The 40,447-nt window shown below is 33.7% G+C and carries 33 protein-coding genes and 2 pseudogenes (1 of these 35 only partly in view); 20 read left to right on the forward strand and 15 right to left on the reverse strand.

From position 1 onward, the window contains the following. From DN389_RS20885 to hlyIIR, 3 genes are all read left to right on the forward strand, one after another. Nucleotides 1-738 carry the 3' portion of an N-acetylmuramoyl-L-alanine amidase gene (locus tag DN389_RS20885; RefSeq protein WP_149237542.1) on the forward strand. 501 nt of this gene lie to the left of the window's left edge, so the window shows 738 of its 1,239 coding nt (coding positions 502-1,239); its start codon lies beyond the left edge, outside the window; it ends in the stop codon at nucleotides 736-738. Nucleotides 739-1,040: 302 nt separating this feature from the next. Then, nucleotides 1,041-2,279 (forward strand): hemolysin II HlyII, encoded by a 1,239-nt coding sequence (gene hlyII / locus DN389_RS20890; RefSeq protein WP_149237560.1) that lies wholly within the window; start codon nucleotides 1,041-1,043, stop codon nucleotides 2,277-2,279. Between the two features lie 399 nt (nucleotides 2,280-2,678). Next, a complete protein-coding gene (gene hlyIIR, locus DN389_RS20895; protein WP_098191133.1) occupies nucleotides 2,679-3,284 on the forward strand; it encodes a hemolysin II regulator HlyIIR in 606 nt (201 codons plus the stop codon). A gap of 142 nt (nucleotides 3,285-3,426) precedes the next feature. On the opposite strand, the gene DN389_RS20900 is transcribed toward hlyIIR, so the two are convergent. Continuing rightward, nucleotides 3,427-4,905, reverse strand: a complete 1,479-nt coding sequence (locus DN389_RS20900; protein WP_046954623.1) for an Lsa family ABC-F type ribosomal protection protein — start codon at nucleotides 4,903-4,905, stop codon at nucleotides 3,427-3,429. A 1,003-nt stretch (nucleotides 4,906-5,908) separates the two neighbouring features. Between DN389_RS20900 and DN389_RS20905 the strand changes: the two genes are divergently transcribed. Further along, entirely contained in the window at nucleotides 5,909-8,629 is a 2,721-nt protein-coding gene (locus DN389_RS20905) for a sensor domain-containing protein (protein WP_149237543.1), read from the forward strand. Nucleotides 8,630-9,227: 598 nt separating this feature from the next. On the opposite strand, the gene DN389_RS20910 is transcribed toward DN389_RS20905, so the two are convergent. After that, nucleotides 9,228-9,731, reverse strand: coding sequence for a GNAT family N-acetyltransferase (locus DN389_RS20910; RefSeq protein ID WP_137015324.1), 504 nt, complete (start codon nucleotides 9,729-9,731; stop codon nucleotides 9,228-9,230). A gap of 255 nt (nucleotides 9,732-9,986) precedes the next feature. Between DN389_RS20910 and DN389_RS20915 the strand changes: the two genes are divergently transcribed. The 6 genes from DN389_RS20915 to DN389_RS20940 all read left to right on the forward strand — a co-directional run bounded on the left by DN389_RS20915 (nucleotide 9,987) and on the right by DN389_RS20940 (nucleotide 14,725). Beyond that, nucleotides 9,987-10,385, forward strand: a complete 399-nt coding sequence (locus DN389_RS20915) for a DUF2871 family protein (RefSeq protein ID WP_088122780.1) — start codon at nucleotides 9,987-9,989, stop codon at nucleotides 10,383-10,385. Nucleotides 10,386-10,708: 323 nt separating this feature from the next. Beyond that, nucleotides 10,709-12,100: an FAD-binding oxidoreductase gene (locus DN389_RS20920; RefSeq protein WP_000406962.1), complete on the forward strand. Its 1,392-nt coding sequence runs from the start codon at nucleotides 10,709-10,711 to the stop codon at nucleotides 12,098-12,100. 4 nt (nucleotides 12,101-12,104) lie between these two features. After that, complete coding sequence (locus DN389_RS20925; protein ID WP_149237544.1) at nucleotides 12,105-13,073, forward strand: bile acid:sodium symporter family protein; 969 nt, start codon at nucleotides 12,105-12,107, stop codon at nucleotides 13,071-13,073. A gap of 12 nt (nucleotides 13,074-13,085) precedes the next feature. Next, entirely contained in the window at nucleotides 13,086-13,433 is a 348-nt protein-coding gene (locus DN389_RS20930) for a DUF4260 domain-containing protein (protein WP_149237545.1), read from the forward strand. A 23-nt stretch (nucleotides 13,434-13,456) separates the two neighbouring features. Then, on the forward strand, nucleotides 13,457-13,924 hold the full coding sequence (locus DN389_RS20935; protein WP_149237546.1) for a GrpB family protein: 468 nt from the start codon (nucleotides 13,457-13,459) through the stop codon (nucleotides 13,922-13,924). Between the two features lie 201 nt (nucleotides 13,925-14,125). Continuing rightward, on the forward strand, nucleotides 14,126-14,725 hold the full coding sequence (locus DN389_RS20940; protein ID WP_149237547.1) for an FMN-binding negative transcriptional regulator: 600 nt from the start codon (nucleotides 14,126-14,128) through the stop codon (nucleotides 14,723-14,725). A 73-nt stretch (nucleotides 14,726-14,798) separates the two neighbouring features. Here the strand turns inward: DN389_RS20940 and DN389_RS20945 are convergent, their stop codons facing one another. From DN389_RS20945 to DN389_RS20965, 5 genes and pseudogenes are all read right to left on the reverse strand, one after another. Beyond that, complete coding sequence (locus DN389_RS20945) at nucleotides 14,799-14,987, reverse strand: Phr family secreted Rap phosphatase inhibitor (RefSeq protein ID WP_088081842.1); 189 nt, start codon at nucleotides 14,985-14,987, stop codon at nucleotides 14,799-14,801. After that, complete coding sequence (locus DN389_RS20950; RefSeq protein WP_149237548.1) at nucleotides 14,984-16,078, reverse strand: response regulator aspartate phosphatase; 1,095 nt, start codon at nucleotides 16,076-16,078, stop codon at nucleotides 14,984-14,986. The genes DN389_RS20945 and DN389_RS20950 overlap by 4 nt, the downstream gene beginning before the upstream one ends. 224 nt (nucleotides 16,079-16,302) lie before the next feature. Continuing rightward, a complete protein-coding gene (locus DN389_RS20955; RefSeq protein WP_098191127.1) occupies nucleotides 16,303-17,769 on the reverse strand; it encodes a protein adenylyltransferase SelO in 1,467 nt (488 codons plus the stop codon). 176 nt (nucleotides 17,770-17,945) lie between these two features. After that, the gene (locus tag DN389_RS20960; protein WP_098191126.1) at nucleotides 17,946-18,944 is read right to left on the reverse strand and encodes an NADP-dependent oxidoreductase; all 999 of its coding nucleotides are present in this window, start codon (nucleotides 18,942-18,944) and stop codon (nucleotides 17,946-17,948) included. 173 nt (nucleotides 18,945-19,117) lie between these two features. Further along, nucleotides 19,118-19,459, reverse strand: a pseudogene (locus tag DN389_RS20965) (ArsR/SmtB family transcription factor); the annotation flags it as partial. A 477-nt stretch (nucleotides 19,460-19,936) separates the two neighbouring features. Between DN389_RS20965 and DN389_RS20970 the strand changes: the two are divergent. Both DN389_RS20970 and DN389_RS20975 read left to right on the forward strand, forming a co-directional pair. Then, nucleotides 19,937-21,559 carry an FAD-dependent oxidoreductase gene (locus DN389_RS20970; protein ID WP_149237550.1) on the forward strand — a complete coding sequence of 541 codons (1,623 nt, stop codon included), beginning with the start codon at nucleotides 19,937-19,939 and terminating at the stop codon, nucleotides 21,557-21,559. A 377-nt stretch (nucleotides 21,560-21,936) separates the two neighbouring features. Continuing rightward, nucleotides 21,937-22,881, forward strand: coding sequence for a glycerophosphodiester phosphodiesterase (locus DN389_RS20975; protein WP_149237551.1), 945 nt, complete (start codon nucleotides 21,937-21,939; stop codon nucleotides 22,879-22,881). A 48-nt stretch (nucleotides 22,882-22,929) separates the two neighbouring features. Here DN389_RS20975 and DN389_RS20980 read toward each other — a convergent pair whose 3' ends face one another. The 3 genes from DN389_RS20980 to DN389_RS20990 all read right to left on the reverse strand — a co-directional run bounded on the left by DN389_RS20980 (nucleotide 22,930) and on the right by DN389_RS20990 (nucleotide 25,055). Beyond that, nucleotides 22,930-23,607 carry a YdcF family protein gene (locus DN389_RS20980; RefSeq protein ID WP_149237552.1) on the reverse strand — a complete coding sequence of 226 codons (678 nt, stop codon included), beginning with the start codon at nucleotides 23,605-23,607 and terminating at the stop codon, nucleotides 22,930-22,932. A gap of 93 nt (nucleotides 23,608-23,700) precedes the next feature. Next, nucleotides 23,701-24,210: a DUF3916 domain-containing protein gene (locus DN389_RS20985; protein ID WP_098191122.1), complete on the reverse strand. Its 510-nt coding sequence runs from the start codon at nucleotides 24,208-24,210 to the stop codon at nucleotides 23,701-23,703. 2 nt (nucleotides 24,211-24,212) lie between these two features. Continuing rightward, on the reverse strand, nucleotides 24,213-25,055 hold the full coding sequence (locus tag DN389_RS20990; protein WP_149237553.1) for a LysR family transcriptional regulator: 843 nt from the start codon (nucleotides 25,053-25,055) through the stop codon (nucleotides 24,213-24,215). 85 nt (nucleotides 25,056-25,140) lie between these two features. On the opposite strand from DN389_RS20990, the gene DN389_RS20995 reads away from it, so the two are divergent. Beyond that, the gene (locus DN389_RS20995; protein WP_149237554.1) at nucleotides 25,141-26,373 is read left to right on the forward strand and encodes an MFS transporter; all 1,233 of its coding nucleotides are present in this window, start codon (nucleotides 25,141-25,143) and stop codon (nucleotides 26,371-26,373) included. A gap of 109 nt (nucleotides 26,374-26,482) precedes the next feature. On the opposite strand, the pseudogene DN389_RS28890 reads toward DN389_RS20995, so the two are convergent. After that, nucleotides 26,483-26,718: pseudogene (locus DN389_RS28890) on the reverse strand (hypothetical protein). A gap of 262 nt (nucleotides 26,719-26,980) precedes the next feature. Between DN389_RS28890 and DN389_RS21005 the strand changes: the two are divergent. Next, nucleotides 26,981-28,114 carry a serine hydrolase domain-containing protein gene (locus DN389_RS21005; protein ID WP_098191120.1) on the forward strand — a complete coding sequence of 378 codons (1,134 nt, stop codon included), beginning with the start codon at nucleotides 26,981-26,983 and terminating at the stop codon, nucleotides 28,112-28,114. 35 nt (nucleotides 28,115-28,149) lie between these two features. Here DN389_RS21005 and pepF read toward each other — a convergent pair whose 3' ends face one another. Both pepF and DN389_RS21015 read right to left on the reverse strand, forming a co-directional pair. Next, a complete protein-coding gene (gene pepF, locus DN389_RS21010; RefSeq protein WP_149237555.1) occupies nucleotides 28,150-29,937 on the reverse strand; it encodes an oligoendopeptidase F in 1,788 nt (595 codons plus the stop codon). Nucleotides 29,938-30,054: 117 nt separating this feature from the next. Further along, nucleotides 30,055-30,846 (reverse strand): arylamine N-acetyltransferase family protein, encoded by a 792-nt coding sequence (locus DN389_RS21015; protein ID WP_098191118.1) that lies wholly within the window; start codon nucleotides 30,844-30,846, stop codon nucleotides 30,055-30,057. A 216-nt stretch (nucleotides 30,847-31,062) separates the two neighbouring features. Here DN389_RS21015 and amyS point away from each other — a divergent pair, with 216 nt between their 5' ends. After that, nucleotides 31,063-32,604 (forward strand): alpha-amylase, encoded by a 1,542-nt coding sequence (gene amyS, locus DN389_RS21020; protein WP_098803072.1) that lies wholly within the window; start codon nucleotides 31,063-31,065, stop codon nucleotides 32,602-32,604. 101 nt (nucleotides 32,605-32,705) lie between these two features. Here the strand turns inward: amyS and betA are convergent, their stop codons facing one another. After that, complete coding sequence (gene betA / locus DN389_RS21025) at nucleotides 32,706-33,359, reverse strand: collagen-like exosporium glycoprotein BetA (RefSeq protein WP_149237556.1); 654 nt, start codon at nucleotides 33,357-33,359, stop codon at nucleotides 32,706-32,708. 379 nt (nucleotides 33,360-33,738) lie between these two features. On the opposite strand from betA, the gene DN389_RS21030 reads away from it, so the two are divergent. The 4 genes from DN389_RS21030 to DN389_RS21045 all read left to right on the forward strand — a co-directional run bounded on the left by DN389_RS21030 (nucleotide 33,739) and on the right by DN389_RS21045 (nucleotide 38,216). Continuing rightward, nucleotides 33,739-34,458 (forward strand): hypothetical protein, encoded by a 720-nt coding sequence (locus DN389_RS21030; protein ID WP_060487841.1) that lies wholly within the window; start codon nucleotides 33,739-33,741, stop codon nucleotides 34,456-34,458. A gap of 454 nt (nucleotides 34,459-34,912) precedes the next feature. Beyond that, nucleotides 34,913-36,814: an endonuclease MutS2 gene (locus tag DN389_RS21035; protein ID WP_149237557.1), complete on the forward strand. Its 1,902-nt coding sequence runs from the start codon at nucleotides 34,913-34,915 to the stop codon at nucleotides 36,812-36,814. A gap of 6 nt (nucleotides 36,815-36,820) precedes the next feature. Further along, a complete protein-coding gene (locus tag DN389_RS21040) occupies nucleotides 36,821-37,309 on the forward strand; it encodes a GNAT family N-acetyltransferase (RefSeq protein ID WP_149237558.1) in 489 nt (162 codons plus the stop codon). 196 nt (nucleotides 37,310-37,505) lie between these two features. Next, complete coding sequence (locus tag DN389_RS21045; RefSeq protein ID WP_000797116.1) at nucleotides 37,506-38,216, forward strand: histidine phosphatase family protein; 711 nt, start codon at nucleotides 37,506-37,508, stop codon at nucleotides 38,214-38,216. Between the two features lie 50 nt (nucleotides 38,217-38,266). On the opposite strand, the gene DN389_RS21050 is transcribed toward DN389_RS21045, so the two are convergent. Continuing rightward, on the reverse strand, nucleotides 38,267-39,232 hold the full coding sequence (locus DN389_RS21050; RefSeq protein WP_149237559.1) for a quinone oxidoreductase family protein: 966 nt from the start codon (nucleotides 39,230-39,232) through the stop codon (nucleotides 38,267-38,269). Nucleotides 39,233-39,355: 123 nt separating this feature from the next. Between DN389_RS21050 and DN389_RS21055 the strand changes: the two genes are divergently transcribed. Next, entirely contained in the window at nucleotides 39,356-40,249 is an 894-nt protein-coding gene (locus tag DN389_RS21055; RefSeq protein WP_106102525.1) for a LysR family transcriptional regulator, read from the forward strand. The last annotated feature ends 198 nt before the right edge of the window (nucleotides 40,250-40,447 follow it).

Consider the following 40,447-nt stretch of genomic DNA (forward strand, 5'->3'; position numbering starts at 1 on the left):
GATTTAAAAATTTCAGTTGGTACAGATAATGGTTGGCAACCAAATAGGTTCATAACACGTGCTGAAGCTGCACAACTAACCGCAAAAACAGATATGCTTCAATATAGTCAAAGTAATCCTTTAGAAAATAAGACAATAATTATTGATCCCGGACATGGTGGCGCAGATCCTGGAAAAGACACAAAGGGATTACCTGAAAGTAAGATTGTACTTGACACTTCTTTACGTCTACAACAATTGCTTGAAAAACATACACCATTTACAGTTTTACTAACTCGTGAATCTGATACTAGACCTGGACATGATCAAAAAAGCTCTTTACAGGAACGTGTTAAATTTGCTAAACAAAATCAGGGGGATATCTTTATAAGTGTTCATGCAAATGCTTATAATGGTAATGCAAAAGGGACAGAAACATACTACTATAAATCTTCTAAATCTGAAAAAACAAATCCTCATGTGGAAGAAAGTCGTGTTTTAGCTGAAAAAATTCAAACCCGATTAGTAGACGCTCTTCAAACACGTGATAGAGGCGTTAAACATGGAGATCTTCATGTTATAAGAGAAAATGAAATGCCAGCTGTGTTAACGGAACTTGCTTTTATAGATAATGGTATTGATTACAGTAAGTTATCTACAGAAAACGGAAGGCAGGTTGCAGCAGAAGCCATTTATGAGGGGATTTTAGATTATTATGAATGGAAAGGGAATAATGTATCTGAATATAGGTTGCAATAAGTAAATGAAAATATAGTAATTCTCGAAATAAAGAATTCTATAATTTTTTTGCATTTTTTTAAACAACAATTTTAAATGTTTATTTAAAATTGTTGTTTAAATCGTTATTATGTGTTTTAATAATATTGATAATAGTTATCAGTAAAAAAAGAGATGGAAATTAGAAAAACAAGTGTTGATAGTTATTGTCATAAAGATTAATAAATTTCTACATTGTAAAGTTATGAACCTATCTCTAGTATTGAGAGCTAAAAGTAATATGTTTATACCTTTTAAATGTTTAAGAAGGAGTGGATGTCTGTATGAAAAAAGCAAAAGGAATAGCTAAAAGTATTGCGGTAGCGTCCGTTATTATGTCTGGATCACTTGGTGCACAAGCAACATCTGCATTTGCAGATTCTAAAGGAACTGTAGAAAATCTTCAAAATGGTGGAAAAGTCTATAATAGTTTTAAAACTACTTATGACATGAAGCAGGATATCAAAAATTCAATAAAGGTTTCTTTTATTGAGGATCCTTATGCAGATAAAAAAATCGCAATTGTTACAACAGATGGTAGTAATATAGATGCTAAATATACAATTAATGGCGGATTCTATAACGCAGGTTTAAAATGGCCAGCGGCTTATCATACTGAAGCAGAAATAACAAGTGGTGATAGCGCTCAATTCCATAAAGCTGCCCCAGTTAATACAATGACTTCAGCAAAGGTTACTTCTGAAGTAGGGTATACACTTGGCGGAAGTGTTAAAGTTGGGGTAAATGATAAAGGACCAAATGCTGATGCAAGTATTACAGGTAGCTTTGCTTGGAAAGAAAGTGTATCTTATGATCAAGTAGACTATAAAACGGTATTAGAGACTCACACAGATAAAAAATTAAATTGGAAAGTAGGATTCCAATCATTTAATTACCCGGAGTGGGGAATTTATAATCGTGATTCATTTAATACTTTCTACGGTAATCAACTATTTATGAAATCACGTAGTTATAATGAAGGAACGAATAATTTTGTTTCAAAAGATACAGTACCAGCTTTAACAGGATATGGTTTTTCTCCTAATGTAGTAGCAGTTATTACTGCAGATAAAACAGAATCTACATCTGATTTAAAAATAACAAATCGTAGAATATCAGATCAGTACAATATCGAATGGGTAAGTTCGAAATGGTGGGGAACAAATAATAAAGATACATATAATGAGTTCTTTACAAACAACTATAAGTTAGACTGGAAAAACCATCAAGTTACTCTTGATAACCAAAAAGCCCTTGAAGAACAAATGAGTAGTATCAACAATGTGAATAACCAACTTAAAAAAGGCAAAGGGAAATTATCTTTTTCAATGAATGGAAATCAGCTCAAAGCGACATCTAGCAATGCTGGTTATGGTATTAGTTACGAGGATAAAAATTGGGGTATCTTTGTGAATGGTGAAAAGATCTATACGTTTAATGAAAAAACAACTGTAGGTAATATTTCGAATGACATTAACAAATTAAACATCAAAGGATCTTATATTGAGATTAAACAAATCTAATCAGTAAATGAATTGCAAATGAAAGGGCCAGAGTTTATCTGTAAAGATAGATAAACTCTGGCCCTTATTATTTTTTTCATTCTTATACGCAATTAGAAAAGAACGTGAGGTATTTGAAAGCTATTCATGCCACGCAGGGAGATATTGTTTTAAGTAGGGTGTTTATTTTTATTTCATTTTTAAATGAATTCTTTGTATGATGACATAGGGTAGGCGATGTTCAGGAGATGTTTCTTTTTGAGGAGTATGTTGTGTGGCGAATAGTTTAAAGTAAGCAAGTCTTCATCGGTTGTTAAGTTATTACTTTAAATATATAATTAAACTTCATTAAAAAGATACTCTATTCAAAGTCCTTAGTGGATTTTTGAAGTGAAATATATATTATTTGAGGTGTGTGAAATGGGGAAATCTCGAGAGCAGACGATGGAAAATATTTTGAAGGCTGCTAAGAAAAAATTTGGAGAGCGTGGTTATGAAGGTACAAGCATACAAGAAATTGCAAAAGAAGCGAAAGTGAATGTTGCTATGGCTTCTTACTATTTTAATGGGAAAGAAAACCTATATTATGAGGTGTTTAAGAAATATGGTCTTGCTAATGAGTTACCTAATTTTCTTGAGAAGAATCAATTTAATCCTATTAATGCTCTAAGAGAATATTTAACAGTCTTTATTACACATATAAAAGAAAATCCTGAAATTGGCACATTGGCATATGAGGAGATTATTAAGGAAAGTGCAAGATTAGAAAAGATTAAACCGTATTTTGTAGGTAGTTTTGAACAGTTAAAAGAAATATTGCAGGATGGGGAGAAACAAGGAGTATTTCATTTCTTCTCTATAAATCATACGATACATTGGATCACTTCTATTGTTTTATTTCCAAAGTTTAAAAAGTTCATTGATTCTTTAGGACCAAATGAATCGAATGATACAAATTATGAATGGATGCCAGAAGATTTGGTGAGCAGAATTATTTCTGCTTTAACAGATAAGCCTAATATGTAAATTACTCATTGTTTATGAATCCTAATTTTCCTGTTAAAAAGCCTAATTTCTCAATGGATTGTAGAGAAATTAGGCTTTTTTGGACACTTCATTCAAATACTTTATAGACTAATGGCTTGATTTATTAATGATTCGAGTGGAGTTACATAGATATAGTTTTCGTTGCAACGGTTTGTTGAAATGCCTTATCATGCTCAACAATAATCATTGTGGGATTAAATTGTTGAATCAGCTCTTCAATTTGCATACGTGAATAAATATCTATAAAGTTTAATGGTTCATCCCATATATACATATGGGCTTTTTCACATAAACTTTTAGCGATAAGCAGTTTTTTCTTTTGTCCACCAGAATAATGAAATATATCTTTCTCAAATTGAATTCGGTCAAAATCCATCTTTCGTAGGATGGATTTAAATAATGTCTCATCAATCTTGTGCTCTTCAATAAAATTTGAAAGCGATCCTTTCAAATGAGAAGTATCTTGTTGGACATAGGAGATGGTGAGTCCTGTACCTAAAGTAACTGAACCTGTATGCTGTATCGGATACCCTAGAATTAGTTTTAGGATACTGCTTTTCCCGCTCCCATTTTTGCCATCAAGCACAATTCGGTCACCTTGTTCAACTACGAAGTTAATTGGCTCATTCACGACTTGTTCATCGTACGTAACAGACACGTCAGCCAAAGTAACTAATTCATTTGACTTGAACTTTAATGCTTCTAATTTTAATGACTCAGTTTTCTCCACATTTTTTAGTAATTTTGACTTTTCTTCAATAGCTTTTTGTTGCCTTGATTCTAGGTTTTTTGCCCTTTTCATCATCTTGGCTGCTTTATGTCCTACAAATCCCTTATCCAACTTAGAACCTGAATTCCTTGTTCCATTTTTTGAAGCTTCTACATCATGAGACCAACTTGCTGAACGCTTGGAAGACTGTTTTAATCTTCCTATGTCTTTTTGTAGACGATCATTTGTAGCCTCTTCGTGCTCTTGCTGTCTATCGAAATTTAATTTCCAAGAAGAATAGTTCCCGCTTTGAACTTCAATATTTGCTCTATTTATAGATAAGATATGGTCAACGCATCCATCTAAAAAGACTCTGTCATGTGAAATTAAAATAAACCCTTTTTTCTTCCTTAGATAATCAGAGACTATTTTTCGTGCATCCGTGTCTAGGTGGTTTGTTGGTTCGTCAATTAATAGGAATTGGCCCTCATTTAAAAACAGTGCAGCAAGCAACACCTTTGTTTGTTCTCCATTTGATAAAGTTTTAAACGGTCTGTACATGACCTCGGCATCAACATTTAAATAGGATATTTCACGTAGAAATTCCCAATCTTCTGCTTGGGGACAAATTTCTTCAAGGATTTCATGAGTGAATTTGTTCTTATCTGCAACAGTGTAGGGGAAGTAATTGAATTCTACCGAAGCAAGGATTTTTCCACTATACTCGTAATTTCCTAATAATAAATTAAAGAATGTCGTTTTACCTCGTCCGTTTCTACCGATAAATCCTAGTTTCCAATCCGTATCTATTTGAAAGTTTACATCTTCAAAAATATTATCAAAGCTACCTGGGTATGAAAAAGTTAAGTCTTGAACTTTTATCATTGACATAATAATTCCTCCTTTATATATCGAAACGTTTCATATAAAGTCGGAACATCCATCCATTTTTTAATTTCTCTATATAAGTTTGATGGATATTAACGACTTATATAGAGCATTACATGTGTAACAATAGTATCTGAATTAGCCATTTTTTTCGCTCCTTTATTTGTTAGGTAAATTTAGCGATTAATAAATTTTAACTTACATAAAAGGGAATAAAAAAATCCCCCGATTTTTAATCGGAAGGATTAGTCTGTCGCTTAAGTAAGTACTTATTAATCATTTGAATCATGACAAATAAAGTATGAAATGAATTATAAAAATGGATAGACTAACCCTATATTTTGTAGTTTGAAGTTATAAAATTCAACTTAAAATATAAATTAGTTAATCATTATTCATCCATCATTCCTTTCATCATTCTATTTTTAGAGTAACATTCTTTTTTGGGAGATGCAATATCATCTTCACTTAATGCTAGATCATTTATATTTCTTTGGTTAGGTCGATATAACATTACATCTTTCTTATAAACATCTTATTTTTGTTCAAAATGTCACGTCTTTTGTCCATTAAAAGGGGAGGTATTTGAAATTGACCGAACTCACTGTAACTATAATGGTTACAGTGAGTTCGGTCATTTAATTCGAATTTCTAAATTAATGATAGTATATTACCCTTCTTTCTAAGTGTGACAATAAGCGAATAACTATGTTGCTATGGAAGTTTAGATTCTATCTCATATTCAAAGAACAGCTAAGTTGTATTATTCAAATTTACGATGAGTAAATACCGAAAAATAACATTTTCCATCGTATTCTTTTTGGAATGCTTAGTTAAAAAAGAAGAAATATCTGCAGAAAGTAAATCAGGCTGTGGTATGTAGAAAGAAATCCTATAAAAAGTTCATAATGTGGAATAATAAGTAAGTTCATTTTGATGAATACGAGCAGTGCAGCATCAGGTCATTTTTAATAAAAATCTAGAAAAAATTAAGAAGGTGAGTCCGTTGCGTAAACATTCACATGTGCAATTTTATGTATTGATATTAGCTCTACTAGCTTATTTAAGCTTTTGTTTTATATTTTTATTTGTTTTTCCGAATCATTATTTTGTATCAGATTTTAATATACGACTATCATCCTTAGTTGTTGAAACTACTGTATTTATCTCATTACTTTACTCTATGGTATCAAGAAAAATTAAACTAGGAGTCTTTTGGGTTTGTATTACTATTGCAATAGGGTGTTTCTTGATAGGGAATTTTATATCTGCTTTTCAAGTACTTAATGTAGAATTACCAATAGAAAATTTTAATATCTCTGATGTATTTTTGTTGTTTTTCTTATTCTTCTTTCTCCTTGCGTTCTTTTATAAAATCATTATGGAATGTAACAAGTGGGAAAAAGCGTATTTAATTTGTGATTTATGTATTGTTGTTACTGCTATTTTTACCTTAGAATGGTACCTATTTAATAAACCTTCTGCAAATATCTTATTCTTATCAATTGGAGATGTTTTTCTTTCATTTATTTTCCCAATTATAGATCTATTGCTTCTATTACTAGGAGTTAGCTTTATTTTTCGACCAGCAATTTTTAATGCGAAAAGTAAATTATTTATTTTTATCTTAGTATTAACTGGCTTGTCTATTACGGACTATTTATATTTCTATTTACAAGATGATTTATCACATCGTTCACTTATATTATTAAGGTGTTTGTATAGAGTTTTTCTATTATTTATTGCCATTGCTGCTACTATTCCAAGGAGTACATCTTCTAGAAGAGATTACTTTATTATTAATCCGACATTTGGAAAGAAACTTCTTGTCATATTTCCTTATCTTTCAGTTGCAATTTTAATTGGTTTTACTTTCAAAGAGCAAACTTCTTCCTCTACACTGATTACGGGAAATTGTATTGCCTTTGTATTTGTACTGATTCGTCATACAATTGTACGAATGCAAAACAAAGATTTAACCGAAACATTAAAAGTGTTTAATAATCAATTAGAGCAAAAAGTATCTAAAAGAACAGCAGATTTAATAAAAAAATCTAATGATTTGGTGAAAAATCAAGAGAGGTTTAAGTCTTTATATGAGTACCATCCAGATCCTATATTAACAATTGATTCAAATGGTACCGTATTAAATATAAACCAGTCTGGAAGTATGTTATTAGGAAAAGACAGTGCAGCATTAATAGGAAAAGAGTGCTTTTCTATTTTTTTAGATGAAGATAAACCTGAATTGGAAGCAGCTCTAAAGATGGGGAAACGATGTAGTTCGTCTGCGTTACAGTTACGTGTGAAAAATAATAATGAGAAGGATATACATTTTTGGTACGTTACTATTGTTCCTATCATGATAGAAGGACAAACTTTTGGGAGTTATATAATGGTAAAAGACATAACGAGGATGAAGCAACAACAGGATGAGATAAACTATCTAGCATTTCATGATACAGTGACGGGGATTGGAAATCGAATATTCTTCCAACAAGAATTAGACAGATCTATTGAGCGTGTACAAAAAACACAGGATAAGTTTGGACTTCTGTATATAGATTTAAACCGCTTTAAGACCATTAATGATACACTGGGGCATGCAATTGGTGACAGTGTTTTAAAAGAAGTTGCCAAACGTTTTAGGACATGTCTGTCACCAGCTATTCCTTTAGCAAGAATAGGGGGAGATGAGTTTGCAATCATTGTCCATAACAAAACAGAGCAACAGCTATTAGATTTGTGCGAAATATTATTTCGTATAACTGAAGAACCATTTGTAATAAATCAACACAGCTTTTATTTATCCCTTAGTATAGGAATAGCGTTGTATCCATTTGGAGGAACAAATGCCACAACACTTTTACAACATGCTGATATTGCTATGTATAGTGCAAAGGAAGAAGGTAGCAATGCTGTTTGTATATACGACGAGACATTATCTCTAAAAATAACAAGACGACTACAATTAGAGCAAGATTTACCGAATGCAATTGAAAATAATGAGTTGTTTTTATTGTACCAACCACAAGTTGATAGTAAGGCAGGAAAGGTTATTGGTGCAGAGGCATTAATACGTTGGCAACATCCAGAGCTGGGGCTAATTTCACCTTTTGAGTTTATACCTATCGCGGAAGAAACATCACAGATTATTACAATTGGGAAATGGACGCTACAGCAAGCGTGTTCACAACTGAAAGAATGGCATTCTGCAGGTTATACAAATCTAAAAATGGGGATAAATTTATCAGCTATAGAGTTTGAACAGAAAGATTTTGTTCAAACGATTATATCTACCATAGAAGAAATAAGAGTACCAGCTAATTTGATTGATTTGGAATTAACAGAGCGAATTGCCATGGTAGATGAAAAAGAAACTTTATTGAAGTTAAAAGCATTAAAATCATATGGTGTACATTTATCAATTGATGATTTTGGTACAGGATATTCTTCATTAGCATATCTACCTTTATATCCAATTGATACTTTGAAAATTCCAAGAGAATTTGTGAATAGGATTGGAACTTCGAATGATGGAGATGAAATTATACAAACTATTATTTCGCTAGCTCATACTTTAAATATGAAAGTGATTGCGGAAGGAGTAGAAACGAAGAAACAATTAACAGTGTTACAACAAAATGCATGCTATTTAATTCAAGGCTATTATTACAGTAAACCTGTAAATGAAGATGAGTTTCTCAAGTTTTTAAGCAGGGAATAAGTGAGAACTATGTACTTGTGAAGTAAAGGGAAAAGAAGTTCTACCTATATTAAGTAGAACTTCTTTTTTAGTTAACTAGCAGTTAGGTTTCCAAAATATTTTGCATTAAGATGTATCATTACTCAAGCTGTTATCTTGTTCTTAAGTGATTCCTTTTTCATGACTTGTCTTCTCGTCAAGAAATTTGAAGGGATCGTATTAAAGGTGCAGGTCATACTGTCTAAAGTTATTTTATTATTTATCGTTTATTACATTTGAAATGACTTTTAATGTGTATATAAGCATGTGATAAGTAAATTAAATAAACAAAAGGCCCTGTAAAAAATACAGGGCCGGATACAGGGTTAAGGGAACGCATAGTTTCTTATTAATATATTAGCATAAACTTTTCATGTAGCTACATAAGAGTTTTGACAACTTTAAGAACAAAATAGAGTGTTTGTAAGAATAAATACACTAATTTAAATTAGAATTGTGATTTAAATTAGTGTGGTTATAATGTGAAAAAACAGATGAGTATTTTAATCATAATAACTTTTAGGAATGTATATGTAAGAAATATTTTTTGATTAGATTAAAAGTGAACTCTGACAAGTTATTATATGTTATACCCAAATAACTTTAAGTTTTCTCCAGAGTCTGAAATTATCTCTTCGAACTGAAATCCTACTTTTTCTAAAAGATTTCCTGAATTGATGTTATCAATAGTAGTAATTGCTACAATTCGTTTCAGCGCGAGCTTTTGTACACCGTAGTCGATTACAGCAGAAGCTGATTCAAAGCCATACCCCTTCGAACGGAATTTCTCTAAAAAGGCAAAGCCGATATCAATATCTTCTAATGAATCTCTTTTAATAAGTCCGCACATACCAAGTGGAGTGAAATCTTCTTTTCGTTCAACTAAGTAAAGACCAAATCCCATTTTATTATACATATCAACTGGTCCGTTTAAGATGTATTTTTTTGCATCTTCTAAGTTTTTAATCCTTTTATCACCAATAAACTGAATCCAGGCAGGATCGTTTACTAATTCAAGAATAAATGGAGCGTCTTTTATATGAAACCAGCGAAGAACGAGTCGTTCAGTTTCAAGAACTATCAAGCTATTGCACCACCTTTAACATTTATAATAATTAGTATGGAGTGTGTAATACGAAATCGCAACATATTTTAAAATAGTCCTGCTTGTTCACATAAAGTTCGTTTGTTTTGTATAAAGGGATATCCTATAATTAAAATTGATTGTAAAGAGTGAGATGCTTATACAATGACTCCTAGGTGACTAGGAGTTTTTACTATATAACTATCATTATTACTAAATATGGCACACTACACATTCTACTCAAGGAGGTACATAATGAAGAAATTATATAATGCATCGTTTACGTATTTGATTATCGGTTTATTATCAGGAATTTTCGCCAGGGAGTATGGAAAGTATAAGGGGATTTTAGGTTCTACTTTGTTAAATTTATTGCATACACATACACTTGTACTTGGCTTTTTCTTCTTTTTAATTGCTTTAGGATTAGCAAAAGTATTCGCGTTTCATGAAGCGAAAAGTTTTAATAAGTGGTTTATTTTACATAACATTGCATTAACTTTAATGTTAGGTTCATTAGCAGCGAGAGGGCTTCTTCAGCTAAATGGAGCGGACTTTAAAGGGTTAACTTATATTGTAGGATTTTCCCATTCGTTAATGGCAGTTACTTTAGTTTGGTTCATGTTGTTAATAAAGAAGTCATTTAAAATATAGTTTTATCCCGCATTAACGGGCAGTAAGACCCACACTTCAAAATTCAACGAAAGCAAAGAAGTTAGGTAGGGGATCAACTGCCCGTAAAAGCCCGATTGGTTCAACTAATAATCAGTGGGGGATGGACAAAACCCACACTGATTAAAGTTTCACTTTATAGAAAAGAACTTGCAATAATTATTGCAAGTTCTTTTTGTTTATTCAATAATAGGAAACGAATTTCATATATGTAAAGCTTGAATTATTTAATTTTTCGGATTATTATGTATAAAGCACTTAACATATTTTGTAATTCTAATTTATAGAGAGTAGGAGAGTGTACGATGGAAATAACGGTAGAGCGTTTAGTAAATGAATTAAAGAGTGTACTTCCCGAAGATCGAGTAGTTGTGAATACGACAGTAAGAGAGTTACATAGTAAAGATGAATCTTATCATACTAGTAGTTTACCTGATGTAGTTGTTTTTCCGAAAACGACCGAAGAGGTTAGTAGGATAATGAAAGTAGCGAGTGAGCATGGAAAACCTGTCGTTCCTTTTGGGGTAGGTTCTAGTTTAGAGGGACATGTTATTCCATATGAAAAAGGAATTACAATGGACTTTTCGCTTATGAATAAAATACTCGAAATAAGAGAGAAAGATTTCCTTGTAAGAGTACAGCCAGGAGTGACTCGCTCTCAGCTTAATAAAGAATTGAAAAAGTATGGATTGTTTTTTAGTGTAGACCCAGGTGCAGATGCAACGTTAGGTGGAATGGCTGCCACAAATGCGAGCGGAACGACAGCAGTTAAGTATGGTGTAATGCGTGATCAAGTTCGTGATTTAGAAGTCGTTCTTGCTGATGGGGAAGTAATACATACTGGAAATTTAGCAGCGAAGTCGTCATCAGGTTACCATTTAAATGGTGTTTTCGTAGGATCAGAAGGTACGCTTGGATGCTTTACAGAGTTAACATTAAAAGTATACGGCATACCAGAACATGTTATGGCTGCGAGAGCATCGTTTCCAACTATAAATAATGCAGTAGAAGCTGTTATTAATATACTACAAGCGGGTATTCCAATTGCAAGAATTGAACTTGTAGATGAATTATCTATGAAACAAGTAAATCATTATAATGAAACAAGTTACAGAGAAGAGCCTACACTGTTTTTAGAGTTTCACGGTAATGAAGCTGGACTAAAGCAAGATATAGAATTTACGAAGGAAATTGTTTTTGATCATACATGTAAAGAAGTTGCTTTTGAAACGGAAACTGCGGCGAGAAATAAATTATGGGATGCACGGCATAATCTAGCATACTCTTACGTTCATAGCTATCCTGGCAAAAAGCTTATGAGTACAGACGTATGTGTACCCATTTCAGAATTAGCTGGTGCAATCCAACATGCGAAAGAGACGTTAGATAAAGTAGGTCTTGTCGGTGGTATTCTTGGTCATGTAGGAGACGGAAATTTCCATGTACTCTTAATGGTTGATCCAAACGATAAAGAAGAAGTAGAAAAGGCGGACGAAATAAATGAAAGTATCGTTTTATATGCTCTTAAACGAGGTGGAACGTGTACGGGAGAACATGGCGTTGGAATCGGAAAACGAAAGTATCAAGAAGAAGAACATGGGGCGGCATTACTCGTAATGGAAAAAATAAAGAAAGCTCTTGACCCACAAAACATTTTGAATCCGAATAAAGTTTTTCAGTTAAAGGATAGGGGATGATTGGGTGAAAGTACTAGAAGCGATAAGTAATATAGCTGGAAAGTATTTTGCATTTTGGGTTATTTGTATTGCAGCTATTGCATATTTCATTCCTGGACCATTTCTCGGGTTAACTAGTTACATAACAATTTTACTCGGGGGTGTAATGTTTGGGATGGGATTAACATTAAAGGCTGTTGATTTTAAAATCATTGCTACAAAACCATTGCCAGTTATTATAGGTGTATGTGCTCAGTTTATTATTATGCCACTTGTCGCATACGTACTAGCCTACGTTATGAAGTTACCAGCCGAATTAGCAGCTGGATTAGTGTTGCTCGGTTCAGTACCGGGTGGCACTGCATCAAATGTTATGGTTTATTTAGCAAAAGGGAACTTAGCGTTGTCTATTGCAATGACTTCATTATCAACGTTACTAGCACCAATTGCTACACCTCTTATTTTATTATTACTTGCGGGACAATGGATGCCAGTAAATGCTATGTCTATGTTTCTTTCTATCGTACAAGTCATTATCCTACCTATTATTTTAGGATTAGTAGTGAAGAAGTTTTTCCCTAAAACTGTTACGAAAGGAATGACTGTTATTCCTTTAATATCAGTTGTAGCAATTATTATTATTGTTTCTGCAGTTGTTTCAGCGAATGTAAGTAGCATTACTTCTTCAGGCCTGTTTATCTTTATTGCAGTGATGCTTCATAATGCATTTGGTTTTTTACTCGGATATATAACAGCGTTCGTACTTGGACTAGACGAAGGAACAAGAAGGGCTATTTCAATAGAAGTAGGAATGCAAAATTCAGGCTTAGGTGTTGCGCTGGCAACAGCGCATTTTGGACCAGCAGCTGCACTTCCAAGTGTATTAGCAGCAGTATGGCATAATATTGCAGGGCCGATATTAGCAACCATCTGGTCAAAAAATGCAAAGAATACTTTCAGTGATGAAAATGTATCGGTAAATATAGAAAAATAGGAATGATAAAGAATGCAAAAACGCATTGTACATTTTGAAGGACTTGTTGTTTTCTTAGCTACGATTTATACGTATTCGATATATGAATTTAGTTGGATTATATTTTGGATATTCCTTTTAGCACCGGATTTATCAATGTTAGCGTACGGTATAAATAATCGTGTTGGTGCTAAAATTTATAATATATGTCACACATATATTATATCTATATTAATAGCTATCATAGGTGTCTATTTTAAGATAGATACCGTTATAATGATTGGGTTAATATGGACAGCACATATTGGGATGGATCGAATGTTTGGATATGGATTGAAATATGAGACGGATTTTAAAGATACTCATATTCAAAGGTTATAAATTGTTTTGAAAAGAGGGATACATTGAAACAGAGAATTACTATCGAAGAATATAACATCAAATGGGAAAGTGAATTTAATAAGCTACAATCGCTCGTTAACAATGTAATAAAAGAACTTGCTTTGTCCATTGAGCATGTTGGGAGCACATCTGTTAAAGGACTTGCATCGAAGCCAATATTAGATATTGATATAGTAATAGAAGAGTACGAAATTTTTCCTGAAGTAGTAAAAAGGCTTGAAACGATAGGGTATTACCATCAAGCAGACTGGAGCTTCAAAGGAAGAGAGGCGTTTGGCAGAAAGGACGCTTTCGTTCCATGGAACGGGGAAAGTACAGTTTGGATGGAACATCATTTATATGTGTGTGACAAAAATAGCGAAGAGTTAAGAAGACATATAGCGTTTCGGGATTACCTTCGTGAACATACCGATGTTGCTATTGAATATGGTCGTCTAAAGGGAAAGTTAGTAAGAGAGTCGAAAAATTGAGTGAGCTATAGTGAAGGTAAGACGGCATTTATTACAAATATATTAGAAAAAATAAACTAAGGCGGCATGGAATACATGCTGCCTATTCTTTTTTAATTGAAAGCTGCCACTATAAAATAATGACAAACTGTCCCTGTTGATTGCTGCGATTACTAAATATAATAGGAAATAAAAAAGAAAATATTGGAAAAGAGGGAGCTTATGTACATACCAAAATATTTCGCAATACAAGATGAAGAGATGAAGTACGGAATAATTGAACAAAATAGCTTTGCGACATTATTTTCTCAACATAACGGGGAACCATATGCATCGCATTTGCCGTTGTTATTAAATAGGGAGACTTTAACTTTACATGGACATTTCGCACGTCCGAATGAACAGTGGAAAGATAGTGGGAATCAAGAAGTATTAGCTATATTCCAAGGACCACATAGCTACATATCGCCGTCGTGGTATGAAACAAACAATGCAGTGCCAACATGGAATTACGTTGCAGTGCATGTATATGGAGAATTGGAAATTGTTGAGGATGAACAGGAATTAATAGGTTCTCTTCAAGATTTAGTACATAAATATGAAGAGCCACAGAGTACGTACTCACTTAATGATGTAGACCCGAATTATATGGCAGGATTAAGTAAAGGGATAGTTGGTTTTAAAATTAAGATTAGTAAAATAGAAGGAAAAGCGAAGTTAAGTCAAAATCATTCTGTAGAGAGACGGAATTTAGTTGTGGAGGAACTTGAGAAAGTTGGAAGTGAGGGGAGTAGAGGGGTTGCGGAGTTGATGAGAAAATAGAGTTTACTTGAAAGGGAAACATTCTAAATAAACGTATTAAAAAAGACCTTCTGAATTGAAGGTCTTTCGTTTTTTAAAGTGTTTTTTCAGTTGTTGTTGAGTTATAGTCTTTACCTACGTCAACGGATTGAACAAGGTCAGGCCTTTGTGGTGCAGGGAAATCTGCATGACTTGCTTGATATGTAAACGAACTATTTACCCCAATAGACACAATTCCGATAACAGATAATCCTAATAAGATGGAACCAATTTTTCTTATCATTTTAATGCCCCTTTCTCAAACGTTTTTTCTTTTGCTTGTAACGCTTTATGAAAATACTCACTTGCTTTTATATGATTATTTTCATCGTAAAGTTTAATGGCTAACTTTTCTGAATATTCCTGAGTGTAGTTATATAAAGATTCTTTGTCGAAATACGCAATTCCTTCAAGAATAATTTTTTCTAAGTCTTCAGTTGACTCGTTATTGTTAAGGGACTCTAAAATTTTAAAGTGAAGCATATATTCTTCATTGTTAAGTTCTGTACAAATTTTTAATCCTTTTTTTATAAGTTCTGAAGCGATATTTATTTCACCAAGTTTAGAATGTTCCCTTGCCTGTAAGAAAATCGCTTTAAAATGCGTAGGCATTTTTGTCGTTACTTCAGATAGATGGCGAATAGCCAGTGTTGATAGGTTTTGATTGGCATATAGCCAGCCTAAATTATTACGAACTCTTAAAAGTAAAGATTCTTCATTTTGTTTTTGTAAAATATTGATTGCGGAGTTGTAGTGTTCTTCAGCTTGCTCGTATTGTCTTAATTGTACACATGATGCACCTATAACGCTTTCACATGAAGCGACATTTTTTTCATAATCTCTATACATGAAAAATATTTCTCGAGCTTTATTAGCATGTTGAATTGCTTCAATAGGTTTATAAAAATGTTGATTAAAGATAGCGAATCGGTAATTATATTCTGCTTCCTCTAGTTTATCTGAAACATTAACTAATAGCTTTTCAGCATTTTCATAATGTTCACTTGCTAAATTATAATTTGTTGTTAAAGTAGCATGAATCGCTTTAAATAAATGGTAGTAGTAAGAAAGTTGGTGATTAGGTGAAATCGCGTAAGAATCTATCTTATTGAAACTGTCTTTTGTAATGCTTAAACCATCAGTTAAAACTTTGAAACGAAAATTTAATAGAGAATAGTATAATGCTAAGTTTTCATCTTTCTCAAAGTTTAGTTCCTTTTCCTCAATTTCATGCTTTAAGGTTGTCGCCTGAGACACATCTTGTTTAAGCATAGCTAAATACCAGTCATTAAATAATTTCGTAACTTGTTCATTACCTTGTAGTTGAACGTTCATGAAATCCCCTCGCTTTTTGAATATTCTTATAAAACATAGTATCAAAAATAATAATATTTAGAAATGATGTTTTATATTTCTCAACATTTGTATAGTAGAGTTATTATTAAGCTCATTGGAATAGAGTGGATTTTATTTTGGGCTAAAGAAAGAGCGGAGGAGAGAGTATAAAAAAGGTGCGTTCACACAATTTGTATGAACACACCTTTTTACATATTAAACAATCAAGTCCCACAAAAAGTACGATAAGGACGATTCGTCGGTGCAGGCGGAACGCAGTATTCTTCTTGATCTGTAGAATACGCATAAGGGTTTGATAAGGCTTCAAGAAGTTTCTCCATTACACTATAGTCGTCATTTGTAACAGCTGCTTCTAGTGCTTCTTCTACACGGTGGTTCCTAGGGATGATGGATGGGTTATTATTTTTCATCATCTCGTAGGCATTTTCTTTCGATTCTTCTTGTCTTTCTAATCGAGATTGCCACAGTTTGAACCATTCTTTAAATTCTGGACTTTCAAATAGGGTTGTATTTTCGATCGTATCAAGAGTTAATGAACGGAATGTATTTGTGTAATCCGCTTTATGTTTCTCCATCATTTTTAAAAGTTGCTCAATAAGTGAGTGATCTTGTTCCTCGTTGCTAAATAGTCCTAATTTCTTTTTCATTCCAAGGAACCACTGGTTTTCATACTGTACGCTAAATTTTGAAATTTCGTCTTGAGCAATCTTGAGTGCCTCTTCTTCATCTTCGTGCAGAATAGGTATTAAAGATTCTGCTAGTCGCGCGAGGTCCCACGCGGCCATATATGGCTGATTTCCATATGAGTAGCGACCTTGTGTATCAATAGAGCTAAATACGGTTCCTTGATCGTAATTGTCCATAAATGCACAAGGGCCGTAATCAATCGTTTCTCCACTAATCGTTATATTGTCAGTATTCATTACACCATGTATAAATCCAACAAGTTGCCATTTAGCGATGAGACTTGCTTGTTTCTTTATGACTTCTTGTAGTAATGCAGTATATCGGTTTTCATGAGCTTCAATTTCTGGATAATGTCTTTTTATCGTATAGTCAGCTAGTGATTGAAGATCCTCGATAGAACCACGAGCTGCAGCATATTGAAATGTGCCGACACGTATATGACTGCTAGCGACTCTAGTTAAAATTGCTCCAGGTAACTTTGTTTCACGATATGTTGGTTCGCCAGTTGTAACAACTGCTAAACTACGAGTAGTTGGAATATCAAGAGCGTACATTGCTTCACTAATAATATACTCGCGTAGCATCGGACCGAGTGCAGCGCGACCATCACCACGGCGTGAATACGGAGTAGGGCCAGAACCTTTCAGTTGAATGTCAAAACGTTTACCTGAAGGAGTAATTTGTTCACCTATTAAAAGCGCACGACCGTCGCCTAACATATTAAAATGTCCGAATTGATGACCGGCATACGCTTGTGCTAAGGGGTGAGCTCCTTCTGGGAGTGCATTACCAGCAAAAACAGCAATTTCAACTTCTTTTTTCAATTCTTCAGGATTAAAGCCAAGAGATATTGCTAGTGAATGATTTAGTTTAACTAGCTCCGGTGAACTTACTGGAGTAGGGGGGATTTCTGTATAAAATGATTGTGGTAAAGTTGTATAACTATTATCTAAATTCCAACCAGCTTCATTATTTTTAGTCATTGTAGCTCCTCCTTTTTTATTTTTTATTATGTATTTGTACGTATGTATTCTTTGTAAAATTAGCTAAAAGTATAATATGATATTTCCCCTTAAAATCTATTGTAAGGACTTCAGTGTACTATGTCTATTTAACAGCAAATATAAAAACTCCATTTAAAAAAATGGAGTTTTTATTACTACTTAATTTTTACGATTATTTTTCCTTTTGCTCTTCCAGCCTCTGAATATTCCATTGCTTTTTGAGTATCTTCAAAAGGGAAAACTCGATCGATTACCGGTTTGATTTTTCCAGCTTCAATATAGTTTGCGATAGTACGTAATTGATCCCCACTTGGCTTCATAAATAAAAATGAATATTGAGCATTATGCTTTTTTTCAAGTGCAGTAAGTTTTTTGCTTGCTAATGAAAATAAGAATGTTTTAAATAATCCGGAACCAAATTCTTTACCGAAACGAGCATTTGGCATTCCTGAAACGGAAACAATGTTGCCGCCGCTTTTTATAATATTGAATGATTTTTCAAGTGTTGTCCCGCCGATTGTATCAAATACTGCATCATAATCTTTTAGTATTTCTTCAAATTTTTCTGTTTTGTAATTAATAATTTCATCTGTGCCAAGAGACTTTACTAAATTCGCACCAGCTTCACTAGCAGTCGTTGTAACAGTAGCGCCCATTATTTTTGCTAACTGAATTGCGAAAGTACCAACACCACCAGATCCAGCGTGAATTAATATTTTTTGTCCTTTTTGTAAGTGCATAATGTCATGTAGTGCTTGATATGATGTTAAACCAACGAGTGGAATCGATGCCGCTTCCTCAAAACTTAAATTTTTTGGTTTTAAGGCTATATCATCCTCATGTATGGCTATATATTCAGCGAAAGTACCGATCTTATTTTTTCTTGGACGTGCATATATTTCATCGCCGACTTCAAAACGAGTCACTTTTGATCCAACCTTTACAATAACACCGGAAAAATCATTACCAAGGATTAGGGGCATTTCATATTTAAGTAACATCTTTACTTTTCCATCGCGTATTTTAAAGTCAATGGGGTTAATACTAGCTGCATGAATTTCTGCGAGCACTTCATACTCATTTATTTCAGGAGTAGGTACCTCTGCCATACGCATTGGAGCTTTCCCGTACTTATCAATTATCATCGCTTTCATTTCTTATACCTCCACATTTCAATAAAGTGAAACTTTAATCAGTGGGGATTTTCTTCATCCCCCACTGATTATTAGTTGAACCAATCGGACTTTTATGGGCAGTTGATCCCCCACCTAACTTCTTTGCTTTCACTGAATTTTGAGGTGGGGGTCTTACTGCCCATTAAAGCGGGATAAAAGTTGTGCAATAGCTTTTCAATATCTAATACAAGATTTTTTAATAAGCCTAATTTTGTACGTATATCAATATAATAAAAGTTTTTTGTACCTTCTTTTCGCATTAAAATAATACCGGCTTCTCGTAAAATCCTTAGGTGATGTGATACCGCTGGACGAGAAAGGTGTGTTTGTTTCGTAATTTCTCCTACACGTAATCCGGTTTGACATTCCGTTTCCATGAGAACTAACAAAATAGCTTGACGTGTTTCATCGCCAATTGCCAATAATACTTTTTGGGAATCAATAAAATCTTTTTTTATAACATTTAATTGTTCTTGTTTATTCATTTCAATCACTTTACCTCCTGGTAATTAGTCGAAAGGTTTAAAATGATGAACCATTACATCAATACGGTAATGCTACATCATTGTTGAATGAGCTGCAATATTGGGAAAGAAAATCGAGACGAATGAAATTATATGTGTTGAAAATGAGAGGGAATAGAAAAGGATTTCATCATATATTGTTTACAAAAGATAAAGGATAAGGATTTTATAAAAAATAAGCGGTCGTAACCCTGTATAACTACTTATAGGGTTACGACCGCTTATAGTGTTTTTATTATTTTGGTGTTTACTAAAGTGAGTTGTTTCGTTTTACTCTTTCATACATGCATAATGCAAGCAGATTATAGATATATGAAAAAGTAAAAGTAATTTGGGGCGTAATCTATCTATATGATAATTCAAAATGAAATATAAGTCTATATCTTTGTTGTTTTTTTGATTATATTTATATCACTGAGCTCAGAACAATGATGGGAGGGTAAATATATGAAATCGAATTACGTACCAGTTTTAATTATTGGAGGAGGATTATCAGGGTTAGCATCTGCGCTATTCCTTGCAAAACATAACGTTGATTATTCGCTGGTTGAAAGGCACCCGTCTACTGCAATTCATCCAAAAGCAGGTGGAATCACTTTTCGTACGATGGAGTTATTTCGAGAATTGGGTTTAGAACAAAGAATTAGATCGGCGGGTAAAGCATTAGAAAATTGCCGAGGAAGAATAGCAGTTCATACAATAGCTGAGGCGAATAAGGAAGAATTGGCAAAAATGCGGGCGACTCAGTATGGAAATGATGAAAAGTTACTTCAAAAAATAGAAGAGATTAGTCCATCAAAACAAACGGCTTGTTATCAAATTATTTTAGAAGAGATCATGTTACAAGAAGCGAGAACACTAGGCGGAGAATTATCTTTTTATCATGAATTAGTTTCTTATGAACAAAATGAGCATGGAGTAATCGCAACGATTCGGAATCGTGAAACGGAAGAAGAAAGTATTATTCATTGTGATTATGTAATTGCAGCAGATGGAGCGAAAAGTAAAATACGTGAGCAGCTAGGGATACGTACCGAGGGAAGAGGTACAATCGGTGGCTATTATATGAATATTTATTTTGAAGCGGATTTAAGTGAGTTTATACAGGGAGATGCATTTGGTTTTACTATGGTACTTCATTCGGAAGTTCTTGGTGCGCTTATTCCAGTTGATAACGAAAGAAGATGGATTTACCATGTATCCTACGATCCATTAAAAGGAGAGCGACCAGAGGATTTCACTATAGGACGTTGTAAACAAATTATGCAAACTGCAATTGGAAGCACAAATGTTGAACCAGAAATAGTAAGTGTTTTACCGTGGGAAGCGACTGAAAGTACTGCTACAAAATTTCAAGATAATCGCATTTTTTTAGTTGGTGATTCTGCACATATTATGCCACCAACTGGAGGATTTGGTTCAAATACAGGCATACAAGATGCGCATAACTTAGCTTGGAAATTAGCGGCTGTTATAAAAGGGAAAGCAGATCCAAAATTGTTAGAAACATATCATAAAGAGAGATATCCTGTTGCAAAATTAACGACAGAGTATGCGAGTAGTTTATTGTTCCGTGCTGCAAGTAGAGAAGAAGGCAGTTTGAATAATATGGATGGATTAGCTGTAACTGTTGGGTATCACTATTGTTCAGAGGCGATAGTAGATGACTCAGCTACTCCACATAGAATGGATATCGTAGAGTTGAACGGAAGACCTGGAACGCGAGCACCACATTTTTTTGGAATGTATGAAGGGGAGAAGGTTTCTATATTAGACTTATTCGGTAACAATTTTGTATTACTTACTGAAGTAGAAAATAGTTCTTGGGCTGAAGCTGTATTTGATGTTTCATCTAAATTAGGAATAATTATTAAAATGTATCGAGTAGGGGTAAACGGAGACTTTATTGCTCAAGAAAATGTTTTTCGTGAATTATATGGGATAGAGAATGAAGGAGTTGTACTAATTAGACCAGATGGATTTATTGGATGGCGTTCGGAAAAAGCGGTGGTAAATCCAGCTGTAATGCTGGAGGAGGTAATGAATAAATTATTATGTGATTTTAAGTAACTGCGGAAGTATTGTCTTATATGCTTCATTTTACTGAAAAAATAATATTCACAAATTTTAATAGGTTTGGTATGATTAATTTCGACAAGTTAATCGAGGCCGGAGATATTTGAGATAAGCCATAAATTTATTTAGGGATACAATAGTGTCCTCTAAATAATTTATGGCTTTTTTTTATTGGTGAACTGTAATCAATAGGAAGTTCCATGTGAATAGGAGGGATATAGAAAATAAATAGTATCGTAATAACATAGGGGAATTGTATTTGTAAGATTGGAATTTTCATATAAGCTTATAAAAATAATGAAAGTATATCTTCTATTTTGTGTAAATCTCATTAACTTGTTGAAATTTGCAACGTAGGAAGGGTTAGAAGGATGAGAAAAATTATTAGCGCGTTCGTTATTTTCTTTATGACGGGAAGTATCTTTGCTGGGGGAGCTGTTCATGCAAAAGCGGAAGGGAAGCATGAATGGAATACGAATAAATTTTTAAACATTGCACATCGTGGAGCAAGTGGACATGCACCTGAGCATACTTTTGCTTCTTATGATCTTGTGAAAAAAATGAAAGCGGATTATTTGGAATTAGATATTCAGTTAACTAAGGACGGCCAGTTGATTGCAATGCATGATACAGCAGTTGACCGCACTACAAATGGTACAGGTGAAGTACGAGATAAAACATTAAGTGAAATAAAGAGCTTAGATGCAGGATCTTGGTTCAATAAAGCTTATCCAGAAAAGGCTAAGCAAGAGTATGTTGGTCAAAAAGTTCCGACTCTTGAAGAAATCTTCCAAAAGTATGGAAGAAGCATGAAGTATTACATTGAAACAAAATCACCAGATGTGTATCCAGGAATGGAAGAGAAGTTATTAGCTTTATTAAAAAAATATAATTTAGTAGGTCAAAACATGTCTTCTAGCCGTGTTATGATTCAATCATTTAGTAAAGATAGTTTAACAAAGATTCATAGTATGAATAAAAATATTCCGTTAGTTCAACTGCTTTGGTATTATCCAAATGAAAACAATGAGATTGTTGAATGGTCTGGCATTACACATGAACCGAAAAGTGTAACAAATGAAGATTTTCAAGAAATCAAAAAGTATGCAGTTGGTATTGGACCGAACTTACGTAATGATAACGGAGAACTAATTATTGATGAGTCATATATGAACATGGCTAGGAAAAATGGACTGTTAATTCACCCGTATACAATTAACGAGAAACCAGATATGCGATTGTTAATTAAATGGGGTGCTACAGGAATGTTTACAAATTACCCTGATCGATTACATAGTGTGTTAAAAGAAAAATAAGTAAGATAGCATAAAAGGTATACCGACGTTTTGGTATACCTTTTTCTATTATGCTAGATTATAGTAGTAGGATACATATTCTTCTAAGCCTGGAACTTCTTTTTCAGGTGGCTCAATGCCGCCTTTTCTACCGTAGCAAACATTTCTCAAGTATTCTCCAAAAATCATAGAGCGACTCTTTTCATCTTCCATCCAATTATATCTATTCATTATAAACTCACCATCGAAACTTGTATCAAATGTAAATGGAATACAAGTAACAGTATTAGGTAGATGTTTTTTTAATACTCTATATTGCCGACCAGCTCCTAAACTTTTGCATACAAATAGTAGCCGATTAATCTTTGTGAAATCAAAAATCTTTTTTGCTTCCATTACATTAGCAATAGAATGGAGGAAGTTTGTCTCGAATAGGATAGCGTCTTTTGGTACGCCATGTTCAATTAATTTATTTACAATTACTTCTGCTTCTGACAATTCCCCGTAATTCCAGCTCGGATGCTTCATGCCATGCAAACTAGTACCACCTGTAACGATAATTTGGTTTCCTAAACCTTGTTGATAAGCTTTTAGTGGAGCTTGCCAATTGCCAGGATGAGAACCGCCGAAAACGAAAATGGTATCACATTTTTGTGGTGTTATTTCTTTTAGAAAAGTGATTTCTGTAATTTGATCGATTTGTTTTTTTGTAAGAGTAGGGACATCAGGATATTTAGGGATTACCATGTGAAAACCTCCTATATAGTAAAATGACAAATTCATTATATAGCGATTTTATTAAGTGAAAAAAGGGAAGCTTTTCATTTGAAAGTTCCTCTTTTAAGATAATTCTCCAACAAACCAAATCTCTTTTTCATCGATTGTATCCTCATCATAAATGACTTCTTGAAAGTGCAATGTTTGGACAGTAGGACAAATTGAAATTCCCCATGTATTCCAAAAATCAGACTCATTTGAAAGAGGAATCCATTTTTGAAATTCACTATTTCTATTAAAGAAATTATGAAAGTACCCCTCATTTTTAAATATAATAATCTGCGAATCCCACAAACTTTCTATAGAAATTAAAACAACAACTCGATATGTATGTGTATCGCTCGGTTTTATTTTTATTAAATGGTTTGCTTGATTTAATAAGGATTGTATACACAATCGTTTTACTTTTCTAGGTGTTTTACACGAATCGATAAAAGCTTGGGAAACTGGTAAAGGCATATACCAATATTCATCGTTATAGAAAGCAGAAGGGAACGTTTTTGTACGTTCTTCAATTCGCTCTATCATAATGTTTGTCTTACGCTTTATTCCACGTATTTTCTTTCCATGCATTGTTAAATCATCTCTATAAATTTTTGTAATGCAGCTGAGTAATATATATCTTTTCTAGTAATAAAAGTAGTAGGAACTTTTTTGAATCTATTTGGTAAAGGATTGAATGATAAGTTATGTGCATGACCACTTAAAATAGATTTCATCATAATTGCTACTCCCATATTTGATTTTACACATGCGAGTATCGCTTCAATTGTTCCAAACTCTAATACTCGTTTAGGTGAGATTCCTTCTTCTTGAAGCCAGTCTTCTAATAAACTTCTATAATAGCAACCGTGACTAAAAGCGAGTAAATTCATATTTTCTATGTCTGTAAGAGAGGGTAAAGGTTTTTTACTAATGAGAACTAATTCTTCTTCACGAAATACACTTGTATGAAGTTCAGCGTGCGGAGTAGCTCCAGCTATAAACGCTCCGTCTAGTTTTCGTTCTAACACAAGCCTAATTAGTTGTTCGGTCGTATTTGTTTCTAAAATTAATTCGACTTTTGGATATTTCTCATAATAGGCAGTTAATATAGATGGCAGCCTTACCGCAGTTGTAGATTCTGTACACCCAATTTTCAAAGTGCCTTTAGGCTCGATTCCATTACTTTGAACCGCTTTTATAGATTGATCCATTAAGTGGATAATTTGTTTAGCGTATGTTAATAAAATCTCACCGTTAGAAGTTAAAGTTACACCTTTTCCGTTACGGTAAAATAAAGGCACACCTAATTCATTTTCTAGTTGTTTCATACGCATTGTTACGCCTGATTGTACATAGTTCAAATTTTTAGCTGCGTGAGAAATATTATTTTCCTTCGCAACTTCGTAAAATACAGTTAAATCTTTTATGTCCACGAATCATCCCTCCGAAAAGGTATCAATTTTTTTGATGGATTATATGATGAATATTTATTTTATGTGATATCAGAACTTTCATACAATGGAAGGGGGTGGAGGGATGATTGTGTTAATCGAAGAAAGGATGAAAAGTACTTATAAGTGGATGATGTTAATTGTTGCGACGATTGCTCAAACAACAGCGACGCTTATAACGTATGGTGTTGGAGTTTTGGCGTTATTTTGGAAAGAAGAATATGTGCTTACGAATATGGAGAGTGGATTGTTAGTAAGTGTTGTAAATGTTGGACCATTATTTTGTATGCTTTTTGTTGGGCGGCTACTTGATCAATATGATGAAAAGTTGTTAATTTCTATAAGTTCATTTTTGCTAGGAGGTTCGCTTTTACTAACTAATATAGTAAGTGGATTTAATGGACTGTTATTTGTACTTTTATTAGTAGGAATGTTTTATAGTGTTTCCCAGCCAGGAGGAAGTAAAGTGATTTTAAAATGGTTTCCAAAAGAAAATCGTGGATTAGCGATGGGAATAAGGCAAGCTGGTATACCGATTGGTGGCGCGTTAGCGGGAGTTTTAATCTCGTTTCTTACAATACAATATAATGTGACTTATGCGATAAATAGTATGGCATGCATTTGTATAATTGGAGGTTTATTATTTTTTATGTTTTATAAAGAGCCATATGTCCAAGAGGATGTAAGGAAAGAATATATTAAAAATTCTTTATGGATGCAGCTAAAAGTAGTGATATGTAAAAAAGAGTTGTATCCAATTTATATAACAGGTATTTGCATGATTTCATTACAAATGGTGTTAGTTGGACACTTTATGAAATTTTTAGTAAGGGAACAATCCATTACATCTATTGTAGCCGGAACAGTATTTTCAGTTGTGTTCTTTTCTGGAATGATTGGCCGTGTTGCATTAGCAGCTATTAGTGATGTGTTTTATAAGGGGAATCGGCGCATACCTTTATTTATAACTGTCTGTGCTTCTATCGGTTTGATTCTATTGTTAGTAATGAGCATACATACAGTAACGAGTGGAGTATTGTATGGTGTCAGCGCATTGTTAGGCTTCTTTTCAATTGGTTGGTTTAGTCTTTTTATCGTCGAAGTTGCTGAATTGGCAAGTGAAGAATCTGTTGGAATAACAGTTAGTTTGGCGCTGACATTCAATCAAATTGCTATTATTGTTGCACCTGTTTTATTTGGTTATATTGTCGATGAGAAAGGGTATACGTGTGCGTGGTTGTGTATAGTGGTATTACTAAGTATTTCGGCAGTGAGTTTATATAGTAAAAGCAAAAAATAAAAGAAAGTTAGTAATGTAAATTTTATATGAAGAAATTCTAAAGAAATGCCGAATGTGCGACATTTCTATTTTATATGTTGTATAATCAAAAAATAAATGAGATTCGTTTTCAATGACGTTCATTGCCTCTTTTGAAATTACCTGTTACTTTAGCCATAATGAGTTGTTTTTCTGTATCGTTATGTTATGTGCATGATTTATTTTGTTTAAAAATTTTTCAGCATCATTTCCTTTTAATATTTTAATTTATTTTCCGTAATATTCAATTAAAACTATGTTATTTTTTGTTACTCTGTAATGGAACATCATATCATTTAAACGATTGTGTTTATCGGTATTTTTCATCGTAACAACTCCATTTCTTATTATGTGTAACAAATGTTACATAAGCTGTTGAAATTATAGTAGGGTGTATCCGATTGTAAGGTGGAAATTTTGCAAGAAAGAAATACAATAGAGAGTAGCCAAAAACTGAATATGAGAAAAAGGAATCTAGTTTAAATAGGTGAATAATAGATAGATAATATTATGAAATATTCGAAAATTAAAAGATATAGAATAGAATGGATGCGCGTTAAGTGAAACTAGATAAAAGAGGGTTCCTATTATGCTAAAGAAATGGTTAATTGTTTTCTTTATTTTTGCTATTTTTTGTGGGAGTGTCGTTGCACTAATACATGTAAACAAAGGAAAGAAATATGATATAAAGGCATTTTCTAATGTAAATAGTAAGCAAAAGGACGGTATGCAAGAAGTTGATGCGAATGAGAAAAAGCGCTATGAAGTTGCAGCTGGAAAACTAGATCAATATTTAAAAGATAAAGGATTTAATGGGAGTGTTCTTGTAGCTAGTAAAGATCATGTAATTTTACGCAAAGGTTATGGGTATGCGAATGTGAAAGATAAAGTAGTAACAACGCCAAGAACGAAATATCGCATTGGTTCTATTACGAAAACAGTCGTTGCAATATCTATTATGCAGCTAAAAGAAAAAGGGAAATTAAATATTGAAGACAATGTAAATAAGTATATTCCATCATTTCCGGCAGATAAAAACATTACGTTACGAAATTTGTTAACCCATACGTCTGGGTTGCCAGATCAGGGACAAGGTAGGGTTGATGCGGCGTCACGATTAAAGTTAGTAACGTGGATTGGTGCACAAAAATTGCAATTTCCTGCAGGGACTGGTTGGAAATATACAGATTATAATTATATGGTGCTTGCGTATATTGTAGAAAAGATATCGAATAAACCGCTTGCTGAATATGTGAAAGAAAATATTTTTACGCCTGTTGAAATGCATGAATCTGGAATGGGTGCAACTCTCCCTGAAGATATTTTTTTAGCAGAAGGTTATACGAAAAAAGATAACGAGTTAATAGCTGCGCCTCGGTTAAAAATGAATTGGCTGTATGGGTGTGGTGAAATGTATACGACTATTGAAGATATGAAAAGATTAGATGAGGCTATTATGGATGGAAAGTTGATTTCTAAACAAAGTGTATCAGATATGTTTACTGCATCATCTGTAAGAAAATATGGGTTTAGTTTCTATACTAATCCAGATTATTATCATAATCATGGTGTATTAGCTGGTTGGAATACATTTAATAATTTTAACCGGGATAAACGAACGTTTATAATATTATTCTCTAACGTACAAAATGGTATGAATGATACGTTTAATCAGGAGTTTAGGAAAATGGCGAATGATTTAATAGAAGGAAAGGGAGCATGAAAGAGAAAGAGCCTCTAGCGAGAGGCTCTTCTTTTTTATAGAGCTGAAAACTCTTCAACAAGTGAGCTAAAACGATTTAGTGCACTTTCAATCGGTTCTGGCGTAGTTAAATCAACTCCAGCTTTTTTCAGTAAGTTTAATGGATAGTCAGAACTTCCGCCTTTAAGGAATTCAATATAATGTTTTTGAGTATTTGGATCGCCGCTCAATAACTTATCAGCAATTTGGATTGCAGAAGCGAAACCAGTTGCGTATTTGTATACGTAAAATGGACGATAGAAATGCGGTATTCTAGCCCAGCCGTATTTTACTTCTTCGTCAAATACGAGGGAGTCGCCATTATACGCTCTAAACAAGTTTTCATAAACTTCGCTAAAGACTTGGGCATTTAATGGTTTACCTTGCTGCGCCATTTCATGTGTGATTTTTTCAAACTCAGCGAACATAATTTGTGTAAAGAAAGTGCCTTTAAATTTGTCGATGAAATGATTTACTAAATGGTTACGTACATTAGTATCTTTTGCTTCTTTTAATAAATGATGAATTAATAGGACTTCATTTACTGTAGAAGCGACTTCTGCAACAAAAATAGTATAGTGTGCAGAAATTCTCGGTTGGTATCCGTGTGAGTAGTGCGTATGCATACTGTGTCCACATTCATGAGTGAGAGTGAAAAGGCTATTTAAATCATCGTGATGATTTAAAAGAATGAAAGGATGAACACCGTATACACCAAAATTATAAGCGCCGGAACGTTTTCCTGGCGTTTCTCTCACGTCAATATAACGCTTATCTTTAAAGCTTTTTAATGTTTCAATATATTCTTCACCTAATGGAGCTAGTGATTCGATCATCATGTCAAACGCTTTGTCATATGGAATGTCTTGTTTTACACCCGCTACTAAATCAACGCTCAAGTCGTACTGGCGTAGTTCATCTACATGTAATTTTTCTTTTCGAAGTTCATTATAAGTATGTAGTGATTGAATATTTTTTTTCGTCGTCTCAATTAAATTTTCATATACTTCTTTCGGAACCATGTCGCCAAATAATGACTTTTCTAAAGCTGATGGATATTTTCTTAGCTTTGAAACAGTAACATTATTTTTAATAGCAGCAGATAAAGTAGAAGCGATAGAATTTTTTAATTGAACGTATGGTTTGTAATAAGCTTTATAGGCTTCTTTACGTTTCTCGCGATTTTCATCTTCTATTAACTTTGCATACATTCCGCGCGTTAAAGTAACTTTTTCTCCCTCATCAGTAGTCACTTCACCAAATAGTATATCTGCATTATTTAACATGCCGTATGTATGCTGTGGGGAGGAAAGTGCTTCACCCATTTGTGATAAAATCTCTTCTTGGTCTTTATTCAATACGTGTTTTTTATAACGGTATAATTCAAATAAGTCTTCTTTATAATATTGTAAACCTTCTGCTTCTTCTATGTAAGAATGTAATGTGTTTTCATCTACGCTAAGTAAGAATGGGGAAAAGAAAGATTTAGCCGCACTTACTTTCACGTGTAATTGTGATACTTTATCGACAAGAGATTGAGCGTCAGTATCGCGCGTATCAAGATCAGATTGTAATCGTGCATAAGCGAACATTAAAGATATTATGCTAGAAATTTCTTCGCTCTTTGTTAAATAGGCTAATAAACTATTGCCATCGTGAATATGTCCATTAAACTCATGTAATTCTTTCGTTAATACTTCAATTTTATGAAAATCGCTTTCCCAATCTTCAATTGTATGATAAATATCAGTTAAATCCCATTTTTCTTTATCATCTACTTGTAGTCGATCTTTAAGTTCTGTCATAATCATTTCCTTTCTAAATATGTAGTTATATTCCTATATAACTATGAAATACAACAAATTGCAAAAAATCCCTGCTGAAAATTGAAAAGCCTTGCTAAAATGACAAGGCTTAAAAAATTATAATGTAATTCCGAATTTTGCATGTAAAAGATTTTTATATTGCACATCTGTAACGTTTTCTTTCGTTTTTTTACCGTTTTTCGCTATTGTCAGACTATCCTTTGTTAAAGATGCATGCCCATCTTCAGTTAATTTTACAATAAGAGGTACTTTGTTAAATGGTGAGCCCTCATGTTCAACGATAATTTCTTGTGCTGCATTTGCTTTTTCTTCATCCACTTCTTCTATATAAAATGCATAGCCTAACGTCCAATCATCAGCAGAAGATTGATCCAAAAACTCATTGTTTTTACGCATCTCTAACATGTAATTTCCCTTTTCAGTCATTTCTTTACGAATACGATAATCTCCTGTAATGGAGTGAATGACTTCACCTGAGAAAGGAATAGGTGTAAGAGGTAAGTATGATCCGAATCCTACTTCAATTAAATAAAGTTCATTATGATGTGCTAAAACAGTTGCGATGTGTCCAGAATCAACAGCCCATATAGAATTTGCAGCATTGTACACTGTTCCTGAAACGAGATGAACATCAAATCCAGCGTCTTTAAGGAAGTAGTACATAGTAGGATTGAGTTCATAACAAAGACCGCCACGGTTGTTTACTAAAATTTTTTCTTTTAGATTTTCTTTTGATATTTCTGTAAAGTTGTTTTCGAGTATATTTAAGTTTTCAAAAGGGACAGTTTGTGCCATCGCGTACATAATGTTAGGTAAATCTTCAAATGAAACTTTTTGTTTTTCTTCTATATGTAATCGTGCGAAAAATTGTTTTTGAAAGTCGGTCATAGAAATCCCTCCGTCATGCTTTTATAGATAAATTGTAAACAATCTTGAATAAGATGTGAAATGAAAACTACTTTGAAGTATTTGTTAAATATGTGAAGTTAGATTAAAAAATAATGTGGGAGAGTGAGAGATTGCTACTTTACTAATTGTAGAACGAATATTATAATAATTCCGATAAACTATGCAAACGTTTTCTTGGAAGGGGATGATGTAAATATGTTGAAAAGAATAACGGTAGTCGGCTTGTCGGTTGTTTTGTATTTACCTAGTATATATGGGGGGAGTAAAGTTTATGCAGATACGGTTAACAATGGAACGTTAATGCAGTATTTTGAGTGGTATGCTCCGAATGATGGGAATCATTGGAATCGTTTGCGTTCGGATGCTGGAAATTTAGCTCAGAAAGGAATTACATCTGTCTGGATACCGCCTGCATATAAAGGAACTACGCAAAATGACGTAGGATATGGAGCGTATGATTTATATGATTTGGGAGAATTCAATCAAAAAGGAACGGTGCGGACGAAATATGGGACAAAAGCACAGCTGAAATCTGCAATTGAAGCTTTACATAAGCAAAACATTGCTGTATATGGTGATGTAGTTATGAATCACAAAGGTGGAGCAGATTATACTGAAACTGTAACAGTTGTCGAGGTAGATCGTAACAATCGAAATATTGAAGTATCCGGTGATTATGAAATTAATGCATGGACAGGGTTTAACTTTCCAGGGCGTGGCGATGCTTATTCTAATTTCAAATGGAAATGGTATCATTTTGACGGAACGGATTGGGATGAAGGAAGGAAATTAAATCGAATTTATAAATTTAGGGGGATAGGTAAAGCATGGGACTGGGAAGTGTCTAGCGAGAATGGAAATTATGATTATTTGATGTATGCAGATCTTGATTTTGATCATCCAGATGTTGCGAATGAGATGAAAAATTGGGGAAAGTGGTATGCGAATGAATTAAATTTAGATGGCTTTCGTTTAGATGCTGTTAAACATATTGATCATGAATATTTACGCGATTGGGTAAATCATGTCAGACAGCAAACGGGGAAAGAAATGTTTACAGTAGCTGAATATTGGCAAAATGATATTCGAACTTTAAATAATTATTTAGCGAAGGTCAATTATAATCAATCTGTATTTGATGCACCACTGCATTACAATTTTCATTATGCTTCAAAAGGAAATGGGAATTATGATATGAGAAATATTTTAAATGGAACAGTAATGCAAAATCACCCTGCACTTGCAGTTACTCTCGTTGAGAATCATGATTCTCAGCCTGGACAGTCATTAGAATCTGTAGTAAGTCCGTGGTTTAAACCGTTGGCATATGCATTTATTTTAACTCGTGCAGAGGGCTATCCTTCAGTTTTCTATGGTGATTACTATGGGACAAACGGAAATAGTAGTTATGAAATTCCAGCATTAAAAGATAAAATTGATCCGATTTTGACGGCACGAAAAAACTTTGCATATGGTACGCAGCGTGATTATTTAGACCATCCAGATGTAATTGGATGGACAAGAGAAGGTGATGATGTACATGCGGATTCTGGTCTAGCGACATTAATCTCAGATGGGCCAGGAGGATCAAAGTGGATGGAAGTTGGAAAGAATAACGCAGGGGAAGTATGGTACGATATGACGGGTAATCAAACAAACATTGTAACAATTAATAAGGACGGATGGGGGCAGTTCCATGTAAGTGGAGGGTCAGTTTCCATATATGTTCAGCAGTGAACTGGTGATAAAAAAGAAGAGGAAGACTGAAATATAAGTCTTCCTCTTCTTTTTATATTGTGCAAATTTATTTTTCCTGAATCTTTATTGTAATAAAAGAGCTAGTCGACCTTTATAACAACAAGAGAGGCATTGGAATATATAATGTCACCCGTGGCTTCTCTTATTCGTACTCGAATAACATCTCCTTGGTTTAAAGATAATAGATCAGTTCTGGCGGATGTAGCTCTTACTCCAGAACCACCACCAACTCGTGTTTCAATTGCGAATTGAATCGAATCGTTTATTGTAAGATTTAATATGCTAGATGAAATAGCTTGTATCGCAAATACGATTGAAAAGGATACAGAGTATACACCAGTGGTATTAATTGTAATGGAGTTGTCTACTGAATTTAGAGTAGTTCCACTAACAGGTCCTGGAATGGTAAAGTTAACATTTGTATTAACTACTGCTGAAAAACCGATACCTATTTCAGAAGTTATTGTTCCAAATACAGGGAGTATCCCTAAACCGGTTGCTCCAGTAGGACCAGTTATTCCAATTCCGGTAGGCCCTGTAATCCCAGTAGGACCAGTTATTCCAATTCCAGTGGGTCCTGTACCCCCAGTAGGACCAGTTATTCCAATTCCGGTAGGTCCTGTAACCCCAGTAGGCCCGGTCGGAAATGTAAATGGTGGAATTGGTGGTAGTGTGGGACCAATTAAATTTGGTTCAAGAGCGGGCCCATGTAAAATGATGTATTGTTCGCTCATCTAGTAACCTCCTATGATTGCTTGTCATAATTATTAAATGTATTAGGGAAAGTAAATGACATTCGCAATAGCGGAGGCGCTTATTTAATTTTTTTTGCAGCGAAATTAAAGTTATTACTTTAAAGTTCGATACAATAAAAAATAGTATTGTGATTGCTATAGAACTAAATATTAGTATGTTTTTAACGTGATTTTCATATATATTATATTTGCTTTACGATAAAATTCTTACAGTGTAAAATTACGCTATAAGTGTAAAGTGATAATAAATGAGTGTTTTTATACTTGTGGTTATGAGAAGAAGTTCTTTATATAAATCGTAATTTAAAATCCATAAGGACATTTCTGTATAGGCAGTAGTAGCAAAAGGAGAGGCAATATGAAAAAAACAATAATGAAATATAGCATAATGTTTAGTTTATTACTATTAACGTCATGTGATATATCGGATAAAGAAATTGAACAAAAAGCACAAAGTTATACAAAATCGGAGCATGGTATTTCTGTAAAACTAGATCGAATTGAAATAGCCGACCAAGGTAAGGATTTTTTAGGTCCAAACACACGAACAGCTTATGTACAGCAAGTAGATGAACCGCATTTACAATTTCAAATATCCTTCGATGGACGAAGTTCTCCGAAGGTAAATAATGATAACTATAAAATAAAAAAAGGAGCAAATGATTTACGAGAAAGATTCAATACATATTATGAAGAAAAAGGGACTAATACTCTACTTACTTTCGAGCAAATGCAGACGGGGGATATTGTTTTCGATAAGGATGCAGAGAAAAGAATAGTGAAGAAACATCCGAAGCATTATGTTACGGCAGTTTTCAAAAGTAATATCTTTTTGGACGTAAACAACCGTGCACATATGGAAACATTAGCGGAGCTTGCGAGAAGTATTCAGGAATTTAATAAGATAATTGAAAATAGTAAGAGTAGTGTGGATGATATAACGATTCAGTTGCCAAATGCTAATAAGGATGTATTACAACATATTCCGGTAGATTATATAGTAACGGCTGAAGAGGCGAAAAAGACACTTGAGAAAAATGTTGATTATATGAAAGCTTTACAGTCTGCAAGGAAATAGTCTGACACCTTTACTTCTCACAAAACATATAGTATGATGATTTCAGTAAATTAGATTTCAATGACTATAATATAAATTAATGAGAGGTGCTTTTTGTGAGTGCGGTAGGTACTAAATAGGAAAAATTTAATGAAATAAATCGGATAAGACCAGGGGATTTTTATGTATATCATACCCCTAATTTTGTCATGGATTTATTTCGATACCTATGAAGATACCTACAATACTTTATAAAGCGTGTAATAGGAGGATTGCCATCCGTTTTTTTATGGCTTATTTCCTCATATGTTATTACACATGCCTTGTAAATGTAAAAGCTGCGGTATCCCCGCAGCTTTTTTGTATATATTTTAAATGTATAAAAATGGTAATTGAATAATGTAGGGCTCATTGGAATCTAATGAGTAGGTATCTTCATTTATGATAGAAATCAATCAAAGTGAGGAGAAACAAAATGAATACGATGACTTTTGAAAAGTTACAATATAACGAATTAAAGGATATAGTGAAATCTTATTGTGTAAGTGGATTAGGTAAAGAATTATTAAATAAATTAGAGCCGAGTACGAGTATAAAAGTAGTGAGGAATCGCTTGAATGAAACGACAGAAGCGCGAGCTATAGTAGATGCAGAAGGGCATGTTCCTTTCTTCGGTATTTCAAATATTGCTAGTACAATTCAAAAATTAGAAAAAGGGATGATTTTAGATCCTGAAGAGTTAGTAAGTGTTTCAGACTTTTTACGTGGCTGTAGAAAGATTAAAAAGTTTATGTTAGATAAAGAATTTTTTGCGCCAGTATTAGCTTCTTATGCGAATTCAATGACTGAATATAAAAGTATTGAAGAGGAAATCAACTTTTCCATTAAAGGTAATAGTATTGATGCAGCTGCGAGTAAAGAGTTAAAACGAATTCGAAATAACATTGATTCTGTAGACGGAAAAATAAAAGAGCGCTTAACGAAGTTTTTAAATAGTAGTGCAAATAAGAAGTATATTCAAGAGTTCTTTATTAGTAAGAAGGATGATCGGTATACAATTCCAATTAAATCTTCTTATAAAAATCAAGTTGCGGGAAGTATAGTTGAAGCGTCCGCTAAAGGCTCTACTGTATTTATAGAACCACACACGGTTACAAAGTTAAATGCGGAACTCGCTAGTTTGAAAGCAGAAGAAGCGATGGAAGAGTATCAAATTTTAGCGACTTTATCAGGGATGGTAGTAGAAAATATTTATCATATAAAAATTAATATGGAATTAATTAGTCAGTATGATATGGTATTTGCAAAAGCGAAGTTTAGTAAATCGATCAATGGAATAGAGCCAAAGTTAAATGATCATGGCTACATTCATTTAGTAAATTGTAAGCATCCGCTTTTAAGCGGAAAAGTAGTACCGTTACACTTTGAAATCGGTCAAAACTATCGTAGTTTAATTATTACAGGACCAAATGCAGGCGGGAAAACAATTGTATTAAAAACAATCGGATTGTTAACTTTAGCGACAATGTCAGGATTGCACATCGCTGGAGATAAAGAAACAGAAATTGCTATTTTCGAAAATGTATTTGTAGATATTGGTGATAATCAAAGTATCGAAAATGCACTAAGTACATTTTCATCTCATATGAAAAATCTATCTGAAATTATGAGGATGTCAAATAATAATACGCTACTATTATTTGATGAGATAGGAAGCGGGACTGAACCGAATGAAGGGGCAGCACTTGCAATTTCTATTTTAGAGGAGTTTTATCTTGCAGGATGTACTACAGTTGCAAGTACGCATTACGGTGAAATTAAACGATTCTCAGAAATGCATGATGATTTTATGAATGCGGCGATGCAATTTAATAGTGAGACGCTAGAACCACTTTATAAATTAGTAATCGGTAAATCAGGTGAAAGTAATGCGCTTTGGATTGCGAATAAAATGAACGTAAGAGAGCGTGTACTGCAAAGAGCGAAAGAGTACATGGAAAATAAAGAATATCGTTTTGAAAAACTGAATGAAAGCAAAATTAGAAAACCGAAATTTGTGCAAGAAAAAAGAGAAAATCATTACGAGTACAAAATCGGCGATCGTGTAAATGTATTAGATTATGATGATTTTGGTATTATCTATAAGGAAATAGATAATTTCTATAACGTCGTTGTATATTATAACGGTGAATTCGTTGAAGTGAATGTAAAACGTATTACGTTAGAGGTAGCAGCAAAAGAATTATACCCAGAGGGATACGATTTAAATACACTATTTGTCGATTATAAAGAAAGAAAAATGCAACATGATATTGAGCGTGGATCGAAAAAAGCGCTTCGTAAAATCCAAAAAGAAATAAGAAAGAATAGAGAATAAGTTAAAATGGTAACGATTAGACAAGAACAACAAAGTGATTATAAAAAAACAGAAGAAGTTGTACAACAAGCATTTTTAAAAGAAGAATTCAGTGATAAAACAGAACATGAACTTGTGAGTCGTATTAGAAAATGTGACGCGTTTATTCCTGAATTATCAATCGTTGCGGTAAATGAAGAAATTGTTGGGCACATTCTGTTATCAAAAATACAGATAGAACAAGGTGCAACTTCTGTAGAATCATTAGCACTTGCACCGGTTTCAGTTGCTAGGGGCCATCAGAAAAAAGGAATTGGTGGAAAACTTATTGGAGCTGCGTTAGAAAAAGCGAAAGAACTTGGATACGGGTCAGTTGTAGTATTAGGACATCCAGAGTACTATCCGAAATTTGGCTTTAAGAAAGCAAGTGAGTGGAATATAAAAGCACCATTTGAAGTGCCTGAAGAGGTGTTTATGGTGGTGGAATTAAGGGAGAATGCTCTTGAAGGTGTATAAGGAGTTGTTCAGTATTCGAGTGCATTTGCTGAATAGGAATATCAGTTAAGAAATGTAATCATAAAAGATGCTATCTTTTTGTAGAGATATACAGAAAGATAGCTTTTTTTATTAAGCGAATTCACTTACGTATATTTTGCTCAATGAATAATTAAGGTGGTAAAATTGATATAGAAATGTAAAGGGAGAGAATATGATGAAGAATCGAGAAACAGATAGCAATGAGAATGTAGTTACGTTATATGTTACAAGACACGGAAAAACAATATTAAATACGAATCATCGCGCGCAAGGCTGGGCAGACTCCCCGCTAGTAGAAAAAGGTGTGGAAGTTGCCTCTAATTTAGGAACGGGATTAAAAGATGTTCATTTTATGAATGCATATAGTAGTGATAGCGGCCGAGCGATTGAAACTGCTAATTTAGTATTAAAATATAGTGAGCAATCAAAGTTAAAACTTGAGAAAAGAAAAAAATTACGAGAATTAAACTTTGGTATTTTTGAAGGTGAAAAACTTGAAAATATGTGGGATGTGGTTGGAAAAGCTGCAGGCGTTGCATCACCAGAAGAACTTATGAAGTTTTCTATTCAAGAAGTGATTAATCTTATTAGAGCAGCAGACCCTACGAAACAGGCGGAAGATTGGGAATTATTTTCTACTCGTATAAAAGAAGAGATTGATAAAATTAGTGAAGAATCTGCTGCAAATGGTGGCGGTAACGTTTTAGTTGTCGTTCATGGGCTCTTGATTACTACCTTAATCGAAATGTTAGACAGTAGCAAAACAAAACTTGGAGTAGAAAATGCTAGTGTGACGAAGATTGTATATCAAGATGGAACATACACAGTCGAGTCTGTTGGAGATATGAGTTATGTTGCAAAAGGGAAAGAAAGTGTGGAAATATAAAAATAAGAAAAGGAAGGTAGAGAAATCTAGCTTCCTTTTCTATTTGTGAATTACGGGATTAATAAAATCTTCCCTGTGCTTTTTCTGCTCTCTAATAAATTATGTGCAAGAGCACCATCTTGTAAGGCGAATGTAGTAGGATTCGCAATGTTTAATTTTCTAGTAGTGATCCAATCAAATAATTGAGTAGAGCGCTTTTTACGTTCTTCATACGTAGTAAGCACGTTCCAAAGGTCTCCGCCAGTTAATGTTTTCGAAGTATCCATAAGCATACGTGGATCAACAGGCGCAGGATTACCGCCGGCCATTCCGTAAAATACGACAGTACCACCAGTTTTAGTAGCGTTAAAACTTTCCTCTAACGTAGAACCTACGGATTCATATACAACATTTACTCCATCACCGTTTGTCATTTCAATTACTTTCGTATGCCATGCTTCCGTATATAAAAATACGTGGTCAGCACCAGCTAATGTAGCTATTTGTGCTTTTTCTTTTGATGACGTGAGGCCGATTACTGTTCCGCCTAGTAGTTTAATGATTTGGATAAGAAGTTGCCCAACACCACCAGCTGCGGCATGTACTAAAGCTATATCACCTTGTTTTATTTCATAGCTATCTTTCGTTAAATAATGTGCTGTTAATCCTTGTAATAAGACAGAAGCGGCTGTTTCAAAAGAAATAGAATCTGGAAGTATAATTGCTTTCTCAGATGGAACGGCAACTAGTTCTGCATTAGCAAATGGTACATCAGCAAATGTAATACGATCTCCAGAATTAATATTCGTAACGTCAGCTCCTACTTTTTCAACAATGCCAGCCCCTTCATAACCTAATATATACGGCGGGTTGCCAGCGAGATGATAATCACCGCGGCGTCTATAAATGTCGGCGAAATTTAAACCGATTGCTTTCGTACGGACAAGAACTTCATTTGGATTTATGATTGGATCATTTAGTTCTTTATATTGTAGTACATCCGGATTTCCGAACTGTTCGAAACAAAGTGCTTTCATATGGAATACCTCCATTTATATTGTTTGTCGATGCTCTTTATCATACAATACAAATATCGATAGATAAAGAGGATTATTTCGATGAAATCAATCGAAATTTACGATTGAAAAGAGGGATGAGAAATGGAGATAAAACAATTAGTTACATTTAAAATAGCCGCGGACACTTTGAATTTTACACAAACTGCGAAGAAATTAAACTTTGCTCAATCGAGCGTAACAGCGCAAATTAAAACGTTAGAAGCTGAGCTAGGTACGCCGTTATTTGAAAGATTAGGAAAACGCCTTTTCTTAACTGAAGCAGGTAGGAAGTTTCAACTATATGCCGACAAGATGATTGCACTCAGTAACGAAGCAAAAATGGCTGTGAAACATGATGAGGGAATAGCAGGTACATTAATAATCGGTGCGCAGGAAAGTCAATGTACATATAGACTTCCTTCTATATTAAAGAGGTTTAAAGCACAATTCCCTCAAATAAAACTTATATTTAAACCAGCGCATTCCAATAAAGATGCGAAGGAACAATTGATGGAGGGAAAAGTCGATCTTGCCTTTATTTTGGACGAATGTAAAACAGAAGATGCTTTACATGTGGAGCCGCTTATGAAAGAAGAATTAAAAATAGTAGCTGCTTCAGGGCATCATTTACTCGAGAAAGCTTCCATTTCTACAAAAGATTTAGAAAGTGAGACGCTGTTGCTAACAGAGCTAGGGTGCTCGTACCGGACTTTATTTGAAGAGCTACTTCGTACAGAAGATGTGTATCCAGCAAATAAAATTGAGTTCGTTAGTGTAGAGGCAATTAAACAATGTGTTATTGCAGATTTAGGAATAGCTGTTTTACCAGCGATAGTAGTAGAAAAAGATATACGAGAAGGGACGATAAAAGAGTTACATGTAGAAAGTGCAATCTCACCAATTTACACACAAATTGCTTGGCATAAAGATAAATGGATGACAGTGCCACTGCAGCAATTTATTGATGTAACGAGGGAGTTTCTTACAACGGATTAAGTGGAGAAATATTTATTTTATATAAAAGAAAAAATGGCACTTTTGTATAAAGAACCGATGCTTGCATGTAACAAGTATCGGTTCTTTTATGTTTTAAATGAAGAATGCTATAAAGTGAAACTTTAATCAGTGGGGGGTTCTTCATCCCCCACTGATTATTAGTTGAACCAATCGGACTTTAATGGGCAGTAAGACCCC

Origin of the sequence: Bacillus sp. AY3-1, from assembly GCF_008368785.1 — a bacterium.
In the GTDB taxonomy this organism is placed as follows: domain Bacteria; phylum Bacillota; class Bacilli; order Bacillales; family Bacillaceae_G; genus Bacillus_A; species Bacillus_A wiedmannii.

Excerpts from the sequence above, each read along its gene's own strand:
- hlyII (WP_149237560.1), top strand. The coding sequence starts at position 1,041 with ATGAAAAAAGCAAAAGGAATAGCTAAAAGTATTGCGGTAGCGTCCGTT.
- hlyIIR (WP_098191133.1), top strand. The coding sequence starts at position 2,679 with ATGGGGAAATCTCGAGAGCAGACGATGGAAAATATTTTGAAGGCTGCT.
- DN389_RS20900 (WP_046954623.1), bottom strand. The coding sequence starts at position 4,905 with ATGTCAATGATAAAAGTTCAAGACTTAACTTTTTCATACCCAGGTAGC.
- DN389_RS20915 (WP_088122780.1), top strand. The coding sequence starts at position 9,987 with ATGAAGAAATTATATAATGCATCGTTTACGTATTTGATTATCGGTTTA.
- DN389_RS20920 (WP_000406962.1), top strand. The coding sequence starts at position 10,709 with ATGGAAATAACGGTAGAGCGTTTAGTAAATGAATTAAAGAGTGTACTT.
- DN389_RS20930 (WP_149237545.1), top strand. The coding sequence starts at position 13,086 with ATGCAAAAACGCATTGTACATTTTGAAGGACTTGTTGTTTTCTTAGCT.
- DN389_RS20940 (WP_149237547.1), top strand. The coding sequence starts at position 14,126 with ATGTACATACCAAAATATTTCGCAATACAAGATGAAGAGATGAAGTAC.
- DN389_RS20945 (WP_088081842.1), bottom strand. The coding sequence starts at position 14,987 with ATGATAAGAAAAATTGGTTCCATCTTATTAGGATTATCTGTTATCGGA.
- DN389_RS20950 (WP_149237548.1), bottom strand. The coding sequence starts at position 16,078 with ATGAACGTTCAACTACAAGGTAATGAACAAGTTACGAAATTATTTAAT.
- DN389_RS20955 (WP_098191127.1), bottom strand. The coding sequence starts at position 17,769 with ATGACTAAAAATAATGAAGCTGGTTGGAATTTAGATAATAGTTATACA.
- DN389_RS20960 (WP_098191126.1), bottom strand. The coding sequence starts at position 18,944 with ATGAAAGCGATGATAATTGATAAGTACGGGAAAGCTCCAATGCGTATG.
- DN389_RS20970 (WP_149237550.1), top strand. The coding sequence starts at position 19,937 with ATGAAATCGAATTACGTACCAGTTTTAATTATTGGAGGAGGATTATCA.
- DN389_RS20975 (WP_149237551.1), top strand. The coding sequence starts at position 21,937 with ATGAGAAAAATTATTAGCGCGTTCGTTATTTTCTTTATGACGGGAAGT.
- DN389_RS20980 (WP_149237552.1), bottom strand. The coding sequence starts at position 23,607 with ATGGTAATCCCTAAATATCCTGATGTCCCTACTCTTACAAAAAAACAA.
- DN389_RS20985 (WP_098191122.1), bottom strand. The coding sequence starts at position 24,210 with ATGCATGGAAAGAAAATACGTGGAATAAAGCGTAAGACAAACATTATG.
- DN389_RS20995 (WP_149237554.1), top strand. The coding sequence starts at position 25,141 with ATGGAAGGGGGTGGAGGGATGATTGTGTTAATCGAAGAAAGGATGAAA.
- DN389_RS21005 (WP_098191120.1), top strand. The coding sequence starts at position 26,981 with ATGCTAAAGAAATGGTTAATTGTTTTCTTTATTTTTGCTATTTTTTGT.
- pepF (WP_149237555.1), bottom strand. The coding sequence starts at position 29,937 with ATGACAGAACTTAAAGATCGACTACAAGTAGATGATAAAGAAAAATGG.
- DN389_RS21015 (WP_098191118.1), bottom strand. The coding sequence starts at position 30,846 with ATGACCGACTTTCAAAAACAATTTTTCGCACGATTACATATAGAAGAA.
- amyS (WP_098803072.1), top strand. The coding sequence starts at position 31,063 with ATGTTGAAAAGAATAACGGTAGTCGGCTTGTCGGTTGTTTTGTATTTA.
- betA (WP_149237556.1), bottom strand. The coding sequence starts at position 33,359 with ATGAGCGAACAATACATCATTTTACATGGGCCCGCTCTTGAACCAAAT.
- DN389_RS21030 (WP_060487841.1), top strand. The coding sequence starts at position 33,739 with ATGAAAAAAACAATAATGAAATATAGCATAATGTTTAGTTTATTACTA.
- DN389_RS21035 (WP_149237557.1), top strand. The coding sequence starts at position 34,913 with ATGAATACGATGACTTTTGAAAAGTTACAATATAACGAATTAAAGGAT.
- DN389_RS21040 (WP_149237558.1), top strand. The coding sequence starts at position 36,821 with ATGGTAACGATTAGACAAGAACAACAAAGTGATTATAAAAAAACAGAA.
- DN389_RS21045 (WP_000797116.1), top strand. The coding sequence starts at position 37,506 with ATGAAGAATCGAGAAACAGATAGCAATGAGAATGTAGTTACGTTATAT.
- DN389_RS21050 (WP_149237559.1), bottom strand. The coding sequence starts at position 39,232 with ATGAAAGCACTTTGTTTCGAACAGTTCGGAAATCCGGATGTACTACAA.
- DN389_RS21055 (WP_106102525.1), top strand. The coding sequence starts at position 39,356 with ATGGAGATAAAACAATTAGTTACATTTAAAATAGCCGCGGACACTTTG.